Annotated in this window: 48 protein-coding genes and 2 pseudogenes (1 of these 50 only partly in view); 31 read left to right on the top strand and 19 right to left on the bottom strand. The window is 58.3% G+C overall.

Annotation, left to right across the window (positions count from 1 at the left end; translation table 11 throughout):
* Nucleotides 1-125 precede the first annotated feature (125 nt).
* The gene (locus ACP7BN_RS21105; RefSeq protein ID WP_426205930.1) at nucleotides 126-1,142 is read right to left on the bottom strand and encodes an AraC family transcriptional regulator; all 1,017 of its coding nucleotides are present in this window, start codon (nucleotides 1,140-1,142) and stop codon (nucleotides 126-128) included.
* A 216-nt stretch (nucleotides 1,143-1,358) separates the two neighbouring features.
* On the opposite strand from ACP7BN_RS21105, the gene efeU reads away from it, so the two are divergent.
* Genes efeU through efeO (ACP7BN_RS21085) form a run of 4 tightly spaced genes read left to right on the top strand, consistent with a single transcriptional unit; the run spans nucleotide 1,359 to nucleotide 5,568 of the window.
* Nucleotides 1,359-2,198 (top strand): iron uptake transporter permease EfeU, encoded by an 840-nt coding sequence (gene efeU, locus ACP7BN_RS21100; RefSeq protein ID WP_426205929.1) that lies wholly within the window; start codon nucleotides 1,359-1,361, stop codon nucleotides 2,196-2,198.
* Nucleotides 2,199-2,206: 8 nt separating this feature from the next.
* Nucleotides 2,207-3,406 carry an iron uptake system protein EfeO gene (gene efeO, locus ACP7BN_RS21095; RefSeq protein WP_426205928.1) on the top strand — a complete coding sequence of 400 codons (1,200 nt, stop codon included), beginning with the start codon at nucleotides 2,207-2,209 and terminating at the stop codon, nucleotides 3,404-3,406.
* A 17-nt stretch (nucleotides 3,407-3,423) separates the two neighbouring features.
* Nucleotides 3,424-4,722: an iron uptake transporter deferrochelatase/peroxidase subunit gene (gene efeB, locus ACP7BN_RS21090; protein WP_426205927.1), complete on the top strand. Its 1,299-nt coding sequence runs from the start codon at nucleotides 3,424-3,426 to the stop codon at nucleotides 4,720-4,722.
* 21 nt (nucleotides 4,723-4,743) lie between these two features.
* Complete coding sequence (gene efeO, locus ACP7BN_RS21085) at nucleotides 4,744-5,568, top strand: iron uptake system protein EfeO (RefSeq protein WP_426205926.1); 825 nt, start codon at nucleotides 4,744-4,746, stop codon at nucleotides 5,566-5,568.
* 150 nt (nucleotides 5,569-5,718) lie between these two features.
* On the opposite strand, the gene pssA is transcribed toward efeO (ACP7BN_RS21085), so the two are convergent.
* On the bottom strand, nucleotides 5,719-7,062 hold the full coding sequence (pssA, locus tag ACP7BN_RS21080; protein WP_426205925.1) for a CDP-diacylglycerol--serine O-phosphatidyltransferase: 1,344 nt from the start codon (nucleotides 7,060-7,062) through the stop codon (nucleotides 5,719-5,721).
* A 627-nt stretch (nucleotides 7,063-7,689) separates the two neighbouring features.
* On the opposite strand from pssA, the gene ACP7BN_RS21075 reads away from it, so the two are divergent.
* The 3 genes from ACP7BN_RS21075 to ACP7BN_RS21065 all read left to right on the top strand — a co-directional run bounded on the left by ACP7BN_RS21075 (nucleotide 7,690) and on the right by ACP7BN_RS21065 (nucleotide 9,710).
* Entirely contained in the window at nucleotides 7,690-8,253 is a 564-nt protein-coding gene (locus tag ACP7BN_RS21075; RefSeq protein WP_426205924.1) for a TetR/AcrR family transcriptional regulator, read from the top strand.
* 54 nt (nucleotides 8,254-8,307) lie between these two features.
* Complete coding sequence (locus ACP7BN_RS21070; RefSeq protein ID WP_426205936.1) at nucleotides 8,308-8,787, top strand: DUF1348 family protein; 480 nt, start codon at nucleotides 8,308-8,310, stop codon at nucleotides 8,785-8,787.
* Between the two features lie 143 nt (nucleotides 8,788-8,930).
* Nucleotides 8,931-9,710: a TSUP family transporter gene (locus tag ACP7BN_RS21065; RefSeq protein WP_402812180.1), complete on the top strand. Its 780-nt coding sequence runs from the start codon at nucleotides 8,931-8,933 to the stop codon at nucleotides 9,708-9,710.
* On the opposite strand, the gene nudC is transcribed toward ACP7BN_RS21065, so the two are convergent.
* Complete coding sequence (gene nudC, locus ACP7BN_RS21060) at nucleotides 9,678-10,508, bottom strand: NAD(+) diphosphatase (RefSeq protein WP_426205923.1); 831 nt, start codon at nucleotides 10,506-10,508, stop codon at nucleotides 9,678-9,680. The genes ACP7BN_RS21065 and nudC overlap by 33 nt on opposite strands.
* A 6-nt stretch (nucleotides 10,509-10,514) precedes the next feature.
* On the bottom strand, nucleotides 10,515-11,327 hold the full coding sequence (locus ACP7BN_RS21055) for a crotonase/enoyl-CoA hydratase family protein (protein ID WP_426205922.1): 813 nt from the start codon (nucleotides 11,325-11,327) through the stop codon (nucleotides 10,515-10,517).
* 184 nt (nucleotides 11,328-11,511) lie between these two features.
* Here ACP7BN_RS21055 and ACP7BN_RS21050 point away from each other — a divergent pair, with 184 nt between their 5' ends.
* The 4 genes and pseudogenes from ACP7BN_RS21050 (at nucleotide 11,512) to pncA (ending at nucleotide 13,232) form a co-directional block, all read left to right on the top strand.
* Nucleotides 11,512-11,733 carry a hypothetical protein gene (locus ACP7BN_RS21050; protein ID WP_426205921.1) on the top strand — a complete coding sequence of 74 codons (222 nt, stop codon included), beginning with the start codon at nucleotides 11,512-11,514 and terminating at the stop codon, nucleotides 11,731-11,733.
* Between the two features lie 57 nt (nucleotides 11,734-11,790).
* Nucleotides 11,791-12,243, top strand: coding sequence for an RNA polymerase sigma factor (locus ACP7BN_RS21045; protein ID WP_426205935.1), 453 nt, complete (start codon nucleotides 11,791-11,793; stop codon nucleotides 12,241-12,243).
* Nucleotides 12,224-12,544 (top strand): annotated as a pseudogene (locus ACP7BN_RS21040) (transcriptional regulator); the annotation flags it as partial. The gene ACP7BN_RS21045 and the pseudogene ACP7BN_RS21040, both read left to right, overlap by 20 nt.
* A 61-nt stretch (nucleotides 12,545-12,605) precedes the next feature.
* A complete protein-coding gene (gene pncA / locus ACP7BN_RS21035; RefSeq protein WP_426205920.1) occupies nucleotides 12,606-13,232 on the top strand; it encodes a bifunctional nicotinamidase/pyrazinamidase in 627 nt (208 codons plus the stop codon).
* A 51-nt stretch (nucleotides 13,233-13,283) separates the two neighbouring features.
* Here the strand turns inward: pncA and ACP7BN_RS21030 are convergent, their stop codons facing one another.
* Together ACP7BN_RS21030 and ACP7BN_RS21025 are read right to left on the bottom strand one after the other, a co-directional pair.
* Nucleotides 13,284-14,585: an ATP-binding protein gene (locus ACP7BN_RS21030; RefSeq protein WP_426205919.1), complete on the bottom strand. Its 1,302-nt coding sequence runs from the start codon at nucleotides 14,583-14,585 to the stop codon at nucleotides 13,284-13,286.
* Between the two features lie 4 nt (nucleotides 14,586-14,589).
* Nucleotides 14,590-15,291 (bottom strand): response regulator, encoded by a 702-nt coding sequence (locus ACP7BN_RS21025; protein ID WP_420649062.1) that lies wholly within the window; start codon nucleotides 15,289-15,291, stop codon nucleotides 14,590-14,592.
* Between the two features lie 160 nt (nucleotides 15,292-15,451).
* Here ACP7BN_RS21025 and ACP7BN_RS21020 point away from each other — a divergent pair, with 160 nt between their 5' ends.
* The 6 genes from ACP7BN_RS21020 (at nucleotide 15,452) to ACP7BN_RS20995 (ending at nucleotide 22,147) form a co-directional block, all read left to right on the top strand.
* The gene (locus ACP7BN_RS21020) at nucleotides 15,452-16,609 is read left to right on the top strand and encodes an efflux RND transporter periplasmic adaptor subunit (protein WP_426205918.1); all 1,158 of its coding nucleotides are present in this window, start codon (nucleotides 15,452-15,454) and stop codon (nucleotides 16,607-16,609) included.
* 15 nt (nucleotides 16,610-16,624) lie between these two features.
* Nucleotides 16,625-19,735 carry a multidrug efflux RND transporter permease subunit gene (locus ACP7BN_RS21015; protein ID WP_426205917.1) on the top strand — a complete coding sequence of 1,037 codons (3,111 nt, stop codon included), beginning with the start codon at nucleotides 16,625-16,627 and terminating at the stop codon, nucleotides 19,733-19,735.
* A 102-nt stretch (nucleotides 19,736-19,837) separates the two neighbouring features.
* Nucleotides 19,838-20,281 carry a hypothetical protein gene (locus ACP7BN_RS21010; protein ID WP_426205916.1) on the top strand — a complete coding sequence of 148 codons (444 nt, stop codon included), beginning with the start codon at nucleotides 19,838-19,840 and terminating at the stop codon, nucleotides 20,279-20,281.
* Nucleotides 20,278-20,745, top strand: coding sequence for a hypothetical protein (locus ACP7BN_RS21005; RefSeq protein WP_426205915.1), 468 nt, complete (start codon nucleotides 20,278-20,280; stop codon nucleotides 20,743-20,745). Before ACP7BN_RS21010 ends, ACP7BN_RS21005 begins: the two co-directional genes overlap by 4 nt.
* Before the next feature lie 151 nt (nucleotides 20,746-20,896).
* Nucleotides 20,897-21,538 carry a DUF1345 domain-containing protein gene (locus ACP7BN_RS21000; protein ID WP_426205914.1) on the top strand — a complete coding sequence of 214 codons (642 nt, stop codon included), beginning with the start codon at nucleotides 20,897-20,899 and terminating at the stop codon, nucleotides 21,536-21,538.
* 162 nt (nucleotides 21,539-21,700) lie between these two features.
* Nucleotides 21,701-22,147, top strand: a complete 447-nt coding sequence (locus ACP7BN_RS20995; RefSeq protein ID WP_426205913.1) for a hypothetical protein — start codon at nucleotides 21,701-21,703, stop codon at nucleotides 22,145-22,147.
* Between the two features lie 57 nt (nucleotides 22,148-22,204).
* Here the strand turns inward: ACP7BN_RS20995 and ACP7BN_RS20990 are convergent, their stop codons facing one another.
* The 3 genes from ACP7BN_RS20990 to ACP7BN_RS20980 all read right to left on the bottom strand — a co-directional run bounded on the left by ACP7BN_RS20990 (nucleotide 22,205) and on the right by ACP7BN_RS20980 (nucleotide 27,999).
* Entirely contained in the window at nucleotides 22,205-24,652 is a 2,448-nt protein-coding gene (locus ACP7BN_RS20990; protein ID WP_426205912.1) for an autotransporter outer membrane beta-barrel domain-containing protein, read from the bottom strand.
* 252 nt (nucleotides 24,653-24,904) lie between these two features.
* Nucleotides 24,905-27,037 carry a hypothetical protein gene (locus tag ACP7BN_RS20985; RefSeq protein WP_426205911.1) on the bottom strand — a complete coding sequence of 711 codons (2,133 nt, stop codon included), beginning with the start codon at nucleotides 27,035-27,037 and terminating at the stop codon, nucleotides 24,905-24,907.
* A gap of 155 nt (nucleotides 27,038-27,192) precedes the next feature.
* Entirely contained in the window at nucleotides 27,193-27,999 is an 807-nt protein-coding gene (locus ACP7BN_RS20980; protein WP_426205910.1) for a hypothetical protein, read from the bottom strand.
* A 240-nt stretch (nucleotides 28,000-28,239) separates the two neighbouring features.
* Between ACP7BN_RS20980 and ACP7BN_RS20975 the strand changes: the two genes are divergently transcribed.
* From ACP7BN_RS20975 to ACP7BN_RS20955, 5 genes are all read left to right on the top strand, one after another.
* On the top strand, nucleotides 28,240-29,268 hold the full coding sequence (locus ACP7BN_RS20975; protein WP_426205909.1) for a LacI family DNA-binding transcriptional regulator: 1,029 nt from the start codon (nucleotides 28,240-28,242) through the stop codon (nucleotides 29,266-29,268).
* Nucleotides 29,269-29,473: 205 nt separating this feature from the next.
* Entirely contained in the window at nucleotides 29,474-30,256 is a 783-nt protein-coding gene (locus ACP7BN_RS20970; protein WP_426205908.1) for a TIM barrel protein, read from the top strand.
* Nucleotides 30,249-31,307 carry a sugar kinase gene (locus tag ACP7BN_RS20965; protein ID WP_426205907.1) on the top strand — a complete coding sequence of 353 codons (1,059 nt, stop codon included), beginning with the start codon at nucleotides 30,249-30,251 and terminating at the stop codon, nucleotides 31,305-31,307. The genes ACP7BN_RS20970 and ACP7BN_RS20965 overlap by 8 nt, the downstream gene beginning before the upstream one ends.
* A 59-nt stretch (nucleotides 31,308-31,366) precedes the next feature.
* Nucleotides 31,367-32,665, top strand: a complete 1,299-nt coding sequence (locus tag ACP7BN_RS20960; RefSeq protein ID WP_426205906.1) for an MFS transporter — start codon at nucleotides 31,367-31,369, stop codon at nucleotides 32,663-32,665.
* Nucleotides 32,666-32,686: 21 nt separating this feature from the next.
* Nucleotides 32,687-33,664 carry a 2-hydroxyacid dehydrogenase gene (locus tag ACP7BN_RS20955; RefSeq protein ID WP_426205905.1) on the top strand — a complete coding sequence of 326 codons (978 nt, stop codon included), beginning with the start codon at nucleotides 32,687-32,689 and terminating at the stop codon, nucleotides 33,662-33,664.
* 142 nt (nucleotides 33,665-33,806) lie between these two features.
* Here ACP7BN_RS20955 and ACP7BN_RS20950 read toward each other — a convergent pair whose 3' ends face one another.
* Nucleotides 33,807-34,994, bottom strand: a complete 1,188-nt coding sequence (locus ACP7BN_RS20950) for a pyridoxal phosphate-dependent aminotransferase (protein ID WP_426205904.1) — start codon at nucleotides 34,992-34,994, stop codon at nucleotides 33,807-33,809.
* Between the two features lie 175 nt (nucleotides 34,995-35,169).
* Between ACP7BN_RS20950 and ACP7BN_RS20945 the strand changes: the two genes are divergently transcribed.
* A complete protein-coding gene (locus tag ACP7BN_RS20945; RefSeq protein WP_426205903.1) occupies nucleotides 35,170-35,925 on the top strand; it encodes a hypothetical protein in 756 nt (251 codons plus the stop codon).
* A gap of 8 nt (nucleotides 35,926-35,933) precedes the next feature.
* Here the strand turns inward: ACP7BN_RS20945 and ACP7BN_RS20940 are convergent, their stop codons facing one another.
* The 4 genes and pseudogenes from ACP7BN_RS20940 to ACP7BN_RS20925 form a co-directional block, all read right to left on the bottom strand.
* Nucleotides 35,934-36,797: a methyl-accepting chemotaxis protein gene (locus ACP7BN_RS20940; protein ID WP_426205934.1), complete on the bottom strand. Its 864-nt coding sequence runs from the start codon at nucleotides 36,795-36,797 to the stop codon at nucleotides 35,934-35,936.
* Nucleotides 36,792-37,559 (bottom strand): annotated as a pseudogene (locus ACP7BN_RS20935) (MCP four helix bundle domain-containing protein); the annotation flags it as partial. The gene ACP7BN_RS20940 and the pseudogene ACP7BN_RS20935, both read right to left, overlap by 6 nt.
* 330 nt (nucleotides 37,560-37,889) lie before the next feature.
* Nucleotides 37,890-39,032: a glycerate kinase gene (locus tag ACP7BN_RS20930; protein ID WP_426205902.1), complete on the bottom strand. Its 1,143-nt coding sequence runs from the start codon at nucleotides 39,030-39,032 to the stop codon at nucleotides 37,890-37,892.
* Between the two features lie 246 nt (nucleotides 39,033-39,278).
* Entirely contained in the window at nucleotides 39,279-40,400 is a 1,122-nt protein-coding gene (locus tag ACP7BN_RS20925; RefSeq protein ID WP_426205901.1) for a sugar diacid recognition domain-containing protein, read from the bottom strand.
* Nucleotides 40,401-40,571: 171 nt separating this feature from the next.
* Between ACP7BN_RS20925 and ACP7BN_RS20920 the strand changes: the two genes are divergently transcribed.
* Nucleotides 40,572-41,882, top strand: coding sequence for an MFS transporter (locus tag ACP7BN_RS20920; protein ID WP_426205900.1), 1,311 nt, complete (start codon nucleotides 40,572-40,574; stop codon nucleotides 41,880-41,882).
* 72 nt (nucleotides 41,883-41,954) lie between these two features.
* Here ACP7BN_RS20920 and ACP7BN_RS20915 read toward each other — a convergent pair whose 3' ends face one another.
* Nucleotides 41,955-42,827 carry an esterase/lipase family protein gene (locus ACP7BN_RS20915; protein ID WP_426205899.1) on the bottom strand — a complete coding sequence of 291 codons (873 nt, stop codon included), beginning with the start codon at nucleotides 42,825-42,827 and terminating at the stop codon, nucleotides 41,955-41,957.
* A 329-nt stretch (nucleotides 42,828-43,156) separates the two neighbouring features.
* Between ACP7BN_RS20915 and ACP7BN_RS20910 the strand changes: the two genes are divergently transcribed.
* Nucleotides 43,157-43,393, top strand: coding sequence for a hypothetical protein (locus tag ACP7BN_RS20910; RefSeq protein WP_426205898.1), 237 nt, complete (start codon nucleotides 43,157-43,159; stop codon nucleotides 43,391-43,393).
* 101 nt (nucleotides 43,394-43,494) lie between these two features.
* Here ACP7BN_RS20910 and ACP7BN_RS20905 read toward each other — a convergent pair whose 3' ends face one another.
* A complete protein-coding gene (locus tag ACP7BN_RS20905; RefSeq protein ID WP_426205897.1) occupies nucleotides 43,495-43,866 on the bottom strand; it encodes a DUF6124 family protein in 372 nt (123 codons plus the stop codon).
* Nucleotides 43,867-44,323: 457 nt separating this feature from the next.
* On the opposite strand from ACP7BN_RS20905, the gene ACP7BN_RS20900 reads away from it, so the two are divergent.
* The 3 genes from ACP7BN_RS20900 (at nucleotide 44,324) to rarD (ending at nucleotide 48,586) form a co-directional block, all read left to right on the top strand.
* Nucleotides 44,324-45,337 (top strand): aldo/keto reductase, encoded by a 1,014-nt coding sequence (locus ACP7BN_RS20900; RefSeq protein ID WP_426205896.1) that lies wholly within the window; start codon nucleotides 44,324-44,326, stop codon nucleotides 45,335-45,337.
* 137 nt (nucleotides 45,338-45,474) lie between these two features.
* Complete coding sequence (locus ACP7BN_RS20895) at nucleotides 45,475-47,592, top strand: acyltransferase family protein (protein WP_426205895.1); 2,118 nt, start codon at nucleotides 45,475-45,477, stop codon at nucleotides 47,590-47,592.
* A 112-nt stretch (nucleotides 47,593-47,704) separates the two neighbouring features.
* Nucleotides 47,705-48,586: an EamA family transporter RarD gene (gene rarD / locus ACP7BN_RS20890; RefSeq protein ID WP_420649085.1), complete on the top strand. Its 882-nt coding sequence runs from the start codon at nucleotides 47,705-47,707 to the stop codon at nucleotides 48,584-48,586.
* A gap of 52 nt (nucleotides 48,587-48,638) precedes the next feature.
* Here rarD and hppD read toward each other — a convergent pair whose 3' ends face one another.
* Together hppD and ACP7BN_RS20880 are read right to left on the bottom strand one after the other, a co-directional pair.
* Nucleotides 48,639-49,715: a 4-hydroxyphenylpyruvate dioxygenase gene (gene hppD / locus ACP7BN_RS20885; RefSeq protein WP_426205894.1), complete on the bottom strand. Its 1,077-nt coding sequence runs from the start codon at nucleotides 49,713-49,715 to the stop codon at nucleotides 48,639-48,641.
* A gap of 246 nt (nucleotides 49,716-49,961) precedes the next feature.
* Complete coding sequence (locus tag ACP7BN_RS20880; RefSeq protein WP_426205893.1) at nucleotides 49,962-50,909, bottom strand: DMT family transporter; 948 nt, start codon at nucleotides 50,907-50,909, stop codon at nucleotides 49,962-49,964.
* Between the two features lie 77 nt (nucleotides 50,910-50,986).
* Between ACP7BN_RS20880 and ACP7BN_RS20875 the strand changes: the two genes are divergently transcribed.
* The 3 genes from ACP7BN_RS20875 (at nucleotide 50,987) to ACP7BN_RS20865 (ending at nucleotide 54,106) form a co-directional block, all read left to right on the top strand.
* Complete coding sequence (locus tag ACP7BN_RS20875; RefSeq protein WP_426205892.1) at nucleotides 50,987-51,859, top strand: LysR family transcriptional regulator; 873 nt, start codon at nucleotides 50,987-50,989, stop codon at nucleotides 51,857-51,859.
* 112 nt (nucleotides 51,860-51,971) lie between these two features.
* Complete coding sequence (locus ACP7BN_RS20870) at nucleotides 51,972-53,507, top strand: EAL domain-containing protein (RefSeq protein ID WP_426205891.1); 1,536 nt, start codon at nucleotides 51,972-51,974, stop codon at nucleotides 53,505-53,507.
* 233 nt (nucleotides 53,508-53,740) lie between these two features.
* On the top strand, nucleotides 53,741-54,106 hold the full coding sequence (locus tag ACP7BN_RS20865; protein WP_426205890.1) for a histone-like nucleoid-structuring protein, MvaT/MvaU family: 366 nt from the start codon (nucleotides 53,741-53,743) through the stop codon (nucleotides 54,104-54,106).
* Nucleotides 54,107-54,324: 218 nt separating this feature from the next.
* Here the strand turns inward: ACP7BN_RS20865 and ACP7BN_RS20860 are convergent, their stop codons facing one another.
* A protein-coding gene (locus tag ACP7BN_RS20860; RefSeq protein WP_426205889.1) for a DUF4946 domain-containing protein crosses the window boundary here: on the bottom strand, nucleotides 54,325-54,609 show its 3' portion. 234 nt of this gene lie beyond the right edge of the window; 285 of the gene's 519 nt are visible here — the last part of the coding sequence; the start codon falls outside the window, past its right edge — the gene reads right to left on this strand; the stop codon is at nucleotides 54,325-54,327.

Below are 54,609 nucleotides of genomic sequence, written 5' to 3'. Positions count from 1 at the left end.
TGAAAGGAGGAGGGGCGAAATCTCCCACGGATCTGTACTGCGTCAACAGTCAGAAGCCAGCCTAGTCCCTCCTCCTCCCTTCAAGTACCAAGCATACAAGCTAGCCTGCTAGCGATGGCGTCGGATCAGTCGGCGTCGTTGAGGATCAGGCTGCGGTAATGCCCGGGATTGGAGCCGGACCATTTGCGGAACGCCTTGTAGAACGAACTCGCATCGGCGAACCCCAGCCGGGTGGCGATCTCGGCGAAACTGATGGTCGGTTCTGCCAGCCAGGTGATCGCCAATTCTTTGCGTACGCTGTCCTTCAATCCTTGGTAGGTCTGCCCTTCTTCGGCCAGGCGCCGACGCAAGGTCGAGGCCGACATGCACAGTTGCTGGGCCAGGGTGTCGGTCTCCGGCCACTGCTCGGCGGGCAACTGGCGCAGATCCAGCTTGATGCGGCTGGCCAGACTCTCTGGATCGCGGTACTTCACCAGAATGTTCGCCGGGGCATGCGCGAGAAAGCGTTTCAATTCCTCGGCGCTGCGCTTGATCGGCAGATCCAGGCAATCAGCGGAGAAGATCATCCGCGTGCGCGGCCGATCAAAACGCAGGTTTTCGGAGAACATCACCCGGTAGTCAGCGCAGAAATCCGGTTCGGGACAGCGCAGCTCAATTGCCAGAATCGGAATCCGCCGCCCCGCCAGCCAGCAAGCGACGCCATGCACGATCATCCAATAGGTGAAGTAGGTGAAGGCGCGACGCGGCTCGGGGTCGTCTTCCAGCAGCACGATTTCCGCCAGGCTTTGCTGGTGCACCAGCAAAGCCGGCAATTGATCGAGCATCAGCGACAGGAAACTCAGCCCGCTGCTCAAACCGGACGCCAGATTCGGTTGCGCCATCGCACTGCGGCAGAGGAATTCCAGGCTGCCGGACTTGAGCTTGCGCGGGTCCATGCCAAAGAACTCGTCATCGCCGCGCCGGGCCAAGAGGCGCCAGAGGCGCGCGTAGTTCGAGGCTGGGACGCGGCCGTTATCGCTCAGCAGCAGCGCCGGATCGATGCCGACCTTGCGCAAGACTTCGTCCATGGCCGCGCCCGGCGCGCAACTTTGCAACAGTGCTTCGCGCACCAGTTGAATGGCGATGGTGTCTTTCTCCGACATGGAGCGCGGCAATTCCTGTGCTGGTGCGAATGCCGTGCATCTTAACGCAGCACTCAAGCACAACCCACACCCCTGTGGGAGACCGGCTCCACATGAGAATGGTTGTTCTTCAGAGTTGTTCAGCTTAGGTTCAGGTTAATGTCAATCAGTACCATATGGGAATGAGTGTCATTATGTTACAACTTAGCCACCTAACTAAATCACCTGTGGTGGCCAATGCTCGTCCCGTTTTTGATCATGCTGCGCGAAGGCATTGAAGCCGCGCTGATCGTTGGCATCATCGCCAGTTACCTGCAACAGACCGGCCGCGGCCAATGGATGCCCGCCGTGTGGATTGGGGTTTTCCTTGCGGCGGCGCTGGCATTGCTGGTTGGCGGTGGTCTGGAACTGGTCAGCGCCGAGTTTCCGCAAAAGCAGCAGGAACTGTTCGAAGGCGTAGTCGGGCTGGTGGCCGTGGGCATTCTCAGTTCTATGGTGTTCTGGATGCGCAAGGTTGCGCGCTCGATCAAGCATTCGCTGCAAGCCTCGCTGGATCACGCGCTGACCTCATCCAGACATCAAGTGATCGCGCTGATCGCCATGGTGTTCTTCGCCGTCGCCCGCGAAGGCCTGGAAACCGTGTTTTTCCTGCTCGCGGTGTTCCAGCAAAGCGAAGGCGCCGCAGCGCCAATCGGTGCGTTGCTCGGACTGATTCTGGCGATCATCGTCGGTTTCCTGATCTACAGCGGCAGCATGCGCCTGAACCTGTCGGTGTTTTTCCGTTGGACCGGGCTGTTCATTCTGGTGGTGGCCGCAGGGATTCTCGCCAACTCGGTGCAGGCGCTGCATGAAGCCGGGGTGTGGAATCACCTGCAAGGCGTGCTCTTCGACTTCAGCGCAACACTACCGATGGATGGCCCGTTGGGTTCGGTGCTGGCCGGCATGTTCGGTTATCAGGATGCGCCGACTGTCAGCACCCTCGGTGCGTATGTGATTTATCTGCTGGTGGCGCTGGTGATGTTCTTCATGCCGGCACCGAAGCCGGCTGCGCAACCGTCTTCCGTTTCCATCCAATAAGGCCATTCATGTCAAAGCCTAATATCCCCCAGGCCTCCCCTCCCCGTGCCTTGCGCTGGGCGGTGGCCGGTTCGGTGGTCGTGATGATCGCGGCCGGTGGCCTGTTCTACTACGCCTCGAAACTGGCGGCAGCCAAGCGTGAGCACAACCGTGACGAAGTGGTGGTCAACATCCAACCGCACAGCTGCGAGCCGAACGCTTTGAGCGTGCCGGCCGGACGCGCGAGTTTTCGCATCGTCAACCGCTCGGATCGCGCGGTGGAATGGGAAATTCTCGACGGCGTGCTGGTGGTCGAAGAACGCGAAAACATCGCATCGGGCCTGAGCCAGGTGATCAACGCCAACCTGCAACCCGGTGACTACGCGATCACTTGCGGCTTGCTGAGCAACCCGCGTGGCACCTTGCACGTAACGCCGACCGCCGCCTCGGATGCCGCCGCCAAGGCCAAACCGTCGATGGTCGCGTTCATCGGGCCGCTCTCGGAGTTTCGCGTTTATCTGGCGAGCCAGAGCAGCGCGCTGATCAAAGCCGTGACGGCGCTCAATCAAGCCATCGAGAGTGGCGATCTGGCCCAGGCGCAATCTCTGTATCTGCCGGCCCGTGCGGCGTACCAGCGTCTGGCCCCGGCCGCACAACGCCTGGCGGAACTGGACAACAGCATCAATGCGCGCGCCGATTACTTCGAAAAGCGCGAACAGGATCCGGGCTTCATCGGATTCCATCGCATCGAATACGCGCTGTTCAAGCAACGCAATCTCGACGGTCTTGCGCCGATCGCCAAGCGCCTGCTCAGCGACGTCACCAGCCTCAAGCAGCAGTTGCTCGCCCAATCGCTACCGCCGGAGCAACTGATGGAAATCGTCGTGCGCAATCTCAACACGTTGGCCGACGTACGCGCCGCCAGCGGTGAAGAAGAACGTTATAGCCACAGCGACCTCAACGGCTTCGCGGCCAATCAGCAGACTGCGCACAAAGTCGTCGATCTGCTGCGTCCGCTGCTGGTCAAATCCGCCGCCGATTTGCTGCCGAAGATCGACAGCGCACTGGCTGATTTCGACACGGCGCTGAACAGCTTCAAGGTCAACGACGGCTACGTCAGTTACGACTCGGTCAGCGCTGAGCAACGCCAACAACTCGCCGACAAGGCCAGAATCCTGGCCGACACGCTCGATGCAATTGATCCCGCCCTCGGCCTCTCCGGCCTGTAAGCAGAAGACGAATAGCGATGAATGACTCCGAACACTTCAACCTGCAACGCCGCCGCATCTTGATGGGCATGGGCGCCGGAGGTGTCGCATTGGCCGGTTCCGCCCTGAGCTGCCCGGCGATGGCCGCCGCGCCTGCGCAAATCACCGAAGCCCCGAGCAGCGACAAGACTGGAGACCGCCACGACTTTCATGGCCAGCGCCAGAGCGGCATCGTCACCCCTCGTCCGGCCTCGGGCATGCTGGTGTCGTTCGATGTGTTGGCCAGCGACCGCGAAGATCTGGAGCGGCTGTTTCGCACCCTCAACCAGCGCATCGCGTTCCTGATGACGGGTGGCCCGGTCGCACAGATCGATCCGAAACTGCCGCCGCCGGATTCCGGCATCCTCGGTCCGGTGGTCACTCCGGATAACCTGACTATTACCGTCTCGGTCGGCGAATCGCTGTTCGACGAACGTTTCGGCCTGGCCTCGGCCAAACCCAAGCGTCTGGTGCGCATGGTCGGTTTCCCCAACGATGCGCTGGACCCGGATTGCTGTCACGGCGACCTGAGTCTGCAGTTCTGCTCGAATAGCGCCGACACCAACATCCACGCCCTGCGCGACATCATCAAGAACCTGCCGGATCTGCTGCTGGTGCGCTGGAAACAGGAAGGCAGCGTGCCGCCGCAAGCCCCGGCCAAACCCGGTGCGCCGGCGCAATCGGCGCGCAACTTTCTCGGTTTTCGCGACGGCTCGGCCAACCCTGATTCGAACGACGGCAAGGCCATGGATCGCATCGTCTGGGTGCAACCCGGCAGCGATGAACCGGCGTGGGCGACGCATGGCAGCTATCAAGCGGTGCGCATCATCCGCAACTTCGTCGAACGCTGGGACCGCACGCCGTTGCAGGAACAGGAAAGCATTCTTGGCCGGGTGAAAACCACTGGCGCGCCAATCGGCGGCCAGCATGAAGCCGAGGTGCCGGACTACAGCAAAGACCCCGAAGGCAATTTGACCAAGCTCGACGCGCACATCCGCCTGGCCAACCCGCGCACTGCCGCGAGCCAGGCCAATCTGATCCTGCGCCGCCCGTTCAACTATTCCAACGGTGTGAACAAGAACGGCCAGCTCGACATGGGCCTGCTGTTCATCTGCTATCAGGCCGACCTGGAAAAAGGCTTCATCACCGTGCAGACCCGCCTCAACGGCGAGCCGCTGGAGGAATACCTCAAGCCAGTTGGCGGCGGTTACTTCTTCACGCTGCCGGGCGTCACGGGCGACAAGGACTTCATCGGTCGCTCGCTGCTCGATGCCACACAAGCAAAAACCACCGCCTAATCAACGACAAGAGCCGCCCCCATGAAAAAGACGCCACTCGCGCTATTGCTGACCCTCGGTTTGCTCAACACCCCGCTCTCGGCTTTTGCGGCGACGGCGCCGCTGGATCTGGTGGGGCCGGTTTCGGACTACAAGATCTACGTCACCGAACAGCTGGATGAACTGGCCAGCCACACTCAGCAATTCACCGACGCGGTGAAGAAAGGTGATCTGGCCACTGCACAAAAGCTCTACGCACCGACCCGCGTGTATTACGAGTCAATCGAGCCGATCGCCGAGCTGTTCAGTGATCTCGATGCGTCCATCGACTCACGCGTCGACGACCACGAGAAAGGCGTGAAAGCCGAAGATTTCACCGGGTTCCACCGCATCGAATACTCGCTGTTCTCGGAAAAAAGCACCCAAGGTCTGAATGACTTGGCTGACGGCCTCAACAAAGACGTCAAAGACCTGCAAACGCGTGTGGCCGGTCTGACCTTCCCACCGGAAAAAGTCGTCGGCGGCGCTGCTGCGCTGCTGGAAGAAGTTGCGGCAACCAAGATCTCCGGCGAAGAAGACCGCTACAGCCACACCGACCTGTACGACTTCCAGGGCAACATCGACGGCGCGAAGAAAATCGTCGACCTGTTCCGCCCGCAGATCGAGACGCAGGACCAAGCCTTCATCGCCAAAGTCGACAAGAACTTTGCGGCGGTGAACAGGATTCTGGCCAAGTACAAGACCGGGGATGGTGGGTTTGAGACTTATGACAAGGTCAAGGACAGTGATCGCAAGATGCTGGTGGGGCCGGTGAATACCTTGGCTGAAGACCTTTCCACGTTGCGTGGGAAGTTGGGTCTGAACTGAGGCCTTTAGCATCTGATGGGGCCTCATCGCTGGCAAGCCAGCTCCCACAGTGACAGCGTCGTACACAAATGCTGTGAACGACGCAAAAACCTGTGGGAGCTGGCTTGCCAGCGATGGCGTCAGAGGCCTTGGTACATCTACCGAATTTATTTAGAGAATCCGGTAAAGCAACCGCTCAACCCGCACCCGGCTCACACGCTTGAGAAACTTCGCAACCCCCGCCGGGTAATCCGGCAGCGCTTCAAGATCCCCAAACTGCACAATCCGCTTGGTATGCACGAAGATGTTCTCCAACTCCGCACTTCGCGGATCGATCCATTCGCCTTTCGGGTCATCAATCAACAGCGCGTTTTCCAGATCCAGACGGAACGCCCGTGGATTGAGGTTGTTGCCGGTGAGCAAGGTGTAACGCTGATCGACCCACATGCCTTTGAGGTGATAGCTGTTGTCGCCCTCATGCCACAAGTGCAGGTTCAACTGACCGCTGTCGATGTTGCGCTGATGACGCTTGGCGAAGCGACGCAGGCTGATCTCATACAAGTACGGCAGCGCCGCAATCACCTTGAACGGCTCAGTTGGCGGGATATAGAAGTCGTTGGCAGTCTTGTCGCCGACCACGATGTCGATCTTCACCCCACGCGCCAACGCGCGGTTGATCTCGCGGATAACCCCCAGCGGCAGGTTGAAATACGGGGTGCAGATGGTCAGTTGTTTCTGAGCGCTGGCAATCAGCTCGAGAATCACCCGGTTCAGCGGATTGTTCTTGCCCACGCCGAGCAGCGGACTGACCGACAGGCCCACATGCTCAGTGCTGCCGGCCGTGGTGTCGTAGGTCGCATGCTTGAGGCGGCTGCGCAGGTCGCCGATGTCGTTGCGCAGACTGCGGGTGGTCGGCAGGTTCGGCAGATCGAGGCGATGCACTGCCTTGGATTCGATCAGACCGTGCTTGACCAGGTGATGCATCGAGTCCGCGAGTTCGCGGCTCTGCAACACGTGATAACGGTCGAAACGGTACTTGTCGAATTTGTGCAGATAGACATTGTTCAGGCTGGCGCCGCTGTAAACCACGCAATCGTCGATCACGAAGCCTTTCAAGTGCAGCACGCCGAACAGCTCGCGAGTCTGCACCGGCACGCCATACACCGGCACTTCACTTTGGTGAGTGCGGGTCATTTCCTGATACCACGCCGAATTGCCCGGCTGCTTGCCGGCGCCGATCAATCCGCGTTGCGCGCGCAGCCAGTCAACCACCACAGCGATTTCCAGCTCTGGGCGCTTGAGTTTGGCGGCGTGCAAGGCATCGAGGATTTCCTGACCGGCCTCATCGTTTTGCAGATACAGGGCAACGAGATAGATGCGCTGAGTCGCCTGAGCGATCTTTTCCAGCAGGCAACGCCGGAACTCGGCGGCGCCGGGAAGGATGGTCACGGCCTCGGCGGTCAGCGGAAAGCTGCGCAGTTTGGGCAGCAGAGAGCGTTTGAAAAGCAACGGCATAAGGCTCGCAAAAGGTCGAATCCGAAGAACCCGAGAGCTTACACCATCAACTCCTTCGGGTCTTGTGAGTGACTGTAATGGCCACATCACCAGCAGGCTGGCCACAGTGGGAACGGGGTACATCTGCAAGAGACTGGTCGGCTATAAGGCCGCCATCGCTGGCAAGTCGAATCGTCGCACCGCAGCTCCCACAGTTTTGATCTACACACTGCATGCGGCGCAGCCGCCCCACTCAACGATGAGCGTTAGCTCGAGTACCGCTCTTGATCGCGAGCGCCCGTCGGCCGGCTGAGTGGAGGGGTTGATCCGGGGGTGGGAGCGCAGCGACGTTTGGCGCAGCCAAACACATCGAGAGGAGGTGCAGCGCAGCAAACCGGAGGCGATGTCCCCGGATCAATTCCGGAGCGAAGGAACCCGAGCCACAGCGAGGGCCGAACGTCAGGGAAAAGCCTTTTTGGTTACTTTTTCGGCGTCTGGAAAAAGTGACCCGCCGTAAGGGCGGAACCCTAAGCAGCCATAACCGCAGCAACGGCTATGCACCCAGCCAGAAACAACCCCAAAGCCTGAAAAAAACCATTTCAGAATCAGCACTTGACCAAGGAGAACGCACGTTCTACTGTTTGCCACATGAACGATATTACTGAAAACGCAACCCGCGACATCATCCTCGATGTCACCGAAAAGTTGATCTATAAAAGTGGCATTGCCGCCACTGGCATGGATCTACTGGTGAAAACCGCCGGTGTCTCGAGAAAAAGCATCTACCGCTATTTCGCCAACAAGGAAGCGCTGACCGTCGCCGCCCTGCAACGCCGCGACGTGCACTGGATGCAGTGGTACAGAAACGCTGTCGATCAGGCCGAGACCCCGGTCGATCGCCTGCTCAACCTGTTTACCGTACTCAAGGCCTGGTTCGCCTCGGAAGGCTTCCGTGGCTGCGCGTTCATCAACACCAGCGGCGAGACCGGTGACCCGCAGGATCCGGTGCGCCAGGTCGCCAAAGAGCACAAACAGAAGCTGCTCGACTACGTGTGCGAGTTGTGTACCGAACATGGCGCCGAAGACCCGCAGTTGCTGGCCAAGCAACTGCTGATCCTGATTGACGGCGCCATTACCGTAGCGCTTGTGATGGGTGATCACAGTGCCGCCGATAATGCGCAATGCATGGCGCGAAAGTTATTGGACCTGTAATGCCTTAATAAGCCTGACAAGTTGTTCAACAGTTCACTGATCGGGAGATTGAATATCTCTACTGCAGCCGAAGTGCGTCCGCCATTGCCGCCGTTCAACCGAGAATCGGCGATTGAAAAAGTTCGTCTGGCCGAAGATGGCTGGAACTCGCGCGACCCTGAGCGTGTGTCGCTGGCCTACACCCTCGACACCAAGTGGCGCAACCGCGCCGAGTTCGCCAATAACCGCGAAGAAGCCAAGGCGTTCCTGACGCGCAAATGGGCGAAAGAGCTGGATTACCGTCTGATCAAGGAACTCTGGGCCTACTCGGACGCGCGCATCGCCGTGCGATATGCCTACGAATGGCACGACGACTCGGGCAACTGGTTTCGCTCCTACGGCAACGAAAACTGGGAATTTGATAAGCAAGGCCTGATGTTCCAGCGCTATGCCTGCATCAACGACATGCCGATCAAGGAAAGCGAACGCAAATTCCACTGGCCACTGGGCCGGCGCCCGGATGATCACCCGGGCCTTTCCGACCTGGGTCTTTAAGTAAACCACCACTCCCACAGGGGAATGCATTTCCACATGTGGGAGCTGGCTTGCCAGCGATGAGGCCAATTGGGTCGCAGCAACACTTGGAAATGAGTACCATGCCCGCACTCCCCCGCCGCCCTGCCGAATAAGCCGATTCCATGCCTTTCGAACTCAGCGTTGACCTCACTACCCTGGCCATTCTGGCCGTTGTTGCTTTCGTTGCCGGATTCATCGATGCCATCGCTGGCGGCGGCGGGTTGTTGACCACGCCTGCATTGCTGACTGCCGGCCTGCCGCCGCATCTGGTGCTGGGCACCAACAAGTTGAGTTCGACCTTCGGCTCGGCCACCGCCAGTTTCACCTTCTACCGGCGCAAGCTGTTTCATCCCCGGCAGTGGGTGCACGCGATTGTCGGCACCTTGGTCGGCGCGTTGACCGGCGCGGTCGTCGCGCATTACCTGCCGGCGGAATGGCTGAACAAGATGCTGCCGGTAATCGTCTTCGCTTGCGGGCTATATCTGTTGTTCGGCGGCACACCAAAAGCGCCGCTGGACAGCGATGCGCCGATCAAGAAGAAATGGCAATCGACTCAAGGCTTCAGCCTCGGTTTCTACGACGGCGTGGCCGGTCCCGGCACTGGCGCATTCTGGACGGTCAGCAGTCTGCTGCTGTACCCGATCGATCTGGTGAAAGCCAGCGGCGTGGCGCGCAGCATGAACTTCGTCAGCAACATTGCGGCGCTGTCGGTGTTCATCTTTTCCGGGCAAGTGGACTGGATCATCGGCCTGAGCATGGGCCTGTCGGTGATGGTCGGCGCGTTCTTCGGGGCGCGCACCGCGATCAGCGGCGGCGCCAAGTTCATTCGGCCGGTGTTCATTACCGTGGTGTTGGGGCTGACCGTGCGTCTAGCCTGGCAGCACTGGTTCAGCGTGGCCTAAACGCCGCGCCACGTAGACGTCGATCAGGTAACGGGCAATCGAGCGTGACGCCGGTAACGGCGGCAGCTCATGCACGTTGAACCACTGGGCGTCTTCGATCTCGTCTTCCTGACAGACAATCTCGCCCCCCGCGTATTCGGCATGGAAACCCAGCATCATCGAGTGCGGGAACGGCCAGCACTGGCTGCCCAGGTACTGAATGTTCTTCACCTCGATCTGCACTTCTTCACGCACCTCGCGAATCAGACAATCTTCCGCCGACTCGCCCGGTTCGGCGAACCCGGCCAGCGTGCTGTAGACGCCCGATACGAAACGCGGTGAGCGCGCCAGCAAGACTTCATCACCACGCGTCACCAGCACAATCATGCTCGGCGAAATCCTTGGATAACTGCGCAGGTCGCACGGTTGGCAATACATCGCCCGCTCGCGCGGCACTTGCGTCATCGCCTGACCGCAATTGCCGCAGAAGCGGTGTTCGCGCGCCCAGGTGCCGATTTGCGCAGCATAGCCCAGCACCTTATAAATCGTGTGATCACCTTCGAGCATGAATGCGCGCAGGCCTTTCCAGCTACACCCCGGCACCTCGCTGCTACTGCGCAACTCCAGCAGATACACCGGCTCGCCATCGAGATGGCCAATGCCGTGTTCGGCCAGAACCGACAAGTCCTGCCGCTTGAGCCATTCGCGCGGGAACAGCGCGCCGTTGTCATCGAACAGAAAGCCTTCGGGGCTGCGCGCTACGGCCCAGCCGCCGGGTTGATCGGTGTCCAGTACTGCAGTGATCCAGCGAGATGTCATGGTTTCTCAGTCCAGAAATTCGGGTTTCTGTTTGCTCATATGGGCGGCCATGGCCACCCGCAAGTCGGTGGATTGCAACATGGCGGCGTTCCAGGTGGCAACGTACTCAAGACCGTCGTCGATGCGATGGTCGCGCATGTAGCTGATCATTTCCTTGGTGCCAGTCACCGCAATGGGCGACTTGCTGGCAATCTCGCGAGCAATGTCCATCACGCCTTCAATCAGGCTGTCCTTGTCGCTGTAGACGCGATTGACCAGCCCGATACTGCGCGCCTCGTCAGCGCCAAAGGTGCGACCGGTGTAAGCCAGTTCACGCAGCATGCCGTCACCGATGATCCGTGGCAACCGTTGCAAAGTGCCAACATCGGCGGCCATGCCGATATCGATTTCCTTGATCGAGAATTGCGCGTCTTCGGCAGCGTAGCGCATGTCACACGCGGCGATCAGGTCGATGGCGCCGCCCAGGCAATAGCCCTGAATCGCGGCGAGCACTGGTTTGCGGCAGTTATCGACGGCATTGAACGAGGCTTGCAGGGTGAGAATCTTGCGTCGCAGCAGGCGCGCGTTGCGACCGACGTCCTTGCCCAGTTCATTGGCCACACCGGCGAGCATCATCAGGTCGATGCCCGAGGAAAAGTGTTTGCCGGCACCGCTCAATACCACCACGCGTACTTCGTCGGTGTCATCGATCCACTGAAACACCTCGACAATCTCGCTCCAGAACGCGGCGTTCATCGAGTTGATCTTTTCCGGGCGGTTGATCTGCACATGAGCGATGTTGTCAGCCAGTTCGACGCTGAAAGCGGTGTATTGAGTCATGGCAGAAATCCTTTACCGTTCTGAAAATGAGGCCTGAACTATAACAAGGCAGCAGCACGGTGGTTCGGCCAAAAACGGGACTCGGTGCAAGGTCGGGCTGTCCTGCCGGCGCCTGACAAATAAATGAATAGAATCTCAACCCGTGGTGTTCAAAGTAAAGGTAACCCACCGTGGAGCCTTGCCCATGAACATCCGTTCCGTTATGTTCGCCGCCCCGTGGCTGCTGGCCGCAGCTTTGTCGAGCAGTCTGGCGTTTGCCAGCGATGAAGAAGCGCCAGTCAAGAAGCCTGAATGCTCGAAAGGTCAGGTCTGGGACAGCAAGACGCAGAAATGTGTATTGCAAACCAGCAACCTGCTGCCGGACGTGATGGTTGCGCCCGGAAAACTTGAAAAAACAGACAGTTAATTAGCGGAGTTCATCATCTTCAGCGATCAGGCATTTCGAGCCGAACTCGGGCAGCATCTGGCGCGTTTGTGGCGCTATGGTTTGCTGCTGTCGCGCAATCGGCATGTGGCCGAGGATCTGGTTCAGGCCACATGCCTGCGCGCTTTGGAGCAGGCTGACCGCTATGTCGCCGGTACGCGTATGGATCGCTGGTTATTGAGCCTTCTGCACTCGATATGGCTTAACGAAGTGCGCGAGCGCCGTGCGCAAGACGCGAACACCGAAGGCTGGCTCAGTGAGTACGCTGCGCAAATCGACGGTATGGCAGTGCAAGTGATCTGCCGAGTCGATGCGTTGCCCGAATTCCAGCGCGAGACTGTGTATCTGAGTTACGTCGAAGGCTTCTCGTATCAGGAAGTCGCCGACATCCTGCAAGTGCCTATCGCTAGCGTAATGAGCCGCCTGGTCGCCGCACGTCTGAAACTCGCCGAATATCCACCGGAGGTCGTCGATGAACACCCTGTCGGATGAGCAACTGGTGACGTACCTGGACGCTGAAATTGACACTGAGCTGCGTAACCGGATTGACGCGGCCATTGCTGACGATCCGCTGCTCAGCCTGCGCGTGCAATGGCTGGATCGCAGCAGTTTGCCGTTCAAGCACGCCTACGATGATTTGGCCAGGCAGGCGCCGCTTGATCGTCTGCAAGCGCGGCTTGATGCGGCGCCCTGCCCCAAGCCTCCGAGCACCCTGCGACGCTGGTTGATCGCTGCGGCCGCCGTCGGCCTGATGCTGCTCGGTGCGGCAGCTGACCACTTGTTTGTTCGCTGGCTTGCTTGATTTCGAAAACGCTCACTATGCTAGGTCGGTGATTATCCAAGGAGGACGATTCATGCCAATTTCGCCACGCGCTGCATTGCTGGTCATCGATGTGCAAAACGACTTCACTCCGGGCGGCCAGTTGGCAGTGCCCGAAGGTGACCTGATTGTCCCGCTGATCAACCGCCTCGCCGCGCAGTTCAAACAAGTGATCATTGCCCAGGACTGGCACCCGCCTGGCCACGCCTCGTTTGCGTCCAGCCATCCCGGACGCCAGCCATACGACGTGATTCAGCTGCCTTACGGCGAGCAAAAGCTGTGGCCGGAGCATTGCGTGCAAGGTACACGCGGTGCCGAATTTCATTCCGGGCTGGACTTGCCGCATGCGCAGTTGATCATTCGCAAGGGCTGCAATCCTGACATCGACAGCTATTCGGCGTTTCTCGAAGCGGACCGGGTGACCACCACAGGGCTTGCCGGCTACTTGAAAGAGCGCGGCATCGACACGGTATACATGGTCGGACTGGCGCTGGATTTCTGCGTGATGTTTTCCGCGCTGGATGCGCGGTCGGCGGGGTTCAATGCGTTGGTCGTACTCGACGCCTGTCGGGCGATTGATATGAACGGTTCGCTGGAACAGGCCATCGAGCGCATGCAGATATCCGGGGTCGGATTGATTCAGTCCACCGAAGTTCTCTGAAAACATGATCCCCTGTGGCGAGGGAGCAAGCCCCCTCGCCACAGGATGAACTCAGGCGGGGGTAGGCAACCAAAGCCTGAACCGCGCCCCACCCAACGGTGAATTCTCCACCGTCAACGTCCCGCCCTGTGCTTCCAGCGCTCGCCGGCTGATCGCCAGCCCCAGACCAAACCCGCCCGTGGCCCGATCCCGGCTGCGGTCCAGTCGATAGAACGGCTCGAAGATCCGTTCGCGTTCATCATCCGGAATGCCGATGCCGTCATCATCGACCCAGATTTCACAACCTTTCGGACACACCTGCACACCCACCTGAATACGCTTTTCGCAGTAGCGCATGGCATTGCGCAGCAGGTTTTGCAGGGCGCGTGCGGTCAGGCGTGGATCGAGCGAGAAGCGTTCCAGCTGCCCATGCAACAACACGTCGATAACGATTTCGGCAGATTCTTGTTCATCGTCGACACTGCCGAGAATGCTGTCGATAAACTCGTCGAGCGACACTTCAACCTGTTCCGGCAGCTGTGCCGGATTCTGCAAGCGGCTGTAGGACAGCAGTTCCAGCACCAATTCATCCAGTTCGCGAATGTGCGCGACCAGACCTTGCAGACGTTCGCGACTGGCAGTCGGCAAGTCATCCGACAGCGCCAGTGCCAGACCGAAATCCAGGCGCGTCAACGGTGTGCGTAGCTCATGCGACACGGCGTTAAGCAAGTCGCGTTGTTGGTTGAGCAGGTTTTCGATATCGCCGGCCATGGTGTCGAACACGTTGGCCAGGCTGCCGATGTTCGAACTCGACCTGATCTGCGTGCGCTCGCTCAAATGGCCCTTGCCGAAACGCTCGGCGGTGCCTTTGAGGCGCTCCAGATCGCGCCAGTGCGGGCGCAACCACAGCAACAGGCACGCGAGCATGGTCGCGCCAATCAGCACGTTGATGCTCCAGTACAGCAAATTCACGTCCATCGGATCCGGCGGCACGACCATTTGCACCACAGTTTGGTCGTTCAGCGGCGTGACCGCGAGCGTGCGCCAGCCCCAGTCGCCAATGCGTACCACGTTTTCGCCGAGGCGCAGGCGCTCGAGCTCCGGCGTGGTAAAGCCGGCTTCATCGATGCGTGCGAGGACGATGTGCAGCGGCTGGAAATCCTTGTCCATCGACGCCGCCAGCGCCGGCCACTGATCCTGCGGCACGGCGTGAAACTGCTTGGTGATCAGCGATTGCAGGCCACGGGAATAATCGAGGTTGTAGGTGACGAAGCGATCGCGGAACGCCATGACCACCAGATCCGGTACCAGATAGATCGCCGCGCTGTAGGAGACGATCGTCACCAGGTACAGGCGAAACAGGATTCTGAACATCGACTCAGCATTCCCACTCGGAACGGCTGAACAGATAACCCTTGCCCCACACGGTCTTGATCTTGCGCGCCTCACCCGCGTGGTCGTCGAACTTGCGGCGCAGCTTGGAAATCGCCACATCCACCGAGCGGTCGGTGCCGTTGAACTCGATGCCGCGCAGGCGTTGCAGGATCTGGTCGCGGCTCAGCACTTCACCGGCATGGCGGGCCAGAACCACCAACAAGTTGTATTCACCGCTGGACAGCTCCACCGGTTGGTCGCGCCAGGACACCGTGCGCTCGGACAGATCGATACACAGGTTGCCCATGACAATGCGGTCGTTGACGGTCATCGGCTCGCCAAGACTGCTGCGGCGCAATAGAGTGCGCACGCGCGCCAGCAACACGCGCGGTTCGCAAGGCTTGGTGACGTAATCGTCGGCGCCCATTTCCAGGCCCAGCACCTGATCGTGGCTGTCGTCGCGGGCGGTGAGCATCAGGATTGGCAGCGTCGCCGAGTCGGCGCGCAACAGGCGACAGACCTGCAAGCCGTCGAGGCCCGGCAGCATCAGGTCGAGGATCACCAGATCCGGCGGATTGAGCCGCGCCCGCTCGCGCACATGATCGCCACGGCCGATCACGCTGACGGAATAACCGTTGCGTTCCAGATAGCTGGAAATCAGTTCGGCGAGGGCGGTGTCGTCTTCGACCAGCAGGATGTTCGGCATGGGGCTTAACAGTCACAAAAGAATTCAAGGCTTGAAGGATATACGCGCTCGCTCGTAACTGAGTAAAACCCTTACACAATTTCACACAGCAGCTACAAAGCTTCACCGCTACCCTCGGCGACTGTCCGTAGGATGCGGCCATCAATATTGGGGGTTGTACATGTCGAAGAATTTGCTGGCCGGCCTCGGCCTGATCGCATTGGCGCTGACGCTGAGTGCCTGTGATAAAGCCTCGAACGCCGAAGAACAGGCGCCACCGGCCACCGTACGCATCGAAACCCTCGAAGCCCGCCCCCTGTCGATCAGCAGCGAGCTGAGCGGGCGTATCGCTGCGCCGCGTATCGCCGAAGTCCGCGCCCGGGTTGCCGGTGTCGTGCTGCAACGCACTTACCGCGAAGGCAGCGACGTGAAAAAGGGTGACGTGCTGTTCCGCATCGATCCGGCGCCATTCAAGGCTGACCTCGACAGTGCCGAAGCCGCGCTGCGCAAGGCCGAGGCCAACGCGTTTCAGGCGAAATTGCAGGAACAGCGTTACGCCCAGTTGATCGATGATCAGGCCGTCAGCGCTCAGGATTACGACAACGCCCGCGCTGCCGCACGCCAGACTGCCGCCGATGTCGCCGCCAACAAGGCTGCGGTCGAACGAGCGAAACTGAATCTGGGTTACGCCACCGTCACTGCGCCGATTTCCGGGCGCATCGGCCGCGCATTGGTCACCGAAGGCGCATTGGTCGGGCAGAACGAAACCACGCCGCTGGCACTGATTCAGCAGTTGAACCCGATCCACGCTGACCTCACGCAGTCCACTCGTGAACTTAACGAGTTGCGCCGTGCCTTCCGCTCCGGCCAGTTGCAGCAGGTCGGTCAGGGTCAGGCCAAAGCCACGCTGATTCAGGACGACGGCAGCCTGTACCCGCTGCCGGGCAAGTTACTGTTCACCGACATCACGGTCGATCCCGGCACTGGCCAGGTCATCCTGCGCAGCGAATTCCCCAACCCGGACCTCGATCTGCTGCCCGGCAGTTTCATTCGGGTGCGCCTCGAACAAGCGGTTATCCAGCACGGCCTCACCGTGCCGCAACGCGCCGTGCAGCGTGACAGTGCCGGCATCGCCCAGGTGCTGACGATTGACGAGCAAATGCGCGTCGCCGTGCAACCGGTGCAACTCGGCGCGGTGCAAAACGACCGCTGGATCGTTACCGGCGGCTTGAAGGCCGGCGACCGCATTGTCATCGAAGGCCTGCAACACGCGCGCGCCGGCGAAATCGTGCAGATCGACGACACACCTCTTCCACTTGCCCAGACCTCTGGTCAGTAAGCAGGACGCTTTTATATGCCGCAGTTCTTTATCGACCGCCCGGTGTTCGCCTGGGTGGTTGCACTGTTCATCCTGTTGGCCGGTGCGCTGGCCATTCCGCAATTGCCGGTGGCGCAGTACCCCGACGTCGCGCCGCCGCAGATCGAAATCTACGCGGTGTACCCTGGCGCCTCGGCGCAGACCGTCGACGAAAGTGTGGTCAGCCTGATCGAGGAAGAGCTAAACGGTGCCGACCACCTGCTGTATTTCGAATCGCAAAGCAGCCTTGGCAGCGCCACCATCAAGGCGACTTTCCAGCCGGGCACCAATCCGGAAATGGCCCAGGTCGACGTGCAGAACCGCCTCAAAGTGGTCGAGTCGCGCCTGCCGCAAGCGGTCAATCAGCAAGGCTTGCAGGTGGAGAAAGTCTCCGCCGGCTTCCTGCTGCTGATCAGCCTGACTTCCAGCGACGGCAAGCTCGATGATGTGGCGCTCAGCGATTACCTCGCGCGCAACGTGATGAACGAGATCAAACGTCTGGACGGCGTCGGCAAGGCCCAGTTGTACGGCGCCGAGCGCGCGATGCGCATCTGGATCGATCCGCAGAAGCTGATCGGTTTCAATCTGACCCCGGCCGACGTGAATGCCGCGATTGTTGCGCAGAACGCTCAAGTCTCGGCCGGCAGCATTGGCGACTTACCGAACCCGAACACTCAGGAAATCACCGCGACGATTCTGGTCAAAGGCCAGCTATCGACGCCGGATGAGTTTGCCGACATCGTGCTCAAAGCCAATCCCGACGGTTCCACCGTGCGCATCAAGGATGTGGCGCGGGTCGAGATCGGCAGTCAGGAATATCAGTTCGGCACTCGCCTGAACGGCAAGCCGTCCACCGCCGTCGGCGTGCAATTGTCGCCGGGCGCCAACGCGCTGAGCACTGCGACACTGGTGCGGGCAAAGATGGATGAGCTGGCGCGCTACTTCCCTGCGGGCGTGGAATACAAGATTCCCTACGACACCTCGCCATTCGTCAAAGTCTCGATCACCAAAGTGGTCTACACCCTGGGCGAAGCGATGCTGCTGGTGTTTGCGGTGATGTTCCTGTTCTTGCAGAACATCCGTTACACGCTGATTCCGACGCTGGTGGTGCCAGTTGCGCTGATGGGCACCTTTGCGACGATGCTGGCGCTGGGGTTCTCGATCAACGTGCTGACCATGTTCGGCATGGTGCTGGCCATCGGCATTCTGGTAGACGACGCCATCGTGGTGGTGGAAAACGTCGAACGGATCATGGCTACCGAAGGCCTGTCACCGAAAGAAGCCACGCGCAAAGCCATGCAACAGATCACCGGGGCGATCATCGGCATCACCCTGGTGCTGGTGGCTGTATTCATTCCGATGGCGTTCATGCAGGGTTCGGTCGGGGTGATTTACCGGCAGTTCTCGTTGTCGATGGCCACCTCGATCCTGTTCTCGGCGTTCCTCGCGCTGACCTTGACCCCGGCGCTGTGCGCAACGTTGCTCAAGCCACTGGCCAAGGGCGAACACCATGAAAAAACCGGCTTCTTCGGCTGGTTCAACCGCCGCTTCGAGCAACTGACTGACCGCTACCAGAGCTGGGTCGGCTATGCGTTGAAACGCACCGGGCGTTACCTGCTGATTTACGGCGTGCTGTTGATTGGCTTGGGCCTGTGCTTCGCGCGCCTGCCCTCCTCTTTCCTGCCGGTCGAAGATCAGGGTTACACCATCACCGATATCCAGCTGCCACCGGGCGCGACCAAGAATCGCACCGTGCAAGTGGCCGAGCAGCTCGAAGCGCACAATAGTGGCGAGCCGGGCATCAGCGACAGCGTGGTGATTCTTGGCTTCAGCTTCTCCGGCAGCGGCCAGAACGCGGCGCTGGCATTCAGTACTTTGAAGGATTGGTCGGAGCGTGGCAGCGATGATTCGGCGAGTTCGATTGCGGATCGCGCCAACATTGCTCTGAGCCAGATCAAGGACGCCATGGCGTTCTCGGTATTGCCGCCGCCAGTTGACGGTCTCGGCACCTCCAGCGGTTTCGAATTCCGCTTGCAGGATCGCGGCGGTCTTGGCCACGCGACATTGATGCAGGCACGCACCGAACTGCTGGCCGCCGCCGAAAAAAGCCCGGTGCTGATGAACGTGCGCGAAAGTGCGCTGGCCGAAGCGCCGCAAGTGCAGCTTGAGGTGGATCGCAAGCAGGCTAATGCCCTAGGCGTCTCGTTTGCTGACGTCGGTAACGTGCTGTCCACCGCAGTTGGTTCATCGTACGTCAACGACTTCCCCAATCAGGGGCGTATGCAACGCGTTGTGGTGCAAGCCGAAGGCGACCGCCGCAGTCAGGTCGATGACTTGCTGAAAATGCATGTGCGCAACGATGCTGGAAAAATGGTGCCGCTGTCGGCATTCGTCAGAGCCACATGGACCCAAGGCCCGGCACAGTTGACCCGCTACAACGGCTACCCGGCGATCTCGATTTCCGGTGAGCCGAAACCCGGTCACAGCACCGGCGAAGCGATGGCGGAAATCGAACGACTCGTCGCGCAAGGCCCGAAAGGCCTGGGTCAGGAATGGACCGGATTGTCGTTGCAGGAACGCTTGTCCGGCAGCCAGGCGCCGATCTTGCTCGGTCTGTCGCTGCTGATCGTGTTCCTGTGTCTGGCGGCGCTGTACGAGAGCTGGTCGATTCCGACGTCGGTATTGCTGGTGGTGCCGCTGGGCGTGCTCGGTGCTGTGCTGGCGGTGTCGTTGCGCGGGATGCCCAACGATGTGTTCTTCAAAGTTGGCTTGATTACGATCATCGGTCTGTCGGCGAAGAACGCGATTCTGATCATCGAGTTCGCCAAGAGTCTGTATGACGAAGGTCACGACCTGATTGATGCCACGCTGCAAGCAGCACGCCTGCGCTTGCGACCGATCGTCATGACTTCGCTGGCCTTCATTCTCGGCGTGGTGCCGCTGGCGATTGCCACGGGCGCGAGTTCGGCGAGCCAGCAGGCGATTGGCACCGGGGTAATTGGCGGGATGATTACGGCGACGCTGGCGGTGATTTTTGTGCCGGTGTTCTTTGTCGTAGTCATGAAGCTGGTGCGTAAATATTCTGGCAAGAATGAACATTCGTCATAAAAAAATTCGTGGTTATACCTGTCAACTTTGGCAGGTTCGCTGATCGCCTTTAGCCTTTAGGCTGGCTCCTGTCACATCAGACTAATTAAGCAGGAGCTACACATGACAAATGTAAGGGGCAATGCAAGTGGCTTTTTGAAAGCCACGACAACCGATCCCGAACTTCAGAATTTTGACGCAGAAGAAATGTTTTATTCCGTGGTTGGGGGGCGCTCCTTGCAGGGGTGGGCTTCTTTGTCAGCTTGGCCGAACGAGCGAAGAAACATCGCCTTCAACTTCGTTGACGGCGGTGACATCCCCAACCAGACCTTCGATTTCGCCACCAGTCCCGAGGTTTCAGCCACGTGGTGGAAAAGTACATCCGGCAGTAGCGAGTCTCCCTATTACGCGAATAGCGGTACCGTTACTGTCAGTGTCAACGCCGCCACAGATACAGCCACGGCAAAGTTCCACTTCACTGCTGTAGCACCGAATGGCAAAGACCAGGTTACGGTTGCCGGAGAGCTGGATCTCGCGCCGAACGACCAAGGGAGCGTCAACCTATGACTGCCGCACTTACAACATCCGCAGGCACTCTGACTGCTGATGTCGATGGACTGGAACCGCCGGTGAAAGATAGCTATTCAGCGGAAACAGTACAGCTCACTGCGCAGTTCGATTCATCCTTCAAGCAACAGGCCTGGACTGCTCGGGGGGAATGGTGGATTGATGGCCGTCCGAGACGGAGTCTGAGCATTGTTTTGAACGTGGCACAAACCGCCAGTTTGAATACCGTCTACGACTTCAAGGCCGACTCCCATCTGGTCAGTGCAGTATTCGTGGAAAGACTTGCAGTTGGCGTGGATCCGTTTTACCAGGCGATCCAAGGCTCCGTTACCTTTCTCGGTTTTCCGGCTACCGGTTCGGACAAGGGCCAAATAGAAGCCATGTTCGGATTCCTTGGCCAGAACGCAGACGCGGTTCCGAAAACCGTGACGGTTTTCAAAGGCAAGCTTCAGATCCAAAACTGACGGACTCATGAGTCCGCCCTGCTGTAACAAAAAACCTTGAGCTTCCGTCCATGCTGACAAAGCCTCAAGGTTTTTTGTTCAGCAGCCCAACGCCTGCCAAACTCGACACCCATGCTATGGTTCGCTCGACGCCGTCACCACAGAGCCCTCCATGCGCTTCTTCGCCCTCACCCATCCTCGCCTCTCTGCCGCCGCCCTGCTCGGCGTCGCCGTCGGCCTGCTGGCTCCCGCCGAATCCATCATCAGCAAAATTCTCATCGGCTGGAACGCCGGGGTCTGGACCTACCTGATCCTGATGCTCTGGCTCGCCGGCCGCGCCAAGGCGCCGGACGTCAAACGCATCGCCGAAGTCGAGGACGAAAACGCCGGGCTGGTGTTGTTCGTAGTATGCATTGCAGCGCTCGCCAGCCTGGCTACCATCGCTTTCGAACTGGCCGGCAGCAAGAATCTGGATACCACACAAAAACTGCTGCACTACGGCTTCACTGCGCTGACAGTGATCGGCTCATGGCTGCTGATCGGGGTGATTTTCTGTGTGCACTACGCGCGGCTTTTTTACACCTGGAACGGCAAGGAGCCAGCGTTGCGTTTCGCTGAAGGACTGACCACGCCCAATTACTGGGACTTTCTGTACTTCTCGTTCACCATCGGCGTGGCCGTGCAGACGGCGGATGTCGGTGTGGCCACGCGGGACATGCGCAAGATCGTGCTGGCGCAGTCGTTGATCGGGTTTGTGTTCAATACGGCGATTCTGGGTTTTTCGATCAACATTGCTGCCGGTTTGTTTGGGTGAACCGTCAGTCGCGCGCAGGGTAATTCGCTCACAGATTTCAAGCGCTGTAACCTGTCAAGTCTGACAGTATACAAGCCGTACGAAACACGCTTTTATGATGCATCCAGACTTAGGGTCGAACGGCCTTTGGATACTTCCCTAAAGTGAACGGAGATCCTACTCATGAACGCTGTGATCAGACGCACCAGTTTTGCCCCCGGTAATTTCGTGACTGCCAAGGCTTTCGCCAGCGCCGGGACGCCTTTCACGGATTTCGTTGCATCTTCTCGCCTGATTGGTGCAATAAAGGTTGGCGTCAACAAGGTGGACGCAGAACAAATCGTGGCCATCGATCGACCACCTTCGGCAACTAAAGCCAAGACCAATCCGGCGCGGGAGCTCACGCTCATCGTTCCGAAGTCCTACCCGGTAGGCAAACACATAATCAACAGCAGCTCCGATGTAGCGCTCAGTTTTAAAGATGGCAATGAGATCAGCGAGGCTATTTCAGGTCACATCGAAATCAAGCCTGCAAGCGGGCAGAATGTCGCGGCCAACTTCAACGTTGTGCTCGATAAGGCTGATGGCTCTACGTATCAGCTCGTCGGAGATGTGCAAGTCTTGAAGTGATACCCACAGCATGCAAAAAAAGGGAAGCCAACGCTTCCCTTTTTCATGTCTTGATCCTCAAAACTTGAAATGCGCCCCCATGTTGACGCCGTAGTCCTTGGTCACGCTATCGCCCTTGCGGGTGTCCAGTTCTGCGTGCAACTGCCAGCGGTCATTCAAGGTCCAGGATGCGCCAGCGGCGGCTTCAACACCTGTGCCCGACAGATCATTATTGAATTTGTTGCGGTTGACTCGCACCTCATTGGTTTTCACAAACTCATGCACCGCAGCCAAACGCACATGGGGTTGTAATACGCTGCCATTCGCCAACTTCATGCCACGTCCCAACGTCACGCCCGCCTTGCCAAGCATGGAACGAGTGGTGTCGGCGTCGACACTCAGGCCATTGTCCAGACGGAAATCCTTGCCCTGCACCGAGGCTGCCTGCCATTGGGTGAACGGCTCGGCGTAGTAGCCTTCCCCGAGTTCAAAGCGCTTACCGAACTCCACCGACGCGCTGGCACCGAGGTTGTTGTAGCTGCCTTTGGTCTTGGTGTTATCGCTCAGCATCACATCGGCTTTGTTACGGAAATGATTGAGCTTTGCCACCGTATCCAGGTAATAACCGCGATCGCCGAACCAGGTGCCGTAGATGCCGAGTGATGTACTGCCGATTTCTGCAGAACTGCCACGGGTCAAATCCAGATCCGACTTGCTGTAACCGGCAAACACGCCGACCAATACCCGCTCGCCTGCAATCTGCACCGGAGTGTCGACACCCAACGACCCACCATACTGTTGCTGGCGGAAACCGTTTCCGTATGCGTTGTTGCTGATGCTGTACTGGCTGCCGAACGAACGGACCCATCCACCCGTTTGCCCGCCATTGACGCGTAAATCACCCATGCGATTATTCAGCAAAACCGTTTCGCCATAGATCACCGTCGGGGACATGCCGGCAATGGCCAGCGCCGCACGGGTCGGCGTACTGATCACGGTTTTGTCCGGTCGCAGAAACCAGTCATCGCCTTCCTTCACCAAACGATAAGTGAACGCGCCGACATCCACACGGTTGTTTACTACACCGTATTGCGCTGCCGAAGCCACGCTCTGCACCACTTTGATGGAGGAGTCGTTGACCGGATCAAGCCCCGAGCTGGTGACTATGAATTCATGAGTTCCGGAGGCGCTACCAGTGACATTCAGCAAATCGCTGATGCCTTGATTGAAGTCGGTGCCGATCCTGAACTGACCGTTGCCCGACAGGTCGACTACGTTCAGTTGCAAGTACTGCTGGGGCGAGCCCAACTCTACAGCGCCGCCATTACCGAGTGACAGATTATTCACAGACTGACTGCTGGTCATTTGCCAGAGCGCCTGATTATTGATAGCGAAGTTGCCGACGTTGTTCACTTCCCCCCTCAGACTCGCACCGTTATCCAGAGTCAGGTTCGAAACACTGCCCGCCGCCGCATTGAAATTGCCGATCATGCTGCTCTTGTTATTGAGAGACGCACTGGCGACATTGTCCAGATCGCCGGTCAGCGTCGAACCATTATCCAGCATCACACTGGAAGCCCCCAGCACATTGCCCGCCATGTGTGCCTGGTTGTTCAACACAGCCGTTGTGACGTTTTGCAAGTCGCCAGTCAAAGATGCATTGTTTTGTAGCGTGACGTTAGCGGAGCTGCCAGACACTACCGTGACATTGCCGGTCAAGGCGCTGTTGTCTACAAGGAAGCCGGCCGAGGCGCCCTGTCTGACTTCCAGCAAGGTGTTGTTGCCAGCCACCAGCGTCGAGCCATTGCGGACCTCAATATCGGCCACGGTCGGAAAGTTCGGTGCGTTGATGCCAACGACCAGGGCCGATCCGGTAACACCTTCGACCCGGGTGCTGTCGAGGATGATTTTGGTGGGAATGACGGCAGCCACCCGGGTGTCGGTGCCCACGGTTACCCCGTTGAGACCGCCGGTAATCGTGCTGCCGGTTGCCGACAGTGAACCTTCCAGCATCCGTATTCCGAAACTGGTATTACCCGTTCCTTCAACGGTGGAATTATTCAGGTTTATTACACTGAACCGATTGCCAGCAATGCCCCCCTGCAAACCTCGAACAACGGAACCATTGCGCAGCGTGACGCTCGATCCCCCCACACTGGTGGGGTTGCGGACGGCCGAAATACCAATAGCGGCCGCACTTGTCACAGTCGAATTATCCAGGTTGGCGCTCGCGTTGGTCAGGAAAATCCCTGAACCGGTGGCGGCGCTTACATTGGAGCCAGTCAGATTGATCAAACCACTGGCAGAGCTTGTCATCCCTAGCGTCGTGGCATTTGTGGCGTTCAACGTGGCGTTGGTTTGCAACTGCCAGGACTGCACAGGGGTTGTGCCGTCAATCGGTAGCGTGGTGCCTGACGGTACGCTGCCCGCATAGACCATCGACGAACTGATCATCACAGGCATCAGGGTCAACAGCCGGAAACTGAATGAAGTCTTGTGGAACGGGGGGTGCGATTTCGGCGACATAAGTGAGTCCTACTCGATTGCATTCCGTAAGGAACGAGTGTCCGGCTCAAACAAGTCGCGAGCCGGAACTGAAAGGCCGCCAGACTACGGATAACTTTCCCAGGGATATGTAGGATTAATCTTCGTCTCCGTACGATTTATCCCCTTGTATCGTAAGAGCATCCGTATCTGACTTCGCTTCCTCGGATCAGGGCGACAATTGCTGTCACCCTCATCCTCAGAAGTTTCACTCGAAGTACTGTTGATCCATGATCAAGGACGGTTCGTCTCGCAATACACCAGGCTCGAGTTCAACAGCGCCACGCCGACGATGATCGAAGCCGTAATGCCGTTGACCACATACTCGATGTACGCGTATTGAGTAGCCGGACGCAGGCCCGGGCCGGGGCTTGGGTTCTGAATTGGGCGGATGAAGCTGTACGCCACATCAAATTCAAGCGGGCCCGTCGCCGGCATCGGCTTCGAATCGGTGAACAGCGTGTTAGGTATCACCGCCCCACCCACCGCGTTGGTCACGCGCCCCTCGAATTTGAACGCCACCGTTGCGCCTGCCGGAATATTGAGATCCCGATCGACCCGAACCCGCAACTTGCGTGGTGCATACGGCGGCATTGGCCCGTTCGCCACCACCGGGTGATCCTGGCTCGGGCAATTGATGGCGGTCACTGCACGCTCTGGAACAAGCGTCCCGGTCGCGGTCCTGAATGCCGAAACGATGATTTTTGGCGCCGGCAGATTGATCACGACAGCTGTTACATCCACACGCGTTGGAGGTGTTTGCGTCATCGGATTCGAGCTGCCGGGGTACGAAACGGTGATATAAGCCAAGCGCGCGTTCGCACCGCTGCCGTTCTGCTCCGCCAGTATTGTTGCCCAAGGCAGCGGCGTGGAAACAGTTGTCTGCCCCGCCTGCACGCCCACCGGAGTACCGACTTGCTTGCCCTGATAGAAGAACGTGACGATTTCACGACCGGTAATTGGCCGGTTAGGGTCAGTCCACAGGTTCCAGGTCATGGTCGCATCGAGGCCTGCCTGTGCCGGACCAAGTGTGTTCGGCGCAGGGACGGGAGTGCCGCCACCTTGAACCACCACCGGGACGATATTAGGGTTTTCCAGATCAGGCAGATTTGGCTGCTCCGGCCCGGCATACGAGAAGTCGACAATGCCGAATTGTTGAGGTGCAGAAACCGGATTGACTGGAATCGTCGCGCGAATCAATTCGTACCAGTACTCAAACTGTTGGTCAGTCTGCCCGTTCGGATCGCCAAAGACTTGTGCCAAAAAGTCGTAACCGATCCCGAACTTCAGTGGGCCCGTTGTGCCTGGCGCTGGAATCGGCTGTTCCGGCAGATCATAGACGTTGCCGTTTGCATCCTGGATGTGTGGCAGGATCCGGTCGCCCTGAAGCGAATTGAGCGGGAAATCGATCTCCATCACCGCCGCATTGGGATCAGGTTTGAAACTCGCAAAGGTAATAGGCGTTTGCCCATTGGGATTGGTGATCGGGATCCTTGGAATGTCCAATACCGGAGCCGGTGCGCTGACTCGATTGAACAACAATGTGACTGCCGAACTGTTGCTGATATTGCCCGGTGCATCCTTGAGGTTGTAGGCGTAATAATACGACCCATCCTTTAACGCTTGCAGAGCGGCCAGTGGAATATTGACGCCCCCGCCAACCGGCAACGGGAAATCGGCTACTGCGGCGCCCTCACCCTGCATACCGGAAAATGTTGTCTGGGTAGACAAGTAGAAGTTGAGAAGATCGAGCCCTGCTTCGAACTTTTGATAGGCGGTGGGAATGGTGATGTTCAAACCACCGACGTTGGCCGCGTCAGCCAGCCAGGCGTCATCGATGATGGTTGGCACGCCTGTTTGGCTGATCAGAGCAGGCCGATTACCAGTTGCGTTGCCAGTACCGGGTTGACGTTGGTACGGCGCGGTTAGATCGACAAAGAACTTAAGAGTCGGCGTGGACAAATCCGCGTTGTCGAAGGAGTCGTAAATAATGAACGAGGCGCCATACTCGGCGTACTCGCCGGCCGCATCGAACTTGTCGACCAAAGCACTGAGCGCAGCGCCAGTCAGGTCAAAATCGACGGGAAAAGCCCAGTCGCCTGTAGGCTGGCTGGCTTTCAACTGTGTGGCGACTACATACCTGTCGTCAAACTCTACGGGCTCGTAACCCTTTGGGTAGACCAGCAGCTCGATTCTATGGGCGCCATCGGGAGATTTATCATCAACATCGGCCAGTTGCATGGTGACTTTGCGATCAACCCTCAACTGCTGATAAGTCAGTCGGTCGCCAGCGATCAATCCGACGATTGTTGGAGGCAAGGCAAGAGCACCACCATTACCACCACCTGTTTTAACCTGCATATTCATGTTCGTGAACTCCATCGATGAGTTAGTTGTTGAATCATCAACGTTGTTTCCCAATGAAATTTCTCGCGACTGCAGGCTGCTTGGTCATGGGATTGACGTCTGTTCCAGCGTTTTTTTCTACTGTTGTCTTGCGGTTGAACTCGAATCTGATTACGTCATGGTCCACATGAAACACTCTGCCCCGGTATGCCCCGATCGAACTTGACGAGTTCCACCGCTGATTTGCCCAACGCAACGCCATTGCGGTACAGGGTGTAAGAGGCAAGCGCCGATGCGTTTATTTCCATCGGTTTTATGTGTTTGTCGTAATGGATGCTTTCAATTCTGAAATCGAACCCTTGGGGCGAGGTGGCTTCCTGCTGCGACAGGGTTTTTGGAAGGCGTAGCGCCGTGCCGGGAATAGCGTTGACTCCGTTCAGAGTGGTGAACCCCCCCCAATCCAGTTCGCACACATCGTTCGCCCGGAACCGCCCCGGTTGTGCTGGCACTCGAATGATCACCACCACCCAGATCGGGGGTGACGTAGTGCAATTGAAATAGCCCCACAAGGTTGCGTTGGGGAATGTCACTTCCTTCAGATTGATCGGAATCGAGCGCCGGAGAATGAAGTCCTGCGGTATCGCGTCATCTTCGTTACCGGTGTCGCCGGCAGTCACTCGGTACCTGAGCGTGCAGCTGCCGATCAGTTGCAGGTACTGAGCAGGCAGATGGATCGAACCTGGAAACACCACAGGAAACGGGTACGTGCTGCTATGAAAGCGGGTCTCGGAAGATGCGCCTGGCTCTCGTATCCAGACTTCCAGCAAATCACGGGTGCCTGGTTTGAGCGTCGGTGCTACCCAAGGCGGAATTCGCAGCGTTACACCATTGATATGGGCATCCGCAGGCAGCACCTGATCGGCACCAACACCATCAATGGTCAACGGCAGGGCAAATATTCCTACGGCTTTCTTGGCGCTCATCCAGTGCTCTCCCTTCACCTTAAAAAGATTCCGCGGTGGGGGAAATTAAACGCAGTAATCCAACTTTCGCCTACTGTCAGATCTGACAGGTTTCATGACCGCTGGTCGGAATTGCACTGGGTGCCCTACTCGGTCAGGAGCTTTCAGGCTTGACGAGTCGAGGTTTAATGCGGTTATCTGAAACCGGTTTCAGCCTTGCCAGGCTGATTCACATAATTCCAATAAAAAGGCTTTTCATCCGTGAACGATTTCTCCGCCGCCCAACGCAGCCGCGTCACCATGCTCGACGTCGCCGAACACGCCGGCGTATCCAAGGCCAGCGTCTCGCGCTTCATTGGTGATGACCGCGCCCTGCTCTCGGATGCCATCGCGCAGCGCATCGAGCAATCCATCGCCGAACTTGGCTACAGCCCGAATCAGATGGCCCGTGGCCTGAAGCGCGGCCGCACTCGCCTGATCGGCATGCTGGTGGCCGATATCCGTAATCCTTATTCGATTGCCGTGATGCACGGGGTGGAAACCGCTTGCCGTGCGCACGGCTACAGTCTGGTGGTGTGCAACACCGACCGCGATGACGAGCAGGAACGCCAGCACCTGGCGCTGCTGCGCTCGTACAACATCGAGGGGCTGATCGTGAACACCCTTGGCCATCACCGGAATGAGCTGCATGAGTTGCAGCGCGAGATGCCGTTGGTGTTGGTGGATCGCAAGGTCGATGGGCTCGACAGCGATATGGTCGGATTGAACAACCCGCAGGCCATTGAGATGGCGCTGGATCATCTTGAGTTGCGTGGCTATCGGGAGATCTTGCTGATCAGCGAACCGTTTGACGGCACCAGCTCGCGGATCGAGCGGGTTGCGAGTTTTCAACAGCAGATTGCGCAGCGGCCGGGCTTGAGCGGCGCGGTGCTGGAAACCGGGCCGCAGCTTCCTACAGAAATTCACACTTTTTTAAACACGTCTGGCGACCAGCCGAAAGCGCTGTTCTGCGCCAACGGCGTGGCGGCGCTGGCTTGTACGCTGGCCTTGCGCGAGATCGGTGCCCGGTTGTTTGAGGACGTCGGGCTGATCGCGCTGGATGATCTGGATTGGTATCCGTTGGTGGGGAGCGGGATTACCGCGCTGGCCCAGCCGACGGCGGAGATTGGTGCGCGGGCGTTTGAGTGTTTGCTCAAGCGCTTGCGTGGCGATACCGAAGCGGTTCGGACATTGGATTTTGCGCCGGTGCTGGTTGAGCGTGGGTCGACCCGTGAAGTTGGCGGTGTCTGATCTGACGCTATCGCTGGCAAGTCGAATCGTCGCACCACAGCTCCCACAGGTTCAGAGGTGTACCAAGCCTTTGTGTACGACCCGGACACTGTGGGAGCTGCGGTGCGACGATTCGACTTGCCAGCGATGAGGCCGTAAAGGACAACACAGAAATACCTGATATTTTTTTGAACAAAAATGAAACCGGTTTCAGAGGTCAATAACAATGAATAAACCTGCCGTTTCCATCAGCCTGTCCAGCTACGGCGCCGAGCTTGTGCGTCGTCGCGGGCAAGGCTCTTTCATTGAGGTACTGGCCGCCGCTGGCGCCAATCGCATCGAGTGGCGCGAAGAGTTGCTGACCAACGAAGTGTCCGCGCAACTCGCCGCTGCCACTCAAGCGCAAGGCCTGCAAAGCATCTATTCATCACCCAGCGAATTATGGCTGGCCGGTCAGGCGCGGCCCAATCCCGAGCTGATCAGCGCGCTGCAAAACGCCGAGGCGTTCGGCTCGAAGTGGCTGAAAGTCTCGCTGGGGTTTTTCACCGACAACTGCGATCTGCAAACCCTCGCGCAAATCATTCAGCAGAGTTCGGTACAGCTTCTGGTGGAAAACGACCAGACCCTGCACGGCGGACGCATTGAACCATTTCAGCGCTTCTTCGCCGCTGTCGAGCAACACAATTTGCCGGTCAAGATGACTTTCGACATCGGCAACTGGCAATGGCAAGACCAGTCCGCCACCAGTGCTGCACGCCTGCTGGGTCGGCATGTCGGCTATGTGCACTGCAAAGCCGTGAACCGCCGCGCCGACGGCAAACTGGTGGCGGTGCCGCCGGCCGCCACTGACCTGCATCTGTGGGAACAACTGCTGCGGCACATGGACCAAGGCGTCATGCGCGCTGCCGAGTATCCCTTGCAGGGCGATGACCTGGTGCAACTGACCAGCGAACACGTCGCCGCCCTCGCCCGCCTCGGCCAATCCCGTCTGGAGCCTGCTCATGTCTGAGATCGATATTCTGTCGTTCGGCGAAACCATGGCCATGTTTGTCGCCGAACAGAGCGGTGATCTGGCGGCGGTCGGCGAGTTTCACAAAAGGATTGCCGGGGCCGACAGCAACGTCGCCATCGGACTTTCGCGGCTGGGCTTCAAGGTTGCGTGGTTGAGCCGGGTCGGCGCTGATTCGCTTGGGCGATTCGTGGTCGAAACGCTCGCGCGCGAAGGTCTGGATTGCAGCCATGTCGAAGTCGACCAGGCGCACCCCACCGGGTTTCAGCTCAAGTCGCGCAGTGACGATGGCAGCGATCCCCAGGTCGAGTATTTCCGCCGTGGCTCGGCAGCCAGTCATCTATCGCCGCAATCCATCACAACGACACTGCTCGGCGCGCGCCATTTGCATGCCACCGGCATTCCGCCAGCCCTGTCGGCTTCGGCGCGCGAAATGTCTTTTGAACTGATGACGCGAATGCGCAACGCCGGGCGCAGCGTTTCTTTCGATCCGAATCTGCGTCCGAGCCTGTGGCCCAGCGAGCGCGAGATGATCAGCGAGATCAACCGCCTCGCCGCCCTCGCCCACTGGGTTTTGCCGGGGTTGAGCGAAGGCCGTTTGCTCACCGGTTTCGAAGATCCTGCGGACATCGCCGCGTTTTATCTGGATCAAGGCGCCGAAGCTGTGGCGATCAAGCTTGGGCCGCAGGGCGCGTATTACCGCACGCAGCTGGATCAGGGTTTTGTTGCCGGTGTGCCGGTGGCGAAGGTGGTCGATACGGTGGGTGCCGGTGACGGGTTTGCGGTGGGGATGATCAGTGCGTTGCTTGAACATCAGAGTTTTGCCGAAGCGGTGAAGCGTGCGAACTGGATTGGCAGTCGTGCGGTGCAGAGTCGTGGGGATATGGAGGGTTTGCCGACTCGATCTGAAATGTGCGGTGAATTTGAGGCCGCCATCGCTGGCAAGTCGAATCGTCGCACCGCAGCTCCCACAGGTTTCTCGGATGAATCAAAGATTGGGCTAACACCACAACCCCCTGTGGGAGCTGGCTTGCCAGCGATGAGGCCCTGACAGACAAAAGATTTTTTTGAACCTGCTGCGACAAAAACAACAAGCTCAGGAGCAACACCATGAAAACCGCAACCCTCGCCGCCCGCCGCTGGTGGTACATCATGCCCATTGTGTTCATCACCTACAGCCTGGCGTATCTGGATCGCGCCAACTACGGTTTCGCCGCCGCGTCCGGCATGGCCGAAGACCTGATGATCACCCCGGGCCTGTCATCGCTGCTCGGCGCACTGTTCTTCCTCGGTTACTTCTTCTTCCAGGTGCCCGGCGCGATCTACGCGCAAAAGCACAGCGTGAAGAAGCTGATCTTCGTCAGCCTGATCCTCTGGGGCGGCCTCGCCACCCTGACCGGCGTGGTTTCCAACGCGTATTGGCTGATCGTCATCCGCTTCATGCTCGGCGTGGTCGAAGCCGCCGTGATGCCGGCGATGCTGGTCTATCTGTGCCACTGGTTCACCCGCGCCGAACGCTCACGCGCCAACACCTTTCTGATCCTCGGTAATCCGGTGACCATGCTGTGGATGTCGGTGGTCTCGGGTTATCTGGTACAGCATTACTCGTGGCGCTGGATGTTCATCATCGAAGGCTTGCCGGCGGTGCTCTGGGCATTCATCTGGTGGAAACTGGCCGATGATCGTCCGGCCGAAGCCAAGTGGCTCAGCGCTGAGGAAAAGCATGATCTGGAAAGTGCTTTGGCCGCTGAACAGGTCGGAATCAAAGCGGTGAAGAACTACGCCGAGGCGTTTCGTTCGCCGAAGGTGATCATTCTGGCGTTGCAGTTCTTTTGCTGGAGCATCGGCGTTTACGGTTTCGTGTTGTGGCTGCCGTCGATCCTCAAGGCTGGCGCGCAAATGGACATGATCGAGGCCGGTTGGCTGTCGGCGTTGCCGTATCTGGCGGCGGTGATCGGCATGCTGCTGGTGTCGTGGGGTTCGGACAAATTGCAGAAGCGCAAACGCTTCGTCTGGCCGCCGCTGCTGATCGCCTCGGTGGCGTTCTACGGCTCCTACGCCCTGGGCGCGGAACATTTCTGGTGGTCGTACACGCTGCTGGTGATCGCCGGCGCCTGCATGTACGCGCCTTACGGGCCGTTCTTTGCGATCGTCCCGGAGATTCTGCCGGCCAATGTCGCCGGCGGCGCCATGGCGCTGATCAACAGCATGGGCGCGCTGGGTTCGTTCGGCGGCTCGTATCTGGTCGGCTATCTGAACAGCTCCACGGGTTCGCCCGGCGCTTCGTATTTGCTGATGAGCGGCGCGCTGATGTTTGCCGTGGTGCTGACGATTTTCCTCAAGCCCGGCGCCAGTGACCGGGTAGTTGCCAAGCCGGTTGCGCCACGTCCGCTGCCGGCCCATTCCTGAATTTATAGAGAGATGCCCGCGATGAACAAGCAGGTTGTGTTGTACAAAAAACTGTCGCCGGCGCTGATGGCGCGGCTGCAAGAACAGTTCGACCTCACGCTGATCGACAGCCTCGACGCCGATGGCCTGATGAAGCTGCGTGATGCCCTGCCCGGCGCCCACGGTCTGCTCGGCGCGAGTCTGAAACTGGATGCAGCGTTGCTTGATCTGGCGCCCAGGCTGGAAGCGATTGCCAGCGTCTCGGTGGGCGTCGACAACTACGACATCGACTACCTGACCCGGCGCAAAATCGCCCTGAGCAACACCCCGGATGTGCTCACCGAAACCACTGCCGACACCGGTTTCGCGCTGATTCTGGCCAGCGCCCGGCGTGTGGTAGAACTGGCGAACATGGTGCGCAACGGTCAGTGGCAACGCAACATCGGCCCGGCGCACTTCGGCACCGATGTGCATGGCAAGACGCTGGGCATTATCGGTATGGGGCGGATTGGCGAAGCGCTGGCGCAGCGTGGGCATTTCGGCTTTGGCATGCCGGTGATTTATCACAGTCAGTCGCGTAAACCGGCGGTTGAGGAACGTTTCGATGCGCAATACCGCAGCCTTGAGGATTTGTTGCAGCAGGCAGATTTCGTTTGTCTGACCTTGCCGCTGACTGCGCAGACCGAGGGCTTGATTGGCGCTCAGCAGTTTGCGTTGATGCGCCCGGACAGCATCTTCATCAACATCTCGCGCGGCAAGGTTGTGGATGAGGCGGCGTTGATTGACGCACTGAGTAATGGGCGGATTCGCGGGGCCGGGCTGGATGTGTTTGAGCGCGAACCGCTGAATCAGGATTCGCCGTTGTTGCAGTTGGGCAACGTGGTGGCGACGCCGCATATGGGTTCGGCTACGCATGAGACGCGTGAAGCGATGGCGCGTTGTGCGGTGGATAATTTGCTCGCGGCGTTGAGTGGGGAGAAGCCTGCGAATCTGGTGAATCCAGCGGCTTGGCAGGGCTGAGATTCGCGGTGTCTGTTCTGGCCTCATCGCTGGCAAGCCAGCTCCCACAGGGATTTGTGTTGTTCACAAATCATATGGACACCAAGGAAACTGTGGGAGCTGGCTTGCCAGCGATGGCGCCAGCACTGTCACCACAAAAACATCAAGCACTCCGAACCTGGAGCAACTGCGCCGCACACAGCGCTATCCGCGCACAGGCATCCGCCAGCTTCACCCGATCCACCACCAACCCAATGCGAATATGCCCCGCCGCACTCGGCCCGAACGCTTCCCCCGCCAACACCGAAACCCCATACCCCTCCAGCAAGCGCTCGGCAAAATCCTGCGCTCCAAGCCCGGTTTCGCGCACATCGACCATCACGAACATGCCGCCATCGGGCTGGATCGGGTACAACCCCGGACAGCCGCGCAAGCGCTCGCACACCAGATCGCGACGCAGCCGATATTCCTCGCGCATCTGCGTCACTTCCGGAAGATCTTTTTCGAACGCCACCTGCGCGGCTTTTTGCACAAAATCCGGCAGCCCGAACAACATACTCAGTGACAGGTTTACCAAATGTTCGGCCAGGGTTTTCGGCCCAATCACCCAGCCGATGCGCCACCCGGTCATCGCATGGGATTTCGACAGACTATTGATAGTCGCAGTACGCTCGGCCATGCCCGGCAAACTCGCCGGGCTGACGTGTTCGCCTTCATAGAGCAGGTCGCTGTAAACCTCGTCGCTGATCAGCCACAGGTCATGGCGAATGCACAGCGCAGCCAGTTCCTGCCAGATCAACAGCGACAAACTCGCGCCGGAGGGATTGTTCGGACTATTGAGCAACATCGCCCGAGTCTTGGATGTGATACGCGCCGCAACATCCGCCGGATCCACGCGAAAACCGTTTTCCGGGCGCACCGGCACCGGAATCACCCTTGCGCCGCAAGCGCCGAACACGCCTTCGTAAGTCACGTACATCGGCTCGGCGACAATCACTTCATCACCCGGATCAAGCAGACATTGCGCCACCGAATACACCGCGCACTGCGCGCCCGGCAGCACGATCACATGCTCGGCATCGACGACCTGACCGCTGCGCCGCTGATGGCGCTCGGCGATGCGCGTGCGCAGCTCAACCCGGCCGCGTACTTCGGAATAATGCGTGTCGCCAGCCAACAGACTATCGATGGCGCCGTGAATGATCGGCAACGGCGTATCGAAATCCGGATCGCCCACCGACAGCAGCAACACATCGATACCTTGTGCACGTAACTCCAGCGCCCGGTCATGAATCCGCCAGGCCGCTGCACCCTCCCCGGCAATACGTTGGGTCAAGGCTGAAAAGCGCATGTACGTCTCCTGATCGCGCGGTGTCCAGCCTTCACCCTATCTCAAATCACGAAACGTGCCACTTTCAGCAGGCTCCCCCTGTCAGGTTTGACAGTATCGGGAATTGCGCGTCCGTCGTTAAATGCCTTGAGCCTGCTGCACGTTGAAGCGACGGGCACCTTAAAGGGATATGGATATGGCAACTTTTGCGGCGTTAACAATCACTGATGCGCTGTCTGGCCATGGTGAGTCGAACAATCCGGTCTACCCGCAGGAGAACCTGCTGCCAGTGTGGGCCAGTTTGTTTGACTTAGGATTGGAAGTCCTCCGCCCGTGGCCGGGCTCGGCGATTGACGGGCAGACGGATGAAGTAACACTGTGGGTGAAACTGCCTGACGGAACCTTGGTGGAGGTAGACACGTGGAAGCTCCCAGGCCTGATCACCTTCCCGCTGAGCCTGAAACTGCCGCGACAGTATCTGGTGGCTGGCGTCAGCCAAATCCACATTGAGGTGCACACCGACGACGGAACAATGCACACGTCTGAGCGAGCGCTATTCACCATTGACCCTCGCACACCGCTCGATGACGCCACACCGGACGAGCCATGGGTGCCTGAAGAAATCACCAAGGGCCCCGGTGTGACCATCGGTTATCTGAATGCGCACTGCAATGTCGTCAAGATCGAGATTCCTGCATATTCAGGAAGTCAGTACGGTGACACTGCCCAGATATTTTTCGGTCCACCGAATGCGCCAAAAGTCGCGGAGGTGCTGATTGACCCTTCAGCAGCCTCAACTGTCGTCGCGCTACCTCGGCATCTGTTTGCGCGCGACGGCAGTGGTGTGCGCCTCCTGCACTACAAGATCGTCAGTCGAGCAGGCATTGCCTCGCAAGATTCGATGGCAGAATTTATCCGGGTCAACTTTGCGCCGACTTCAAATCAAGCGTAATTCGCGGCTCAAATCACAAACCGCGCCACCATCGCGTTTAAATCCACCGCCAGACGCGACAGTTCGTGGGTCGCGGCGCTGGTTTGATTGGCGCCGGCGGCCGATTGCGTGGCGAGGTCGCGGATGTTCACCAGGTTGCGATCGACTTCGCGCGAGACCTGCGCCTGTTCTTCCGAAGCGCTGGCGATTACCAGGTTGCGCTCGTTGATCTGGTGAATCGACTGCGTAATCTGCTCCAGCGCGACGCCGGCAGCGCGGGCCATTTCCAGCGTGGATTGGGTGCGCTGGTTGCTTTGCTGCATCGAGTTGACCGCTTCGCCAGTACCGTTCTGGATACCGGCGACCATTTTCTCGATTTCCTGGGTCGATTGCGCAGTGCGATGCGCCAACGCGCGCACTTCGTCTGCGACCACGGCGAAACCGCGCCCGGCTTCACCGGCACGCGCCGCTTCGATCGCGGCGTTGAGTGCCAGCAGGTTGGTCTGTTCGGCGATAGCGCGGATCACGTCGAGCACTTTGCCAATGTCGCGACCTTGTGCAGCGAGGCCTTCGATCATTTGCGCGGTGTTCTGCACGTCGTGGGTCATGGTCTGGATCGCGTCGACGGTTTTCACCACTTGATCGCGACCTTCGCGCGCGGCGTGGGTCGACTGGTTCGAGGCTTCGGAGGTTGACACGGCGTTGCGCGCGACTTCTTCCACCGCTGCGGTCATTTCGTTGACGGCGGTGGCGGCTTGTTCGATTTCGTTGTTTTGCTGTTGCAGACCACGCGAAGCTTCTTCAGTCACGGCGCTGAGTTCTTCGGCAGCGGCACCCAGTTGCGTGGCGGAACCGGCAATCTGTTCGATGGTTTTGCGCAGATTGGTCTGCATTGCCGACAAGGCTTCGAGCAGGCGCGCCGGCTCGTCGTTGCCATCAACCTCGATGGCTTTGGTCAGGTTGCCGCCAGCAATGGTTTGCGCAGCGAGCACGGCGCGGTTCAACGGCGTGACGATGCTGCGAGTCAGCAGCCAGGCCAGAAGAACGGTCAGCAATGCAGCGATCACGGCCACGCCGATGATCCCGGTGATGGCGCCACTGTATTGCTCGCCGGCATGGTTCGACGCGGTTTTGGCGTCAGCAGCGTTGAACGCGATCAGCTTGTTCAACTGCTCGCCCATCTGATCGGTGCCGTCCTTGATGCGCGTGTTGATCAAGCTACGCATCTCGTCAACCTTGCCTTGGCGCGACAGCTCCAGCATCTGGTTTTGCGCTTGCACGTAGTTGTCCAGCGTGTTCGAGAATGTCTGATACAGCGCACGTTCTTCCGCGCCTGCCGGCAGTGCCGCATAACTTGCCTGTGCACTGCGCACCTTGTCGACCAGCACGCCAATGCGCGTTTGCGCCTCCTGCAGAGCCGCCGGTTCGCGGTTGACCAAAACCCGGAACGAGAGAATACGCAGGCGCAGTACGTTTTCGGTGACCACGCTGAGCTGGCTGACGCTTGGCAGTAGGGTCTGCTCCATGTCGATGGAGGCCTGACGGATGACGCCCATGCGATTGACGGCGAAAACGCCGAGCACAATCACCAGCAAGGCGATAAAGGCAAAACCGAGGAAGGCACGCGGCGCGATATTCAGATTACGCAAGGACATAGTTGGACTCTCGGATGATAGAAACTACGAGCGTCCCTGCCCTGATCACTGGCCCGTGGGGTGGGCTTCAGTCCGGCGTCACTGTTTCAGGAAGTCTTGTGTGCGCCTGTTAGCTGTATCGGCCAGGCTTGAGGAAATTCGCAGGTGCAGATGAAATATTTTTCACGGTGTTACACCCATGAAACACTGTGGCGCTGCTGATCATCTGTGGCGAGGGAGCTTGCTCCCGCTGGGCTGCGAAGCAGCCCTACCGATCACTGCTCACCGGACTTGCGACTGCTGCGCAGTCGAGCGGGAGCAAGCTCCCTCGCCACAGGATATATGCGCTGTTCAGTTGTTGCCGGTCGCTATGCGCCAGACCCGCGCAATATCAGTCGCACGTTCGCGCAACAACCGCGGCACTTCTGCGCAGGCTTGTTCCAGAGTCATTGGGCCACTGGTGACCGCGAAAGCCGCGTCGATGCCGTGTTCGTAAAGCTCCTGATAACCCTCGCCCAAAGTACCGGCAATGACGATCACCGGCACGCCGTGTTGCTTGGCGATGCGTGCCACGCCGAACGGCGTCTTGCCACGCAGGGTTTGCGCATCGAAGCGCCCTTCCCCGGTAATGACCAGATCCGCGCCTTCGACTGCTTCGGCCAGACCGACCAGTTCCGCAACCACCTCAACTCCAGCCTGAAACTGCGCGTCGAGAAACGCCTTGGCGGCAAAACCCAGGCCGCCGGCCGCACCGCTGCCCGGTTCGTCGCGCACATCTTTGCCCAGCGCCTGCGCACAGAGTTCTGCGAAGTGGCCCAGCGCCTGATCCAGTTGCTGTACCTGCACCGGCGACGCGCCTTTTTGCGGGCCGAAAATCGCCGAGGCACCGTGCGGACCACACAGTGGATTGTTGACGTCAGCCGCGATGTCGAAACGCACTTGCGCCAGACGTGGATCGAGTTCGCTCAGATCGAGTCGCGCCAGTTGTGCCAACGCCAGACCACCGGGCACCAGCGATTGGCCTTGAGCGTCGAGCAACTTCACACCTAGCGCCTGCATCGCACCGGCTCCGCCGTCATTGGTGGCGCTGCCGCCGATGGCCAGAATCACCCGTTGTGCGCCGGCATCCAGCGCCGCGCGGATTAGCTCGCCAGTGCCGAAGGTGCTGCTGATGCACGCATCGCGTTGGGTCAGTGGCACCAGTTGCAGACCGCTGGCCTCGGCCATTTCGATGATCGCGGTGTGGTTGTGCGGCAACCAGCCCCACGCCGCATCAACCGCTGCGCCCAGCGGACCGCGCACCCGAGTGCGACGCAGTTCGCCTTCGCACGCGGCGAGAATCGACTCGACCGTGCCCTCGCCGCCATCCGCCATCGGGCACTTGACGATTGTGGCGTGCGGCCAGACCTGCACCAGGCCCAAAGCAATGGCCTCGGCAACGCCTTGGGCACTCAGGCTGTCCTTGAACGAATCGGGGGCGATGACGATTTTCATGCGAATTCTCCAGTTCCAATGCTCCTCATCCTGCCAGTCGGCATGGGCATTGACGCCTGTCGGCTGCACAAATCGGGTTGGCGTTTTTTGTTCTTTTCTACAAAGGCGCTGGAATCGAGGCTGAATGTCCCGCCGCCATCGCTGGCAAGCCAGCTCCCACAAGGATCTTCAGCGAACAAAAATTTTGTGTACAACTCCAAACCCTGTGGGAGCTGGCTTGCCAGCGATGGCGGCCTCAAGAACACCTCACACAATGGAATCGGTTTGGGGTAGCAATTGCACACCGAGATACAGCGCCAGCATGCCGTCCAGGCGCAGCGGATCGAGCCCGCTAAGCTCGGCAATCCGCTCCATGCGGTAGCGCAGACTGTTGCGATGAATCCCCAGCGCATCCGCACAGGCCTGACTCTGGCCGTCGTGCTCGCACCAACTGCGCAGCGTCGCCAGTAGCTGACCGTTGCTGTCCTTGGCGATGACCTTGCGCAGCGGCTTGAGCAACTCGTCCAGCGCATCATCATTGCGATGGCGCCAGAGCATCACCGGCAGGCGATAGCGATTGAGGTTGAGCAGTCGCGAACGCGGCAGCACTTCGCGACCATAGGCCAGCAAATCCGCCACGCGCCGGTAACAGCGCCGCAACCCGGTCAGCCCATCAGCCTGCCCGCCGACGGCGATACGCAAGATGTTCCAGCCCAGACCGTCGAGCTTTTCCAGCAAGCGCTCATGCTCGATCGTCTGGCTCGCCGGCCGACACCAGAGCAGCGACGACTTCGCCGAACTCACGCACCAACTGTCCGGATAGCGCGAAATCAGCCACGCACTCAGCGCCTCGACGGTTTGCCCCGGTGCGTGCTCCAGACCCAACTCGAACAGATACGGCACTCGCGTCAGTTGTGGTTTGAGGCCCAATTGCTGCGCTTCATCCAGCAATCGCGGCGAATCGCCCGCTTCGGTCAGCAACAATGCGAGCAAATCATCACAACGTTGTCGCCGCCATTGTTGCTCGGCTTGCTGATTACGCTGGCCAACCAGCATTTCGGCGGTCATGCGCACCAGCTCCGCGTAAGTGCGCAGCAGCTCCGGCTCGCCGGTGATGCCAAGCACGCCGATCAAGCGCTGATCGAGCAACAACGGCAAGTTGATCCCCGGCTGCACGCCTTTCAAATGCACGGCGGTTTGCGCGTCGATCTCCACCACCCGGCCGTTGGCCAACACCAGTTGCGCGCCTTCGTGGCGGGTGTTGATGCGCTCCGGCTCGCCGCTGCCAAGGATCAAGCCCTGGCTGTCCATGACGTTGACGTTGTACGGCAAAATAGCCATGGCCCGGTCGACGATGTCCTGAGCGAGGTCGTGATCGAGTTCGAACATAGCGGCGGGAATCCTTTTAAACAGGCGCGGACGGTTGGTCACCCGCACAGGGTCTGGCGGTAAACCCTGTGCTCAGGCACAAAGACAATCCGGCCACAGGTGGCCGAGACTCTCAGGGCGATCAACGTTACCCTTTGCATCGCAAAAAATCATAATAAAGAGAGAGCCGCTATGTCGCAGAGCGCCGCAGCTACCCAGACCATCGTTGACGATAAAAACGCCGTCTACAAACGCATCACCCTGCGTTTGATCCCCTTCATTTTCATCTGCTACTTGTTCAACTACCTCGACCGGGTCAACGTTGGATTTGCCAAACTGCAGATGCTCGACGCACTGAAATTCAGCGAAACCGTCTACGGCCTCGGGGCCGGGATCTTCTTCATCGGCTACGTGCTGTGCGGCGTGCCGAGCAACCTGGCACTGAGCAAATTCGGCCCACGGCGCTGGATCGCGCTGATGATGATCACTTGGGGCACGCTGTCGACATGCCTGCTGTTCGTCACCACGCCCACCGAGTTCTATACCTTGCGCCTGTTCACCGGCGCGGCCGAAGCCGGGTTTTTCCCGGGCGTGGTGTTGTATCTCTCGCAATGGTTCCCGACCTTCCGCCGTGGGCGGATCATGGCGCTGTTCATGTCGGCGATCCCGGTGTCCGGCCTGCTCGGCAGCCCGTTTTCTGGCTGGATCCTCAACCACTTCGCAGCTGGCCAGGGCGGCCTCGCCGGCTGGCAGTGGATGTTCCTGCTGCAAGGTATTCCGACGGTGATCCTTGGCGCGCTGGCGTATTTCCTGCTCAGCGACAGCTTCGCCAACGCCAAATGGCTGACCCCGCATGAGCGCGCAGTGCTTGAGGCGGATCAGGCTGAAGACTTGGCCAACAAACCGAAAACCACCACTGATTCACTGGTCGCGGTGTTCAAGAACCCGGCCATCTGGGCCTTCGGCCTGATCTACTTCTGCATCCAGAGCGGCGTGTACGCGATCAACTTCTGGCTGCCGTCGATCATCAAGAACCTCGGTTTCAGCGACAACCTGGTGATTGGCTGGCTGAGTGCGATCCCGTACTTGCTGGCGGCAGTGTTCATGCTGCTGGTCGGGCGCTCGGCGGATCTGCGCAAAGAGCGCCGCTGGCATCTGGTGGTGCCGATGTTGATGGGCGCTGTCGGTCTGGTGATCGCAGTGAATTTTGCCGCGAATCCGGCGATCGCGATTCTCGGCCTGACGATCGCGACCATGGGCGCGTTGACCGGACTGCCAATGTTCTGGCCAGTGCCGACCGCGATGTTGAGTGCAGGTGCGGCTGCGGGTGGGCTGGCGTTGATCAACTCGATGGGGCAGATGGCAGGGTTCCTCAGCCCTTACCTCGTGGGTTGGGTCAAAGACAGCACTGGCTCTACCGATGCGGCGCTTTATCTGCTGGCGGGTGTAATTGTTGGCGGGAGCCTGCTGGCGTTGCGGATGACGCGGACGTTGCGGGTTTAAGCTCTAGTCGGAATACAGAAACGGCCCTTTCGGGCCGTTTTCTTTGAGTCGCTCAAAGTTCTGAAACAATCCTCACAAACCCTTGCTCTTGAGCAGGATCGCGTGGTCGAGATAAAGCTTCAGCACGTCGAACCCCCAACTGGTCTTCCCGGCAATCTGATTGACCGCGTCGAAGTGGTCCATTGGATAATCCGACCGGATCACTTTGCCCAGATGCGAGCTGAACTGGCCGACCAACCCGTCGTTAGCATCTTTCTCTTTGTAGAAAAGTTTAGACAACGCGATGCAATTCAGGTGGCTTGGATCGAGAATTTGCGGCGTCTGAGGCTGCTGGACAGTCCCGCTCCACGAGTAGTACCGCACGCCATTGACGACTTCGTCGCCCTCTCCACCCCAAACCTTGGGAACGCCCTGAGGGTATTTGCGGTTGAATTCAGCAAGCCCTTCACTGGTCAGCGAAGCAAACGCCGCCGCCGCATCCTGGGGATTCTGCGGGTGACCGCTGATCACCGACAAGAACGTACCGACAGCGTTGAAAATCAGCAAAGCCAAGGCTTCGGGCAGCGCTCCTGGTGTCAGGGCCTTACGTAATTGGTCGGCGATTTCCGAGCCTTGGTTGGGACAACTGATAGACGTCACCGAGGCGACCTTTTCCGGATGCAGGGCTGCCACATAGCGCGCCGCCAATGGACCTTGGCTGTGGCCGAACAGATTGACCTTCGCTGCCCCGGTCTGCTGCAGGATCTGTTCAACCTGCGAGAGCAAGAACTCACCTCGTTTCTCATTGCTGTTGGCGGCTGGCACACTCACCGCGAACACCTCGGCACCAGCATTTTCCAGATGTTCTTTGATTTTGAAAAAGTAAGCCATGCCTGCGATTTTGTCGAAACCGAAAAGACCATGAATCAAAACGATCGGGTATCGCGTTGAGGCTTCCGTGCTCATGTTTTCACCTGTCGCTGATCGAGTGCTTGTTTACTCAGGGCAACGCTCCTGAGCAGACCGGGATGCCATGTATGCGGCCTCTGGTCCTGTCTGAGATCAGACCTGATTACGCAGTCAGTTCGCTACTGTCAGATCTGTCAGTAGCGACAGGCGGTTGTGTACACACGACGCCCTTATCACTCGGGGTATAGGAAAGAGCAGCGCAGGTAGTGATTAGTCTTCTAGGCTCAATGTCGAAAACGTCTAAAAAACTGTCAGAAATTACAGGTGCGTCCAATGCTGCCACGACTAACAATGGTGGTTCATTAATATCGTAAAGGAGTACGGCAATGAGCACGAATAGCGGCAGTTTTGAAAATGGTTCGCTTTATACGATCAAGACAACTTCAGGTGAGTTGTCCGGTGTGGTAACCGAATCAGGGCCGGACGGCGTAACGGTTGGACCGGAATCGAAGCGTATTTTGTTGAAGGATATTCTTTGCTTCGAAAAAGTGGAAGTTCAGGCAAAAGGCGGAGCCCAAACCGCGAACGCGATCCTAGCCTCTGGAAAACCTTTCAGGAGATGAAGCCTCCCGGAAAAATACGCCCCGAGTAAGTCGGGGCGTATTTTTGGGCCTCTTCTGTAGAAAATCCCCGGACATCCTGTTTTAAAAGGAATGACTTTTACTCAGGAATTTGCGCCAGCCGCCCCTTCCAGATTATCCAACGCCCGATTCACCGACAGCTCCCCCAACATAATCAACTGCGCAATCCCTAACAAAATATGCCGATGCGGCCCATCGACCAGTGCGGCGAAGTCGTTGGCCATGACTTTGGCCGAGGTCAGGGTTTCGCAGGCATTGGCCAGCAGTTCTTCGTTCTGAATGCCGGGGGCGATGATGTAGATGGTGTTGGGTTTGAGCAGCGGTTTTCGCGGGGCGAACGGATTGAGGTAATGGTCGAGCGCGCGCTCGGCGGCTTCGTGGAATTTCTTCGAATCGAGGGTTTCGTAGGGGGATGTTGTATCGGTTTCTGGTGGGTTGGGTGTTGGTTTGATCATGTTTGAATCTCCAAATCAGAAAAAAGGAGCCATCAAACTTCGCTACCAAACGAAGGGGTGGTGGCCATACACGGGTTGGTAGACCGGTGACTTGGAGAGCCGGCGCGCTCGAAAGCGCCCCGCGCATGGCCACCATAAAAACACGAACGACTGGCGTCCCTTTATGGCGAGTTGCGCAACAAGTCAGAACCGGGCTACCAAACCCGATCGCTGTTTTTCAGCGACGGGATAACGATAAAACCCGGCCCCCAAGTGCACAAGCCAGCGGATTCTGGCTTACGTGTAGGCAACGGCGCAAGGTTGTGTAGCCTGAGTGCGTGTCATGAAATGTCCCTTTAAACGCCAGGCTTAAACGTTTCGTTGTGGTTGATAACGCCACCCACATAAATTCACTTTGCCGCGATCCACGCTTCTGGTATTTGATAAAAGCTTTCCCATCGACCAAAAGGATTTCGGCATGAGCTATCGCACACTGGGCCACTCGGGGTTGCAGGTGTCCACCCTGACCCTCGGCACGATGATGTTTGGCGAACAGACCAGCACTGAAGAGTCGTTGCGCATCATCGACAAGGCCTGGGATCAGGGCATTAATTTCATCGATACCGCCGACGTCTACACCAATGGCCGCTCGGAAGAGATCGTCGGCGAAGCCATCGCCGGCAACCGCCATGAATGGGTGCTGGCGACCAAAGTCGGTTTCGGTCCTGTGGACGGCGTGCCGAACCGCAGCGGTTTGAGCCGCAAGCACATCTTCAATGGTCTGGACGCCAGCCTGACCCGACTCGGCACCGACTATCTCGACATCTATTACCTGCACCGCGAAGACCACAACACCCCGCTTGAAGTGAGCATTTCGGCGATTGGCGATCTGATTCGTCAGGGCAAGATCCGTTACTGGGGCCTGTCCAACTACCGCGGCTGGCGCATTGCCGAGGTGATTCGTGTCGCTGACAAACTCGGGGTTGATCGCCCGGTGATCAGTCAGCCGCTGTACAACATCGTCAACCGTCAGGCCGAAACCGAGCAGATTACCGCCGCGCAAACCTATGGTTTGGGCGTGGTGCCTTACAGCCCGCTGGCCCGTGGCGTGCTCAGCGGCAAGTACGCGCCGGATGTCACGCCGGACGCCAACAGCCGCGCCGGGCGTCAGGACAAGCGCATTCTGGAGACCGAATGGCGGGTTGAATCGCTGCGCATTGCGCAGCAGATTCAGCAGTACACCGAAGGTCGTGGGGTCGGGATTGTCGAGTTCGCGATTGCCTGGGTGTTGAATAACGCTGCGGTGACCTCGGCGATTGTCGGGCCGCGCACTGAACAACAGTGGGATGCCTATACCAAAGCGCAAGCAGTGAAGATAACCGCTGAGGATGAGGCGTTTATCGATTCGCTGGTGACGCCGGGGCATGCATCGACACCAGGATTCAACGATGTGAGTCATTTCGTGTCGGGGCGTAAACCGTATCGGAGCTGAAACATTCCTGCGCCGGGGCGATTGAAAAAATGCTGCGACATCGCTGATAGCCGATACAATTCGCTTTTTTCATGGAATTGAGCGCGATCTAACGAGATCAGTCGATTGCTCGTTCGCGAATGTGCAGGGATCAGCAAATGTTCAATCGCCCTTTCGGGTTTACGTCCAGGCCTTTGCGCGGGATGTGGTTCAAGACGCTCGGCGGTAATAAGGAGTCTGCTACCGCCCCTTCCACCGCAGCATCGTCTGCCGTCGGGCCTCGAAAACCTGGCATTGAGTACCGTGCGGACATTGACGGTCTGCGCGCGATCGCCGTTCTGCTGGTATTGATTTTTCACGGCGGTTTGACCTTGTTTCCGTCAGGCTTTATCGGCGTGGATATCTTCTTTGTGATCTCGGGTTATCTGACCACCTCGATCATCATGAAGTCGCTGGATAACGGAACGTTCAGCTTCTCGGGATTCTACACGCGACGGATCTGGCGCTTGCAACCGGCAGTCATCACGTTGTTGCTGGCAACAGTGGCAATCGCAACGTTGCTGTACTTGCCCGATGACTACATCGACTTCCTCAAAAGCGAAAAGTACACGTCGCTGCTTCTTTCAAATCAATACTTTTCCAAAGCGACATCGGGCTATGCCACCCCGGATGCGGCGACCCTGCCACTGCTGCACACCTGGTCACTGGCCATAGAATGGCAGTGGTATCTGGTCTTGCCCCTGGGCATCTGGCTACTCAATCGCTCTGTGCCGAAACAAGCCTTCAAGGCGGCTGTGCTCGGTTTGACCGTGGCGGCAATGGCGCTGGCTTTGTACTGGTCTCATGCCCTCGCGGACAAAAACTACTACTTCTTCACTGCCCGGATTTTTGAATTGATGATTGGCTCTTGCGCAGTCATCTTCAGTGCGCAGAAGTTCAGGCTCAATCGTTTGAGCGCGTCTTTAATGTGTGCGCTGGCGCTTGCCACGATTGTCTATTGCGCGACACGGGACAATATCCTGAGCGGGTTTCCGGGCTACCACGCCATAGCGGTTTGTCTCGCTACCGCAGCATTGCTGTTCAGGGGGCTTGGCGACGCGAGCATTACGTCCAAAGTACTGGCATTCAAACCGTTGGTATTTATCGGCACCCTCTCCTACTCCCTGTACTTGTGGCACTGGCCGATTCTGGCGTTCATGAGTTATATGGGCATCACGCTTACGCCGTTGCTGAAAGTGGTCTACTTCGTCGCGACCTTCGCCCTTGGTTACCTGTCCTTCGTGCTGATTGAAAACAGATTTCGAAAAGCTCGGGCTGGCTTTGGCAAGACGCTGTTACTGCTGATGATTGTGCCCGCTATCGGTCTTTCGCTGCTCTACGCTGCCAGCGTGAAACATGAAGGATGGCCCAACCGTTTTGGCGATGGTTCGAGTAACGTGTTCAGCGATTTGAAAGCGGCAGTCCCCGCCAACCGCGAGGACTGTCTGGGTGCCAGCGACGGAGCTGATGCCTGCATATTCGGCGCCCCGCAGTCAGCCCCACGCGTTTTCCTGATGGGCGATTCGTTCTCGAATCACTACTGGGGCTTTGTCGATACGCTGGCCAAAGACGCCAATCTTTCGGTACTCGCGCAGGCCTACCCAACATGCCTGGCACTGCCCGGGATCTATCTCTACAACTGGTCAAAATACAAGAACACGCTGTATAAAAAGTGCCACGATGCCACTCGGCGCTACTACGACATCGTCGCGAAAAACCATTTCCAGTACGTGATCGTCGGTCAGAACTGGGAGGCCTATCTCACCGCCGAGATCGTCACGAAACTCGATGACCCACGCAGCCCCGAACTGTCCCTTGAACGTCTGAACGTTGCGATTCGCCAAGCGTTGGACATCATCGTCAAATCGGGTGCAACGCCGGTTTTCCTGAAAAACACGCTGCCAATGCCGCCCGGTATCAACGAGTGTTTGCTACAACGGGTGAAATTGCGCGGGCTGATGGGCAGTGCCGAACAAAGCAGTCAATGCACTTCAGTACCATGGTCTGGCGATGAAAATCCGGTACTCGCCAAACTGTTCAGTGATCTGCAGGCTGAATATCCAGGCTTGTTGATCATTGACCCGCGAGGTGTGCAATGCATTGACGGCACTTGCATGACGAGCGTCGATGGTTTGCCGGTTTACCGCGACATTGGTCACTTGACGGATTACGCCTCTTACAAATTCGGCGAAATGCACATCAAGCGCTTCAGTAATCCGTTGAGAACTGCTCAATGAATGAGGTCCGTCAGCTAAGCTGATGTTGGGAATATTGAGCACCCGAGCAATATTCAGCACAGAAACCACGTATCCTTCGCGCCCCGTTTGATTACCCACCCGCGAGGACAGTTTGTCTAAAGGTATCGCTTTATCGGTTTCAGCCTCAGTGCTGTTTGCCGTCATGTATTACTACACTTCGTTGCTCACACCTTTGAGCGGCGTGGAAATCTTTGGCTGGCGCATGCTGCTGACCGTGCCGTGCATGACCGTGTTCATGCTGGTTTCCGGAGAATGGCGGCGTGTTCTGGAGCTGGTACGGCTGGTGGCGGCGAAGCCGAAACTGATCGGCGGGTTGATCGTTTCGGCAGGCTTGCTCGGCGTGCAATTGTGGCTGTTCATGTGGGCGCCACTCAATGGCTACAGCCTCGACGTGTCGCTCGGTTATTTCCTGCTGCCGCTGGCCATGGTGTTGACCGGGCGGATTGCCTTTGGCGACAGCCTGTCGTACCTGCAAAAGGTCGCGGTGTTCTTCGCATGTTTAGGCGTGTTGAACGAGTTGTATCAGGTTGGCGGCTTCTCTTGGGCGACGCTGGTGGTCGTGGTCGGCTATCCGTTGTACTTCGTACTGCGCAAATATCTCAAAACCGACCACCTCGGTGGCTTGTGGGTCGACATGACGCTGATGCTGCCGGTGGCGTACTGGTTCGTGCGCGGCGGCGAGCAAGGCTTCGGCGTGTTCGATCAATACCCGGGATTGCTGTGGCTGATTCCGCTGCTAGGCCTGATCAGCGCCTCGGCACTGGTGGTGTACATCATCGCCAGTCGCTTGCTGCCGTTCAGCCTGTTTGGGTTGTTGAGTTATGTGGAGCCGGTGTTGCTGCTGGGTGTGGCGTTGTTGCTTGGCGAGAGCATCAAGCCCGGTGAATGGCTGACTTACATTCCGATCTGGCTGGCAGTTGTCGTGCTGGTGTTTGAAGGTTTCAAACACCTGATGCGACAACGCCGCCCATAAAAAAGCCCGGCCTGCATCACTGCAGGCCGGGCTTTTTCGCATCTATTGCGGATTACTCAGTGGCGAGTACGCCACGACGCACCTGGTCACGCTCGATCGATTCGAACAGGGCCTTGAAGTTACCTTCGCCGAAACCATCGTCGCCTTTACGCTGGATGAATTCGAAGAACACCGGCCCCATCAGGGTTTCCGAGAATATCTGCAGCAGCAGACGCTTGTCGCCCTGCTCCGAAGAGCCGTCGAGCAGAATGCCGCGCGCTTGCAATTGATCAACCGGCTCGCCGTGGTTTGGCAGGCGACCTTCGAGCATTTCGTAATAGGTTTCCGGCGGCGCGGTCATGAAGCGCATGCCGATTTTCTTCAACTGATCCCAAGTCTTGATCAGGTCGTCGGTGAGGAACGCTACGTGTTGAATGCCCTCGCCGTTGAACTGCATCAGGAATTCTTCGATCTGCCCGGCGCCTTTCGACGATTCTTCGTTGAGCGGGATGCGGATCATGCCGTCCGGCGCGGTCATCGCTTTCGAGGTCAGGCCGGTGTATTCGCCCTTGATGTCGAAGTAGCGGATTTCGCGGAAGTTGAACAGCTTCTCGTAGAAATTCGCCCAATAAGCCATGCGACCGCGATACACGTTGTGGGTCAGGTGGTCGATGATCTTCAAGCCAGCACCGACCGGGTTGCGGTCAACGCCTTCGATGAACACGAAGTCGATGTCGTAGATCGAGCTGCCTTCGCCGAAACGGTCGATCAGGTACAGCGGCGCGCCGCCAATGCCTTTGATCGCCGGCAGGTTGAGTTCCATCGGACCGGTTTCGATGTGGATCGGCTGGGCGCCAATTTCCAGAGCGCGTTTGTAGGCCAGTTGCGAGTCTTTTACCCGGAACGCCATGCCGCACACCGACGGGCCGTGCTCGGCCGCGAAGTACGAGGCAACGCTGTTCGGTTCGTTGTTGAGGATCAGGTTGATCGCGCCCTGACGATACAGGTGCACGTTCTTGGAGCGGTGGCTCGCGACTTTGCTGAAACCCATGATCTCGAAGATCGGTTCCAGGATGCCCGGCGTCGGCGATGCGAACTCGATGAACTCGAAGCCCATCAGGCCCATTGGGTTTTCGTATAAATCTGCCATGGTTGGCGCCTCATCATTCTTATCAATTAACCAGAGTTATTTGTCAGTAATGCTGAGACCGGCGGGTGGCGCACAGGAGATGCCGCGCACACTGCGGGCGAGGAAGTCACCGTAGATCAATTGAAACCCGTAACTCTTCATTGTCGACCCAAGGCTATTGCGGGCGAGGCTTCTGCTGCCAGAAGACGTTTATTATTGTATGCGTAACCCGATTCTACACAGCGTAATAGGGGTTGTCTGCCCTCTCTATAAAATCCGCTTTTCTGCAGACCGTGCAAGAGGTTTGTTGCACAGATAAATGCCCGCCAGGATCAGCGTGCCGCACAGCCCCATGCTCAGCGTGAGCTGCTCGCCCAGCAGCAATGCCCCGAAAATCACCGCCGTCAGTGGATTCAGCGCTATGAACACGCCCGCGCGCGTGGCGCCAATTTTGCGGATCCCGTCGTAATAACCGATGTACGCCAGCGCCGAACCGAGCAGGCCGAGATAGATCACGCTCAGCCATTGCGTTGTGCCGAGCGCTATCAACGCCGACCAGCTAAGTTCACCGCGCGCAGCAGCCAGCACCCACAGCATCAACGTGCCGAGCAGAATGGAAAACGTCACGGTCTGCAGCGGGCCGAGACGTTCATTAAGGCTGCGGGAAAACAGCGAGTACACGCCCCAGCCCAGCACGCAGCCGAGAATCAGCAGATCGCCGATCCACGCATCCGCCGTGGTCGCCAGCAGTTGAGGATTACGACTGACGATCACTACACCCGCGCCAGCAATGCAGATCGCGATGCCCGCCACCTTCGCCCTGCTCAACCGTTCTTTGAACAGTAACCATGACGCGAGGCCAATCACTGCCGGATTCAGCGCAACGATCAGCGATGCGCGGGAAGCGTTGATGTAATTCAGCCCGTAAAAAAAGCACAGGTTGTAAAAGAAAATCCCGAAGAATCCCAGCAGTGTCAGTTGCAGCCATTGCACCGGAGTAGGCCGTGCGAGGGGAATTCGCGCGAGCCACATAAAGCCGAGCAAGGCCAGGCTGGCCAGTAGAAACCGCAAGTTGGCGGCGAAAATCGGGCTCAGACTGCCAGCCAGAAATCGCCCGGCAACCCAAGTGCCGCCCCAGATCATCGTGACCATCGCCAGGTTGAAATACACGCGCATGTCCGTTGCGTGCGGATGCGTTTGTTCATAACTACTCATGACACTCCAAAGAATTAGACTGAGGGATGACGTATCATTCCGCTGATTCACCATCATCGTAAAATGAGTAAAAGCTCATGACCCTGACCCAACTGGAAATCTTCTCGCTGGTGGCCGAACTGCGCGGCTTCACCCTCGCAGCCCATCGTTTGGGGATCTCGCAATCGGCGGTGTCGCACGCCATGAAGTCGCTGGAGCAGGAACTGGGCGTCGAACTGCTGCGCCGGCATCAGTCGCAAGTGGAGCTCAGCGATATCGGCGCCCAACTGCTGCTTCGTGCACGCGCCATGCTCGGACTGGCGAACACCTTGCGTCAGGAAGCGGCCGATGCGCGGGGCATGAAGCGCGGCACGTTGCGCATCGGCTCGTTCGGTCCGACGTCATCGATCAAGTTGTTGCCAACCATCCTTCGGCACTACCGCGAGTTGCATCCGGGGATCGAAGTACACATTGACGAAGGGCCGGATCGTCAGGTGATCCAATGGCTGGAAGAGCGGCGCATCGACATCGGTTTCGTGGTGCTGCCCGAGGAGCGTTTCGACACGTTCGCCCTGATCGAAGATCAGATGGTCGCCCTGCTCCCGGCCGGCCATGCTTTGACGCAGCGATCAGAGCTGAGCCTCGAGGATCTTTGCAAAGACCCGTTTGTGCTGACCGAGGCTGGCTCTGCAGAGGTGGTATCACGCTTGTTCAACGCGGCGCGCTTAAGCCCGAACATTCGCTATCGCTGCTCGCAATTGCTCAGCACGCTCGACACCGTCAGCCGTGGTGATGCAATCACCGTAGTGGCCGAAAGTTCGCTGCCGCTCGCAGCAGATCCGCGCTATGTGAGCAAATCGCTGTCGCCCGCCGTGCAACGGCAAGTCGGCCTCGCAGTGCTCGATCAACGTCAGTGCTCGCCCGCCGCTTTGGCGTTTATCCAGTTGGCGACACAACTTGACTACTGTTGAGCAGCGCAGGCGCGATCTGCCATCTATCATGGGCACAGTTGAGACACTTTCTGGAAGGTGCGCCGTTGCCCTGCCGGTCTAGAGCCAAACTCCAACGCGACAGGATGCGCCCATGCCTCTGACCGTCAGACCCCGCCGCAAGCGCAGCACCCGAATTGTCGTGACTCTGCTCAGCGGTTTACTGCCGATTGTGCTGGGCAGCGTGATTCTCTATCTGCAAGCCGAACGCACGCTGCAACAGAGTTCGCAACACACTGCCGATGAAGCACTGCGCCAGTTCGAGCTGATGCTCGACAATACCGCCCAGGCCGCGCAGGAGTTATTGCCGCTGGCAGGGCAGCCCTGCGAAAGCGTCAAACTGGCCTTGCGCGAACAAGTCACCCGCCGCCCGTTCGTGCGCTCGACCAATCTGGTGTGGGACAACAACCTCTATTGCAGTTCGCTGTTTGGCGACTACAAGGAAGCCGTCAATCCGGGTGATTACACCCACGGCATGTTGTGGCTGATGAACGGCAATCCGGTGACGCCGAATACGGCGCTGCTGGTCTATCGACTAAGTGAAGGTCATGGCGGCGCGCTGACCACGCTCGACGGTTATCACCTGAGCAACGTGTTGCGCCTGATCGGCAGGCAGACGTTATTAGTATTGCAAGTCGGCAATTTCTGGTTGTCTGCCGATGGCAAAGTGCATCAGGGCGCCCTGCCCGTGCTGCCAGTCGCGCGGAGTACGCTGGACTCTTCGCGCTACGCGTTCACCGTGGCGGCTGGTTTTCCTGCCGGCGAGACATGGCGTTACATGAGTAACGAATACCCGCCACTGTTCAGCCTGCTGATTTTCTTTGGCGCGGTGTCGGCGGCAATCGGTTACATCGTGCAAAAACGCTCGACCTCGCCCAGCCACGAAATGCACCGCGCGCTGGAGGCCGGTGAATTCATCCCCTACTTTCAGCCAGTAGTGCACGGCGACACGAAAAAATGGTCAGGCGCTGAAGTGTTGATGCGTTGGAATCACCCGAAAGAAGGTCTGGTGCGCCCGGATCTGTTTATTCCATTTGCCGAGCATTCCGGGCTGATCGTACCGATGACGCGTGGGTTGATGCAGCAGACTGCCTTGGTGCTGGGGCCGCTGTCGTCTACCTTCGCAGCGCCGTTTCACATCGGCATCAACATCACCGCCAGCCATTGCCGCGACCTGGAATTGGTGGAAGATTGCCGTGAGTTCCTCGCTGCGTTTGCGCCTGAGAGTGTCAGTCTGGTGCTGGAGTTGACCGAGCGCGAGCTGATTGAACCCACCGAGATCACCCGACAACTGTTCGCGCAACTGCAGGCCATGGGCGTGAAAATAGCCATCGACGACTTCGGCACCGGGCATTCGAGCCTCAGCTACTTGCGCACATTCAACGTCGACTTTCTGAAAATCGACCAGACTTTCGTGGCGATGATCGACAAGGACGCGCTGTCGCGGCACATTCTCGAAAGCATTATCGAACTCAGTGCCAAGCTCGAACTGGGCATTGTCGCGGAAGGTGTCGAGACTCAGGCTCAGAGCGACTATCTGTCAGCGCGCAACGTCAACTTTCTACAAGGCTACCTGTTTGGCAAACCGATGCCAGCGGCGGACTTCATTGACGCATTAAGTCACCATTAACTAGCGTAACAAACCCGACGCCGGCAAATTAGCGCACCAAATTGATACAAAACAACGCTATCGTTACATGAAGAAAAAGTCAGGATTTACTCCGGGCGCATTAACTACTACAATTTTTCAAACCTGATGCAAGATTGGCAGGTGAGCCATTATCACCGAGTCGCTTCAAGGCTCTTGGCTTATAGCTTTGTTTGCGGTTGGTTTCAGCCAAACACACTATTGGAGTAAAGATATTGTCCAGACTCGCTGAATTTCGTGCAGCTGAAAAGGCCCTTCAGGAACAGCTCAAGCAGCTGGAATCGCTGAAGAATGACGCCGGGCTCAAGAAAGAAATCGAATTCGAAGAGAAGCTGTTGGGGCTGATGAAAACCTACGGCAAAGGCCTGAAAGAGATCGTCGCCATTCTCGATCCGAACCCTTCCAAGTCCGGCCTGCAAACCGCCGCAGCGCCTAAAACCCGCCGCGCTCGCGTGGTCAAGGTCTATCACAACCCGCACACCGGCGAGCTGATCGAGACCAAGGGCGGCAACCACCGTGGCCTGAAGGCCTGGAAGGAACAATACGGTGCGGCTACTGTTGAGTCCTGGTTGCGCGGTTAATTTCTCGCCAACATAAAAGCCCTGCACTTGCAGGGTTTTTTTATGGACAATATCTAACAAATGCAATGAATTATCACATTTCAAGTTGAGACTATTGTGCAAGATCGGCACGAGACAGCACTGAATATCTCAACCAGATGTTGCATTTTTTGTCTGCAGAAAAACTTTGTGCTTAATTCCTTAGGATATCTAACGCACGCAGATCACGGCAGGACCGATTAAAGTTTCAAGCTATTTCTTGCCGCCACTATTTCGTCTTGGCTCGCCTTATAAACCTCCGCCTGCCCGGCGTAAGAAAGTACATAGGCCTTATCCGCGTCGACCGCGGCGACCAAAGTTTGCGACAACACATGCCGGCCGTTTTCGGTAACCGTGCACGTCGTTTCCAGCGCCGACAGTGAACCCAGCGCGGCGGGATGGATCTTGTTGCAAACACTTTGATAACCGCTCTGGAAAAAGTCTTTCTGCACCGACTTGCGCATTTCCAGCAACACGCCCTGCAA

This window comes from Pseudomonas sp. TWP3-1 (assembly GCF_049896625.1).
Taxonomy (GTDB): Bacteria; Pseudomonadota; Gammaproteobacteria; order Pseudomonadales; family Pseudomonadaceae; genus Aquipseudomonas.
This window is presented reverse-complemented; position numbering and strand designations above follow the sequence as displayed.

What these genes read in the sequence shown, in the direction of transcription:
- ACP7BN_RS21105 (WP_426205930.1), bottom strand. Translation starts at nt 1,142, where the DNA reads ATGTCGGAGAAAGACACCATCGCCATTCAACTGGTGCGCGAAGCACTG.
- efeU (WP_426205929.1), top strand. Translation starts at nt 1,359, where the DNA reads ATGCTCGTCCCGTTTTTGATCATGCTGCGCGAAGGCATTGAAGCCGCG.
- efeO (WP_426205928.1), top strand. Translation starts at nt 2,207, where the DNA reads ATGTCAAAGCCTAATATCCCCCAGGCCTCCCCTCCCCGTGCCTTGCGC.
- efeB (WP_426205927.1), top strand. Translation starts at nt 3,424, where the DNA reads ATGAATGACTCCGAACACTTCAACCTGCAACGCCGCCGCATCTTGATG.
- efeO (WP_426205926.1), top strand. Translation starts at nt 4,744, where the DNA reads ATGAAAAAGACGCCACTCGCGCTATTGCTGACCCTCGGTTTGCTCAAC.
- pssA (WP_426205925.1), bottom strand. Translation starts at nt 7,062, where the DNA reads ATGCCGTTGCTTTTCAAACGCTCTCTGCTGCCCAAACTGCGCAGCTTT.
- ACP7BN_RS21075 (WP_426205924.1), top strand. Translation starts at nt 7,690, where the DNA reads ATGAACGATATTACTGAAAACGCAACCCGCGACATCATCCTCGATGTC.
- ACP7BN_RS21065 (WP_402812180.1), top strand. Translation starts at nt 8,931, where the DNA reads ATGCCTTTCGAACTCAGCGTTGACCTCACTACCCTGGCCATTCTGGCC.
- nudC (WP_426205923.1), bottom strand. Translation starts at nt 10,508, where the DNA reads ATGACATCTCGCTGGATCACTGCAGTACTGGACACCGATCAACCCGGC.
- ACP7BN_RS21055 (WP_426205922.1), bottom strand. Translation starts at nt 11,327, where the DNA reads ATGACTCAATACACCGCTTTCAGCGTCGAACTGGCTGACAACATCGCT.
- ACP7BN_RS21050 (WP_426205921.1), top strand. Translation starts at nt 11,512, where the DNA reads ATGAACATCCGTTCCGTTATGTTCGCCGCCCCGTGGCTGCTGGCCGCA.
- pncA (WP_426205920.1), top strand. Translation starts at nt 12,606, where the DNA reads ATGCCAATTTCGCCACGCGCTGCATTGCTGGTCATCGATGTGCAAAAC.
- ACP7BN_RS21030 (WP_426205919.1), bottom strand. Translation starts at nt 14,585, where the DNA reads ATGTTCAGAATCCTGTTTCGCCTGTACCTGGTGACGATCGTCTCCTAC.
- ACP7BN_RS21025 (WP_420649062.1), bottom strand. Translation starts at nt 15,291, where the DNA reads ATGCCGAACATCCTGCTGGTCGAAGACGACACCGCCCTCGCCGAACTG.
- ACP7BN_RS21020 (WP_426205918.1), top strand. Translation starts at nt 15,452, where the DNA reads ATGTCGAAGAATTTGCTGGCCGGCCTCGGCCTGATCGCATTGGCGCTG.
- ACP7BN_RS21015 (WP_426205917.1), top strand. Translation starts at nt 16,625, where the DNA reads ATGCCGCAGTTCTTTATCGACCGCCCGGTGTTCGCCTGGGTGGTTGCA.
- ACP7BN_RS21010 (WP_426205916.1), top strand. Translation starts at nt 19,838, where the DNA reads ATGACAAATGTAAGGGGCAATGCAAGTGGCTTTTTGAAAGCCACGACA.
- ACP7BN_RS21005 (WP_426205915.1), top strand. Translation starts at nt 20,278, where the DNA reads ATGACTGCCGCACTTACAACATCCGCAGGCACTCTGACTGCTGATGTC.
- ACP7BN_RS21000 (WP_426205914.1), top strand. Translation starts at nt 20,897, where the DNA reads ATGCGCTTCTTCGCCCTCACCCATCCTCGCCTCTCTGCCGCCGCCCTG.
- ACP7BN_RS20995 (WP_426205913.1), top strand. Translation starts at nt 21,701, where the DNA reads ATGAACGCTGTGATCAGACGCACCAGTTTTGCCCCCGGTAATTTCGTG.
- ACP7BN_RS20990 (WP_426205912.1), bottom strand. Translation starts at nt 24,652, where the DNA reads ATGTCGCCGAAATCGCACCCCCCGTTCCACAAGACTTCATTCAGTTTC.
- ACP7BN_RS20985 (WP_426205911.1), bottom strand. Translation starts at nt 27,037, where the DNA reads ATGAATATGCAGGTTAAAACAGGTGGTGGTAATGGTGGTGCTCTTGCC.
- ACP7BN_RS20980 (WP_426205910.1), bottom strand. Translation starts at nt 27,999, where the DNA reads ATGAGCGCCAAGAAAGCCGTAGGAATATTTGCCCTGCCGTTGACCATT.
- ACP7BN_RS20970 (WP_426205908.1), top strand. Translation starts at nt 29,474, where the DNA reads ATGAATAAACCTGCCGTTTCCATCAGCCTGTCCAGCTACGGCGCCGAG.
- ACP7BN_RS20965 (WP_426205907.1), top strand. Translation starts at nt 30,249, where the DNA reads ATGTCTGAGATCGATATTCTGTCGTTCGGCGAAACCATGGCCATGTTT.
- ACP7BN_RS20960 (WP_426205906.1), top strand. Translation starts at nt 31,367, where the DNA reads ATGAAAACCGCAACCCTCGCCGCCCGCCGCTGGTGGTACATCATGCCC.
- ACP7BN_RS20955 (WP_426205905.1), top strand. Translation starts at nt 32,687, where the DNA reads ATGAACAAGCAGGTTGTGTTGTACAAAAAACTGTCGCCGGCGCTGATG.
- ACP7BN_RS20950 (WP_426205904.1), bottom strand. Translation starts at nt 34,994, where the DNA reads ATGCGCTTTTCAGCCTTGACCCAACGTATTGCCGGGGAGGGTGCAGCG.
- ACP7BN_RS20945 (WP_426205903.1), top strand. Translation starts at nt 35,170, where the DNA reads ATGGCAACTTTTGCGGCGTTAACAATCACTGATGCGCTGTCTGGCCAT.
- ACP7BN_RS20940 (WP_426205934.1), bottom strand. Translation starts at nt 36,797, where the DNA reads ATGCAGACCAATCTGCGCAAAACCATCGAACAGATTGCCGGTTCCGCC.
- ACP7BN_RS20930 (WP_426205902.1), bottom strand. Translation starts at nt 39,032, where the DNA reads ATGAAAATCGTCATCGCCCCCGATTCGTTCAAGGACAGCCTGAGTGCC.
- ACP7BN_RS20925 (WP_426205901.1), bottom strand. Translation starts at nt 40,400, where the DNA reads ATGTTCGAACTCGATCACGACCTCGCTCAGGACATCGTCGACCGGGCC.
- ACP7BN_RS20920 (WP_426205900.1), top strand. Translation starts at nt 40,572, where the DNA reads ATGTCGCAGAGCGCCGCAGCTACCCAGACCATCGTTGACGATAAAAAC.
- ACP7BN_RS20915 (WP_426205899.1), bottom strand. Translation starts at nt 42,827, where the DNA reads ATGAGCACGGAAGCCTCAACGCGATACCCGATCGTTTTGATTCATGGT.
- ACP7BN_RS20910 (WP_426205898.1), top strand. Translation starts at nt 43,157, where the DNA reads ATGAGCACGAATAGCGGCAGTTTTGAAAATGGTTCGCTTTATACGATC.
- ACP7BN_RS20905 (WP_426205897.1), bottom strand. Translation starts at nt 43,866, where the DNA reads ATGATCAAACCAACACCCAACCCACCAGAAACCGATACAACATCCCCC.
- ACP7BN_RS20900 (WP_426205896.1), top strand. Translation starts at nt 44,324, where the DNA reads ATGAGCTATCGCACACTGGGCCACTCGGGGTTGCAGGTGTCCACCCTG.
- ACP7BN_RS20895 (WP_426205895.1), top strand. Translation starts at nt 45,475, where the DNA reads ATGTTCAATCGCCCTTTCGGGTTTACGTCCAGGCCTTTGCGCGGGATG.
- hppD (WP_426205894.1), bottom strand. Translation starts at nt 49,715, where the DNA reads ATGGCAGATTTATACGAAAACCCAATGGGCCTGATGGGCTTCGAGTTC.
- ACP7BN_RS20880 (WP_426205893.1), bottom strand. Translation starts at nt 50,909, where the DNA reads ATGAGTAGTTATGAACAAACGCATCCGCACGCAACGGACATGCGCGTG.
- ACP7BN_RS20875 (WP_426205892.1), top strand. Translation starts at nt 50,987, where the DNA reads ATGACCCTGACCCAACTGGAAATCTTCTCGCTGGTGGCCGAACTGCGC.
- ACP7BN_RS20870 (WP_426205891.1), top strand. Translation starts at nt 51,972, where the DNA reads ATGCCTCTGACCGTCAGACCCCGCCGCAAGCGCAGCACCCGAATTGTC.